Source organism: Advenella mandrilli (assembly GCF_016595155.1).
GTDB lineage: Bacteria > Pseudomonadota > Gammaproteobacteria > Burkholderiales > Burkholderiaceae_B > Advenella > Advenella mandrilli.
The window spans coordinates 57672-114366 of the sequence record NZ_JAENGP010000004.1 but is presented as its reverse complement, the minus strand read 5'-3'; the positions used below and the strand labels follow the sequence as shown (position 1 = coordinate 114366).

The 56695-nt window shown below is 48.1% G+C and carries 61 protein-coding genes, 1 tRNA gene and 1 pseudogene (2 of these 63 only partly in view); 37 read left to right on the top strand and 26 right to left on the bottom strand.

Going from position 1 to position 56695, the window contains the following annotated elements; all coding sequences use genetic code 11:
- The 23 genes and pseudogenes from JHL22_RS05005 to JHL22_RS04895 form a co-directional block, all read left to right on the top strand.
- Positions 1–143, top strand: partial view of a phage portal protein gene (locus JHL22_RS05005; protein WP_200234577.1) — the end only. The gene continues 1096 nt to the left of window position 1, outside the view; only the last 143 of its 1239 coding nucleotides appear in the window; its start codon lies beyond the left edge, outside the window; the stop codon is at positions 141–143.
- Positions 121–966, top strand: coding sequence for a head maturation protease, ClpP-related (locus tag JHL22_RS05000; RefSeq protein WP_200234575.1), 846 nt, complete (start codon positions 121–123; stop codon positions 964–966). Before JHL22_RS05005 ends, JHL22_RS05000 begins: the two co-directional genes overlap by 23 nt.
- The gene (locus JHL22_RS04995; RefSeq protein WP_200234573.1) at positions 966–2183 is read left to right on the top strand and encodes a phage major capsid protein; all 1218 of its coding nucleotides are present in this window, start codon (positions 966–968) and stop codon (positions 2181–2183) included. Before JHL22_RS05000 ends, JHL22_RS04995 begins: the two co-directional genes overlap by 1 nt.
- A gap of 50 nt (positions 2184–2233) precedes the next feature.
- On the top strand, positions 2234–2569 hold the full coding sequence (locus JHL22_RS04990) for a hypothetical protein (RefSeq protein ID WP_200234571.1): 336 nt from the start codon (positions 2234–2236) through the stop codon (positions 2567–2569).
- Between the two features lie 2 nt (positions 2570–2571).
- Positions 2572–2748, top strand: coding sequence for a hypothetical protein (locus JHL22_RS04985; RefSeq protein ID WP_200234569.1), 177 nt, complete (start codon positions 2572–2574; stop codon positions 2746–2748).
- Complete coding sequence (locus JHL22_RS04980) at positions 2729–3208, top strand: head-tail connector protein (protein WP_200234567.1); 480 nt, start codon at positions 2729–2731, stop codon at positions 3206–3208. Before JHL22_RS04985 ends, JHL22_RS04980 begins: the two co-directional genes overlap by 20 nt.
- Complete coding sequence (locus JHL22_RS04975; protein WP_200234565.1) at positions 3205–3528, top strand: phage head closure protein; 324 nt, start codon at positions 3205–3207, stop codon at positions 3526–3528. The genes JHL22_RS04980 and JHL22_RS04975 overlap by 4 nt, the downstream gene beginning before the upstream one ends.
- On the top strand, positions 3525–3953 hold the full coding sequence (locus JHL22_RS04970) for an HK97-gp10 family putative phage morphogenesis protein (protein WP_200234563.1): 429 nt from the start codon (positions 3525–3527) through the stop codon (positions 3951–3953). The genes JHL22_RS04975 and JHL22_RS04970 overlap by 4 nt, the downstream gene beginning before the upstream one ends.
- Complete coding sequence (locus JHL22_RS04965) at positions 3950–4321, top strand: DUF3168 domain-containing protein (RefSeq protein ID WP_200234561.1); 372 nt, start codon at positions 3950–3952, stop codon at positions 4319–4321. The genes JHL22_RS04970 and JHL22_RS04965 overlap by 4 nt, the downstream gene beginning before the upstream one ends.
- A 36-nt stretch (positions 4322–4357) precedes the next feature.
- Complete coding sequence (locus JHL22_RS04960) at positions 4358–4762, top strand: phage tail tube protein (RefSeq protein WP_329610637.1); 405 nt, start codon at positions 4358–4360, stop codon at positions 4760–4762.
- Positions 4762–5121: a hypothetical protein gene (locus tag JHL22_RS04955; protein ID WP_200234557.1), complete on the top strand. Its 360-nt coding sequence runs from the start codon at positions 4762–4764 to the stop codon at positions 5119–5121. The genes JHL22_RS04960 and JHL22_RS04955 overlap by 1 nt, the downstream gene beginning before the upstream one ends.
- A gap of 11 nt (positions 5122–5132) precedes the next feature.
- A pseudogene (locus tag JHL22_RS16185) lies at positions 5133–5297 on the top strand (phage tail assembly chaperone); the annotation flags it as partial.
- Between the two features lie 32 nt (positions 5298–5329).
- Entirely contained in the window at positions 5330–7678 is a 2349-nt protein-coding gene (locus JHL22_RS04945) for a tape measure protein (protein ID WP_200234553.1), read from the top strand.
- Complete coding sequence (locus tag JHL22_RS04940) at positions 7675–8430, top strand: discoidin domain-containing protein (RefSeq protein WP_200234551.1); 756 nt, start codon at positions 7675–7677, stop codon at positions 8428–8430. Before JHL22_RS04945 ends, JHL22_RS04940 begins: the two co-directional genes overlap by 4 nt.
- On the top strand, positions 8427–10166 hold the full coding sequence (locus JHL22_RS04935; RefSeq protein WP_200234549.1) for a hypothetical protein: 1740 nt from the start codon (positions 8427–8429) through the stop codon (positions 10164–10166). The genes JHL22_RS04940 and JHL22_RS04935 overlap by 4 nt, the downstream gene beginning before the upstream one ends.
- Before the next feature lie 3 nt (positions 10167–10169).
- On the top strand, positions 10170–10736 hold the full coding sequence (locus JHL22_RS04930; protein WP_200234547.1) for a hypothetical protein: 567 nt from the start codon (positions 10170–10172) through the stop codon (positions 10734–10736).
- 6 nt (positions 10737–10742) lie between these two features.
- Entirely contained in the window at positions 10743–11297 is a 555-nt protein-coding gene (locus JHL22_RS04925; protein WP_200234546.1) for an HI_1402-related protein, read from the top strand.
- A gap of 77 nt (positions 11298–11374) precedes the next feature.
- Positions 11375–13441 (top strand): hypothetical protein, encoded by a 2067-nt coding sequence (locus JHL22_RS04920; RefSeq protein ID WP_200234544.1) that lies wholly within the window; start codon positions 11375–11377, stop codon positions 13439–13441.
- 9 nt (positions 13442–13450) lie between these two features.
- Complete coding sequence (locus tag JHL22_RS04915) at positions 13451–13681, top strand: hypothetical protein (RefSeq protein WP_200234542.1); 231 nt, start codon at positions 13451–13453, stop codon at positions 13679–13681.
- A 66-nt stretch (positions 13682–13747) separates the two neighbouring features.
- A complete protein-coding gene (locus JHL22_RS04910; protein WP_200234540.1) occupies positions 13748–14068 on the top strand; it encodes a hypothetical protein in 321 nt (106 codons plus the stop codon).
- On the top strand, positions 14061–14321 hold the full coding sequence (locus JHL22_RS04905; protein WP_200234538.1) for a hypothetical protein: 261 nt from the start codon (positions 14061–14063) through the stop codon (positions 14319–14321). Before JHL22_RS04910 ends, JHL22_RS04905 begins: the two co-directional genes overlap by 8 nt.
- On the top strand, positions 14308–14922 hold the full coding sequence (locus JHL22_RS04900; RefSeq protein WP_200234536.1) for a glycoside hydrolase family 19 protein: 615 nt from the start codon (positions 14308–14310) through the stop codon (positions 14920–14922). Before JHL22_RS04905 ends, JHL22_RS04900 begins: the two co-directional genes overlap by 14 nt.
- On the top strand, positions 14912–15382 hold the full coding sequence (locus JHL22_RS04895; RefSeq protein WP_200234534.1) for a hypothetical protein: 471 nt from the start codon (positions 14912–14914) through the stop codon (positions 15380–15382). The genes JHL22_RS04900 and JHL22_RS04895 overlap by 11 nt, the downstream gene beginning before the upstream one ends.
- Positions 15383–15430: 48 nt before the next feature.
- Here the strand turns inward: JHL22_RS04895 and JHL22_RS04890 are convergent, their stop codons facing one another.
- Entirely contained in the window at positions 15431–16417 is a 987-nt protein-coding gene (locus JHL22_RS04890; protein ID WP_200234532.1) for a tyrosine-type recombinase/integrase, read from the bottom strand.
- 138 nt (positions 16418–16555) lie between these two features.
- Positions 16556–16640, bottom strand: a tRNA-Leu gene (locus tag JHL22_RS04885).
- A gap of 235 nt (positions 16641–16875) precedes the next feature.
- On the opposite strand from JHL22_RS04885, the gene JHL22_RS04880 reads away from it, so the two are divergent.
- Positions 16876–17082, top strand: a complete 207-nt coding sequence (locus JHL22_RS04880) for a dodecin (protein WP_200234530.1) — start codon at positions 16876–16878, stop codon at positions 17080–17082.
- A 157-nt stretch (positions 17083–17239) separates the two neighbouring features.
- Here JHL22_RS04880 and JHL22_RS04875 read toward each other — a convergent pair whose 3' ends face one another.
- The 8 genes from JHL22_RS04875 to catA all read right to left on the bottom strand — a co-directional run bounded on the left by JHL22_RS04875 (position 17240) and on the right by catA (position 24996).
- Positions 17240–17482, bottom strand: a complete 243-nt coding sequence (locus JHL22_RS04875; protein ID WP_200234528.1) for a DUF2789 domain-containing protein — start codon at positions 17480–17482, stop codon at positions 17240–17242.
- 75 nt (positions 17483–17557) lie between these two features.
- Positions 17558–18883: an MFS transporter gene (locus tag JHL22_RS04870; protein ID WP_200234526.1), complete on the bottom strand. Its 1326-nt coding sequence runs from the start codon at positions 18881–18883 to the stop codon at positions 17558–17560.
- A 124-nt stretch (positions 18884–19007) separates the two neighbouring features.
- The gene (locus JHL22_RS04865) at positions 19008–20243 is read right to left on the bottom strand and encodes a benzoate/H(+) symporter BenE family transporter (RefSeq protein ID WP_200234525.1); all 1236 of its coding nucleotides are present in this window, start codon (positions 20241–20243) and stop codon (positions 19008–19010) included.
- Between the two features lie 6 nt (positions 20244–20249).
- The gene (locus JHL22_RS04860; protein WP_200234523.1) at positions 20250–21041 is read right to left on the bottom strand and encodes a 1,6-dihydroxycyclohexa-2,4-diene-1-carboxylate dehydrogenase; all 792 of its coding nucleotides are present in this window, start codon (positions 21039–21041) and stop codon (positions 20250–20252) included.
- A gap of 3 nt (positions 21042–21044) precedes the next feature.
- Positions 21045–22061 carry a benzoate 1,2-dioxygenase electron transfer component BenC gene (gene benC / locus JHL22_RS04855; protein WP_200234521.1) on the bottom strand — a complete coding sequence of 339 codons (1017 nt, stop codon included), beginning with the start codon at positions 22059–22061 and terminating at the stop codon, positions 21045–21047.
- An 82-nt stretch (positions 22062–22143) separates the two neighbouring features.
- Entirely contained in the window at positions 22144–22635 is a 492-nt protein-coding gene (gene benB, locus JHL22_RS04850; RefSeq protein WP_200234519.1) for a benzoate 1,2-dioxygenase small subunit, read from the bottom strand.
- Positions 22635–23990, bottom strand: a complete 1356-nt coding sequence (benA, locus tag JHL22_RS04845; RefSeq protein ID WP_200234517.1) for a benzoate 1,2-dioxygenase large subunit — start codon at positions 23988–23990, stop codon at positions 22635–22637. The genes benB and benA overlap by 1 nt, the downstream gene beginning before the upstream one ends.
- 85 nt (positions 23991–24075) lie before the next feature.
- Complete coding sequence (gene catA / locus JHL22_RS04840) at positions 24076–24996, bottom strand: catechol 1,2-dioxygenase (RefSeq protein ID WP_200234515.1); 921 nt, start codon at positions 24994–24996, stop codon at positions 24076–24078.
- A gap of 155 nt (positions 24997–25151) precedes the next feature.
- Here catA and JHL22_RS04835 point away from each other — a divergent pair, with 155 nt between their 5' ends.
- Positions 25152–26063, top strand: a complete 912-nt coding sequence (locus JHL22_RS04835) for a LysR substrate-binding domain-containing protein (RefSeq protein WP_200234513.1) — start codon at positions 25152–25154, stop codon at positions 26061–26063.
- 85 nt (positions 26064–26148) lie between these two features.
- On the opposite strand, the gene ehuA is transcribed toward JHL22_RS04835, so the two are convergent.
- From ehuA to ehuB, 4 genes are read right to left on the bottom strand one after another with little or no spacing between them, the layout of a single operon-like run.
- Positions 26149–26922, bottom strand: a complete 774-nt coding sequence (gene ehuA, locus JHL22_RS04830; RefSeq protein ID WP_234041118.1) for an ectoine/hydroxyectoine ABC transporter ATP-binding protein EhuA — start codon at positions 26920–26922, stop codon at positions 26149–26151.
- Positions 26919–27611 carry an ectoine/hydroxyectoine ABC transporter permease subunit EhuD gene (ehuD, locus tag JHL22_RS04825; RefSeq protein WP_200234511.1) on the bottom strand — a complete coding sequence of 231 codons (693 nt, stop codon included), beginning with the start codon at positions 27609–27611 and terminating at the stop codon, positions 26919–26921. Before ehuD ends, ehuA begins: the two co-directional genes overlap by 4 nt.
- Before the next feature lies 1 nt (position 27612).
- Entirely contained in the window at positions 27613–28287 is a 675-nt protein-coding gene (gene ehuC / locus JHL22_RS04820; protein WP_200234509.1) for an ectoine/hydroxyectoine ABC transporter permease subunit EhuC, read from the bottom strand.
- A gap of 57 nt (positions 28288–28344) precedes the next feature.
- Positions 28345–29205 (bottom strand): ectoine/hydroxyectoine ABC transporter substrate-binding protein EhuB, encoded by an 861-nt coding sequence (gene ehuB / locus JHL22_RS04815; RefSeq protein WP_200234507.1) that lies wholly within the window; start codon positions 29203–29205, stop codon positions 28345–28347.
- Between the two features lie 536 nt (positions 29206–29741).
- On the opposite strand from ehuB, the gene trhP reads away from it, so the two are divergent.
- On the top strand, positions 29742–31103 hold the full coding sequence (gene trhP, locus JHL22_RS04810) for a prephenate-dependent tRNA uridine(34) hydroxylase TrhP (protein ID WP_200234505.1): 1362 nt from the start codon (positions 29742–29744) through the stop codon (positions 31101–31103).
- 111 nt (positions 31104–31214) lie between these two features.
- Here trhP and JHL22_RS04805 read toward each other — a convergent pair whose 3' ends face one another.
- From JHL22_RS04805 to JHL22_RS04790, 4 genes are all read right to left on the bottom strand, one after another.
- The gene (locus JHL22_RS04805; protein ID WP_200234503.1) at positions 31215–32567 is read right to left on the bottom strand and encodes an MFS transporter; all 1353 of its coding nucleotides are present in this window, start codon (positions 32565–32567) and stop codon (positions 31215–31217) included.
- A 363-nt stretch (positions 32568–32930) separates the two neighbouring features.
- Positions 32931–33635: a fumarylacetoacetate hydrolase family protein gene (locus JHL22_RS04800; protein ID WP_200234501.1), complete on the bottom strand. Its 705-nt coding sequence runs from the start codon at positions 33633–33635 to the stop codon at positions 32931–32933.
- Positions 33636–33759: 124 nt separating this feature from the next.
- The gene (locus tag JHL22_RS04795; RefSeq protein ID WP_200234499.1) at positions 33760–34971 is read right to left on the bottom strand and encodes a 3-hydroxybenzoate 6-monooxygenase; all 1212 of its coding nucleotides are present in this window, start codon (positions 34969–34971) and stop codon (positions 33760–33762) included.
- A 39-nt stretch (positions 34972–35010) separates the two neighbouring features.
- Positions 35011–36057, bottom strand: a complete 1047-nt coding sequence (locus tag JHL22_RS04790; protein ID WP_200234497.1) for a cupin domain-containing protein — start codon at positions 36055–36057, stop codon at positions 35011–35013.
- 198 nt (positions 36058–36255) lie between these two features.
- Here JHL22_RS04790 and JHL22_RS04785 point away from each other — a divergent pair, with 198 nt between their 5' ends.
- Positions 36256–37185, top strand: coding sequence for a LysR family transcriptional regulator (locus JHL22_RS04785; protein ID WP_200234495.1), 930 nt, complete (start codon positions 36256–36258; stop codon positions 37183–37185).
- On the opposite strand, the gene JHL22_RS04780 is transcribed toward JHL22_RS04785, so the two are convergent.
- Complete coding sequence (locus JHL22_RS04780; protein WP_200234493.1) at positions 37171–39114, bottom strand: LTA synthase family protein; 1944 nt, start codon at positions 39112–39114, stop codon at positions 37171–37173. The two genes, JHL22_RS04785 and JHL22_RS04780, sit on opposite strands and share 15 nt — an antisense overlap.
- 258 nt (positions 39115–39372) lie before the next feature.
- On the opposite strand from JHL22_RS04780, the gene nadC reads away from it, so the two are divergent.
- Both nadC and JHL22_RS04770 read left to right on the top strand, forming a co-directional pair.
- Positions 39373–40272 carry a carboxylating nicotinate-nucleotide diphosphorylase gene (gene nadC / locus JHL22_RS04775; protein WP_200234491.1) on the top strand — a complete coding sequence of 300 codons (900 nt, stop codon included), beginning with the start codon at positions 39373–39375 and terminating at the stop codon, positions 40270–40272.
- A gap of 27 nt (positions 40273–40299) precedes the next feature.
- On the top strand, positions 40300–41022 hold the full coding sequence (locus tag JHL22_RS04770) for a glutamine amidotransferase (RefSeq protein ID WP_200234489.1): 723 nt from the start codon (positions 40300–40302) through the stop codon (positions 41020–41022).
- 73 nt (positions 41023–41095) lie between these two features.
- Here JHL22_RS04770 and JHL22_RS04765 read toward each other — a convergent pair whose 3' ends face one another.
- Positions 41096–42418 (bottom strand): ferredoxin reductase family protein, encoded by a 1323-nt coding sequence (locus JHL22_RS04765; RefSeq protein ID WP_200234487.1) that lies wholly within the window; start codon positions 42416–42418, stop codon positions 41096–41098.
- Positions 42419–42472: 54 nt separating this feature from the next.
- Complete coding sequence (locus JHL22_RS04760) at positions 42473–42781, bottom strand: PepSY domain-containing protein (protein ID WP_200234485.1); 309 nt, start codon at positions 42779–42781, stop codon at positions 42473–42475.
- A 157-nt stretch (positions 42782–42938) separates the two neighbouring features.
- On the opposite strand from JHL22_RS04760, the gene JHL22_RS04755 reads away from it, so the two are divergent.
- The 5 genes from JHL22_RS04755 to ahpF all read left to right on the top strand — a co-directional run bounded on the left by JHL22_RS04755 (position 42939) and on the right by ahpF (position 47800).
- A complete protein-coding gene (locus tag JHL22_RS04755; RefSeq protein ID WP_329610636.1) occupies positions 42939–43298 on the top strand; it encodes a PepSY domain-containing protein in 360 nt (119 codons plus the stop codon).
- Complete coding sequence (locus tag JHL22_RS04750) at positions 43298–43951, top strand: response regulator transcription factor (protein WP_200234483.1); 654 nt, start codon at positions 43298–43300, stop codon at positions 43949–43951. The genes JHL22_RS04755 and JHL22_RS04750 overlap by 1 nt, the downstream gene beginning before the upstream one ends.
- A gap of 5 nt (positions 43952–43956) precedes the next feature.
- Positions 43957–45363 carry a sensor histidine kinase gene (locus JHL22_RS04745; protein ID WP_200234481.1) on the top strand — a complete coding sequence of 469 codons (1407 nt, stop codon included), beginning with the start codon at positions 43957–43959 and terminating at the stop codon, positions 45361–45363.
- A 161-nt stretch (positions 45364–45524) separates the two neighbouring features.
- Positions 45525–46088: an alkyl hydroperoxide reductase subunit C gene (ahpC, locus tag JHL22_RS04740; protein WP_200234479.1), complete on the top strand. Its 564-nt coding sequence runs from the start codon at positions 45525–45527 to the stop codon at positions 46086–46088.
- Positions 46089–46213: 125 nt separating this feature from the next.
- Positions 46214–47800, top strand: coding sequence for an alkyl hydroperoxide reductase subunit F (gene ahpF, locus JHL22_RS04735; RefSeq protein WP_200234477.1), 1587 nt, complete (start codon positions 46214–46216; stop codon positions 47798–47800).
- Positions 47801–47867: 67 nt separating this feature from the next.
- Here ahpF and mdeB read toward each other — a convergent pair whose 3' ends face one another.
- Complete coding sequence (gene mdeB / locus JHL22_RS04730) at positions 47868–50534, bottom strand: alpha-ketoglutarate dehydrogenase (protein ID WP_200234474.1); 2667 nt, start codon at positions 50532–50534, stop codon at positions 47868–47870.
- Positions 50535–50682: 148 nt separating this feature from the next.
- Between mdeB and JHL22_RS04725 the strand changes: the two genes are divergently transcribed.
- Complete coding sequence (locus JHL22_RS04725; protein ID WP_200234472.1) at positions 50683–51165, top strand: Lrp/AsnC family transcriptional regulator; 483 nt, start codon at positions 50683–50685, stop codon at positions 51163–51165.
- A gap of 20 nt (positions 51166–51185) precedes the next feature.
- On the opposite strand, the gene JHL22_RS04720 is transcribed toward JHL22_RS04725, so the two are convergent.
- The 3 genes from JHL22_RS04720 to JHL22_RS04710 are packed head-to-tail and all read right to left on the bottom strand — an operon-like array spanning position 51186 to position 54164.
- Positions 51186–52673 carry a tripartite tricarboxylate transporter permease gene (locus JHL22_RS04720; RefSeq protein ID WP_200234470.1) on the bottom strand — a complete coding sequence of 496 codons (1488 nt, stop codon included), beginning with the start codon at positions 52671–52673 and terminating at the stop codon, positions 51186–51188.
- Positions 52674–52705: 32 nt separating this feature from the next.
- Positions 52706–53221: a tripartite tricarboxylate transporter TctB family protein gene (locus tag JHL22_RS04715; RefSeq protein ID WP_234041117.1), complete on the bottom strand. Its 516-nt coding sequence runs from the start codon at positions 53219–53221 to the stop codon at positions 52706–52708.
- Positions 53211–54164, bottom strand: coding sequence for a Bug family tripartite tricarboxylate transporter substrate binding protein (locus JHL22_RS04710; protein WP_200234466.1), 954 nt, complete (start codon positions 54162–54164; stop codon positions 53211–53213). Before JHL22_RS04710 ends, JHL22_RS04715 begins: the two co-directional genes overlap by 11 nt.
- A 165-nt stretch (positions 54165–54329) precedes the next feature.
- Here JHL22_RS04710 and eco point away from each other — a divergent pair, with 165 nt between their 5' ends.
- Entirely contained in the window at positions 54330–54809 is a 480-nt protein-coding gene (gene eco, locus JHL22_RS04705; RefSeq protein WP_200234464.1) for a serine protease inhibitor ecotin, read from the top strand.
- Positions 54810–55009: 200 nt separating this feature from the next.
- Here the strand turns inward: eco and JHL22_RS04700 are convergent, their stop codons facing one another.
- A complete protein-coding gene (locus JHL22_RS04700) occupies positions 55010–56128 on the bottom strand; it encodes an AI-2E family transporter (RefSeq protein WP_200234462.1) in 1119 nt (372 codons plus the stop codon).
- A gap of 183 nt (positions 56129–56311) precedes the next feature.
- On the opposite strand from JHL22_RS04700, the gene JHL22_RS04695 reads away from it, so the two are divergent.
- Positions 56312–56695, top strand: the 5' portion of a protein-coding gene (locus JHL22_RS04695) for a transglycosylase SLT domain-containing protein (RefSeq protein ID WP_200234448.1). 213 nt of this gene lie beyond the right edge of the window; the window shows 384 of its 597 coding nt (coding positions 1–384); its start codon is at positions 56312–56314; its stop codon lies beyond the right edge, outside the window.

The following is a 56695-nucleotide window of genomic DNA, read 5'->3' as shown; positions in this document are numbered from 1 at the left end:
GTGGCCATGCAACATGGCTGAAACAAAATGAGGTCCGGGACATGCTGGACTTGCCCGAATCTGACGAAGAATTTGCAAATCAGCTTCACAACAGAGTGAACGCACAGCAAGGAAACAACAATGAGCCTAATAAAACTGCCTGAAATCAAGGCTTCTCACAATATCAGCAAAGCCAAGTTTGACATGCGGCCCGATGCGCTTGAAAAGTGGGAGCCTGAAATCAAGGCCGCCGCCGAGGGAGAAAATTCAATTTCAATTTATGACAGCATCGGTGATAGCTGGGACGGAACGGGCGTAACCGCTAAGCGTATCTCAGCGGCGCTTCGAGCAATTGGAAAGCAAGATGTTGTGGTCAATATCAATTCGCCTGGGGGTGATTTCTTTGAGGGCGTGGCGATCTATAACCTGCTCCGACAGCATGAAGGCAAGGTAACCGTAAGGGTAATGGGTTTGGCCGCATCGGCTGCCTCAGTCATTGCCATGGCTGGTGATGAAATTCTCATGGGGGATGGCTCATTCTTAATGATCCACAACGCCTGGGTGGTAGCCATTGGGAATCGTCATGACATGATTGCTGCCAGCGAACAATTGGCCCCATTCGATGCTGCCATGGCTGATGTTTATGCAGCCAGGTCAGGCATGACCGCAGAAGAGGCGGCAACATTGATGGACAAGGAAACGTGGATAGGCGCGAGTCAAGCCGTCAAAGATGGCCTTGCCACCGGACTGATTGAATCCGAAGAAATCACCTACAACACCAATTCTCATGGTCAGAAAAAATACCTGGCCATGGTTGAGGCATCTATGGCCAAGGCTGGGCATTCCCGCTCAACCCGGCGTGATGTTTTCAAAAACCTATTTTCTGGCAAGCCGGGCGCTGCTGGAAATGATGCCACGCCGAGCGCTGGTAATGACATCGCAGCATCGCTGCAAAACTTAATCAATACTATTAAAGGAGGCCAATAATGGCTCACCATAATATCCAGCGCGGCATCGTAAGTGTTCGTGCTCAAAGTGATGTAAACCAAATTGTTGCAAACCTGCAAAAAGCATTTTCTGATTTTCAAGCCGAGCACAAAAAGCAGCTTGATGATGTAAAGGCTGGATTGCCTGCTTCCGATCATGAAGAGAAGTTGTCCAAGTTTGACCGGGAAATTTCTTCCTTGCAGGCTGCGGTTGATGAGGCAAACCTGAAGATTGCCTCGGCCCAAATGGGCGGTCCAGCCGGTGGCATCAAGGATAAGGAATACACCGAAGCCTTTAAAGCGCACATGAAAAAGGGTGATATTCAGGCCGCCTTGAATAAGGGCGCTGATGATGAAGGTGGTTACCTGACACCGACTGAATGGGATCGCACGATTACCGACAAGCTGGTGCAAGTGTCCCCTATGCGTCAAATTGCCGGGGGGGTATCCACCAGTAAAAACGCCTACACAAAACTGTTCAACGTGGGCGGAACCGCCTCCGGTTGGGTTGGCGAGGCTGACGCACGCACTGAAACCGCAACCAGCGAGTTTGCCCCGCTGACAATCACGACCGGCGAGATTTACGCTAACCCGGCTGCGACTCAGCAGATTCTGGATGATGCGGAAATCAATCTCGAAAGCTGGCTGGCTGGCGAAGTGCAGACTGAGTTCGCCAAGCAGGAGGGCGCTGCGTTTGTGTCCGGCGATGGCTCTAACAAACCCTTCGGCATCCTGACCTACGTTACTGGGGCTACTAACGCGGCAAAACACCCCTTCGGCGCTATTACGCTGGTCAAATCGGGTAACGCCAACCTGCTGACAGCCGACGGCATCATTGATCTGGTTTATGACTTGCCCAGCGCCTTTACCGGCAATGCGCGTTTCATCATGAATCGCAAGACAATGGCCGCTGCCCGCAAGCTGAAAGACGGTTCGGGCACATACCTGTGGCAGCCTTCGTACCTTGCTGGCCAACCTTCGACGCTGGCAGGCTTTGCGGTGACTGAAGTGCCGGACATGCCTGATGTGGCTGCAAACGCCAAGCCGATTATGTTCGGTGACTTCCGCCAAGGCTACCTGATCGTTGATCGTGTGGGTGTGCGCGTACTGCGTGACCCCTACACCAAGAAGCCTTACGTGCTGTTCTACACAACCAAGCGCGTCGGTGGCGGTGTAGTCAACCCCGAGTGCCTGCGCGCCCTTAACGTCGCCGCCTAACCAATCTGGCCCGCTCATGTAGCGGGCCTTCTTCTTTCTGGAGTATGGAAATGCAAAACACGAACATTTATCTCAAGCAGGGCGGCAGCGAATTGGTCGTTGGTGCAGGCGGGAAGATTGTTGTTGAGGCAGGCGGCGACATTGAGGGCATTGCTGATATCAGCGCGGTTAACTGGGGCAACCTCCCGAGCAAACCAGCCGTTATCGCTTCCGGTGCTGACAAAGCAGCCGCACGTACCGCCATTGATGCGGCTGTCGATACGCACGATCACGCGGTGATTGAGGATACCGATTCCGGCCTCGCCGCTGCGGCTGATTTGCAGTCGCTTGCCGTCGCCCTTTCCACGCGCATCAAGGCGCTTGAAGATGCTGCAACAGGAGGCTGATCATGATGAAATTCATCAAGCCATTTAAAGGCTGCAAGCAGGGCGATCTTTACCCGACACAGTTTGTCGAGGGCGATGAATGCCCTGATGAATTGCTGGATGCTGCCAAGGAAGTTGGCGCTGTTGATGTTAAGCCAGCACCGCGCAAGGCAAAAGAAAATGCCACTGATAACGATTGATGAGGCGTTGGCGCATTGCCGGCTGGAGGCGGATTATCCAGCCGAACAAATGCTGGCTTATATACACGCAGCCGAAAGCAGTGTGATTGCCTACTTGAACCGGGCGGTATTCGAAGATCAAGCAGCGCTGGATGCAGCACAGGCAGAGATTCCAGGCAAAGTTGGCGCCGCCTATGATGCCTACAATGCCTCATTACAGACAGCTATGTCTATGAGCAATGCCGGGCAAAGGGAAATCATGGTTCAAATGGCCGAATCAAAATATCTGGAGGCCAGAATTTCAGCATATCGGGTCATAAATGGAATTGTTATTAATGGCTCTATTTATGCCGCCATGCTGTTGACACTTGGAAATTTATTCCAAAACAGGGAGTCCGATGTGGTTGGGGTGTCCGTTGCAAGGCTGCCAACTGGCGTTCCTGAGCTACTGAACAGTTTTCGAGTGGTGCAGATGCCATGAGAGCCGGACGATTAAATGCCCGCATTGAGATTCAGGAAGAAGTCATTACTGATGATGGAATGGGCGGCGGCTCAAAAAACTGGCGGACCATTTATTCATGCTGGGCAGAATGGAGGCACGGATCTATGAATGAAAGACTTCAGGCCATGCAATTGCAGTCAAGCATCATGCATCGTGTGTTTATTTACTGCCATCACAAAGTTACTGCAAAAAACTCAATCCTGTATAACGGCAATCGTTACCAAATCAGGGCGGTTGTCGATGTTAATAACCGACATGAGCGGCTTGAACTGCTTGTTGAGGAAGGTGTCGCGGCATGAGTGGGCCACGAGCAAAGATAGTTGGTGTTGAAAAGCTTCAGCGAAACTTACGCAAGTTCGGCTTGAACATGGATGACGAAATCAAAGACTCTGTCAAGATCACGGCAGAAGAAGTCAAAACAGCCGCAATTAAATCAATCAGCCGGAACTCGCGCGGGGCAAAATCTGGTGGCAGATGGACGTCAGCGCCAGGCAAGCCACCAAACTCGGATTCCGGTGACTTGGTGCGCAGCATGAGGACAGATTTAAAAGGCTTGTCCGGATTCGTTGGATCCGATCTTTTATATTCTATCTTTCTTGAATACGGCACGGTCAATATGAAAGCCAGGCCGTTTTTGAGAAAGTCTCTGCGCGGGAGAAGGTCGGCTTGGAATAAGCGGCTCAAAGAAATATCAAAGAAAGCAGCATCAAAGGTGGGCAAATGACAGAAATTCAGCATGCTATTTTTTCTGCACTAACCGCGCTGCAGGTTGCCGTCTATGATGATGTTCCGCAAGGCGCGTCGTTTCCGTATGTGATCATTGGAGAGGATGATTCAGTCCCTTTTGATACAGACGACAGTACCGGATTTGATACAGAACTGACAATCCACATCTGGTCCAGGTATTCCGGCATGAAAGAAGTCAAGGACATCATGAGCGACATCTATTCGATCCTTAATCGGCGCGAGTTGTCGGCTTCAGGCGCTCATGTGATTGATTGCATCTTTCAATATCAAGACGTCCTGCTTGACCCAGATGGCATAACAAGGCACGGAATTATACGATTCCGGCTGACAACAGAAAACATTTAACGGCCCATTACGGGTCATTTTTAATGGAGTAGCGATATGACAGCTATGGTAGGCCGCAAGGTCACGTTTACACCTACAGCAGGCGGCACAGCAATCATGGGCATGAAGACAAAGACCATGACCATGAATAACGAGCCGATCGACATCACCAGCGACGACGACGACGGATGGACCACATTCCTGGGCACTGATCCAGCAGTGCGATCCATGGAAATGTCGGTTGAGGGTGTTGCTAAAGACGACACGCTTATTAAGCTTGCCCTTGGTGCGGGTGGCGCATTGGTTTCTGATTATGAACTGAACTTCCCGGGCTGGGGTAAAGTTTCTGGCGATTTTCATATTGGCAGCGTTGAGCTGGGCGCCCCACATAACGAAGCCGTCACGTTCAGTGCCACGATTACATCTAGTGGCGAGCTTACTTATACACCGGAGACACCATAATGGCCGCAGTTTTTAAAGAAATTACTATCACATGGGAGGGCGTTGATTATTCGATCACACCCACCATGCGGCTGCTTAACAAAGTTGAGCAGCATGTTTCCCTGTCCGCCCTGGCAAACAGCCTGGCCACAGGCCAGCCAAAAATGACACACGTAGCGGCGGCTGTGGCTATCTTCCTGCAATCCAAAGGAGTGGATGTTACCGATGAGGATGTTTACGTTGCGCTGTGTAATTTGGATATCACAATGGTTCGCCAAATGAGCGAAGCAATCATCACTGCCGCATTCCCCTCTCAGTCAAGCGAAGGTGAGCAGGGAAAGGAGCTGGACCAGAAAACTACGAAGAAGCCCCGGAAGTAGACTGGTCTGCATTTTATGGCTTGGCTGTCGGGCAGTGGGGCATACAGCCGGGTCATTTTTGGGAGATGACACCACAGGAGTGGTGGATCATCCATAAACAGAAAAGGCCCAAAGAAGAAAGGTCAATCAGTCTTTCAGAAGCTGAGCTGGACGAATTGTACGACTTAATTCAATAACGGCCTTCGGGCCTTTTTTTATGAGTGAATAAATGGCAACAGGCACAGAAATTGGCGCTTTATTCGTACGAATTGGCGCAGACACAAAAGACCTGAAGAAGGGCGTCAATTCCATTGCTACCGACGTCAACAAGGCTGTCACGTCTGTGGCTAGGCTTGGCCAGGCGTTTGCTGCATCCCTGGCGGTGCGTGAGATTTACAAATACACCGAAGCATGGACCGGGCTACAGAATAGACTAAAGCTTGTCACTGACAGCACTCAGCAGCTCAGGTCGTCCACGCAAGATGTATTTAATGTTGCTCAACGCACCGGCCAAGCCATTAGCACTGTTGCAGAGGTTTACCAACGCTTTGCTCAAAACGCCGCTGCATTAGGCGTGAATCTGTACGAAGTATCCAATATCACGGAGACCGTTACCCAAGCAGTCGCCTTGTCCGGCGCTTCTGCTGCAGCATCTGAAGCCGCCCTCACTCAGTTCGGTCAAGCATTGGCGGCAGGCGCGCTGCGAGGTGAGGAACTTAACTCAGTGATGGAACAAACGCCGGCGCTTGCCGCTGCTATTGCTGAAGGCCTTGGCGTCCCTATTGGCGCGCTCAAAGGGATGGCGGCTGAAGGGGAGATAACCAGCCAGCGGCTGATTGAAGCATTGCAAAAAGTGGCCCCATCAGTCGCGGAGGATTTTGCAAAAATTGATCAACCAATAAGCGCTGCCTTCACCCGTGTCGGGAACTCACTAACAAGGCTTGTGGGCGAATTTGACTCCGCTTTTGGTGCCAGCGGGTCTGTTGCCGGGGCAGTCAATAATTTATCAAGCTGGATTGACGATATAGCTGATTCAGTGGATGGCGTGGTTTCTGATTTCAAATTTCTCAGAGATGAAATTAGCTCGCTAATGGAAAACATCAAAAGTTTTTTTACTGGTGTTTTCGGTGAAATTGAAAGCAAGACCCAGGAGATGGCTGATAACGCTTACGACAGCATTGCAGAATATGTTGTTGAGTCAGCCCAAGAGCTGCAAAAACTACTTAATACGTTTGTTGGCTTTGCGGCGGCCGTACAGAGCGTTTTCACTACCATGAATGATAATTTAGTCATTCTCTTTAAAAATGCTTTCAATGCAATTTCCGGCCTTGCGTCCGACATGGTCGGCAAGATCGTGAGTGGCATCAATGCAATCAGCAGTATTGCAGGCATCCCGGCCATTGAATTTGGCGGCTTCGGTGGTGGCCAAATGGAAAGCATTCAATCCATCACTGCGAACATGGAAGCGGCTTACTGGGCGGCCAGCAAGTATTTTGATTTTGCTGACAAGATGCAGGGTCGTTTTGATATGCATAGGGGCCTGACTGCATCTGAAAATGCATTTGATTACGACCTTCAATCCGGATCGGCTGTAACCACTCTCGACACAATAACGGCAGATGGCAGCAAAAACAAAAAAGGCAGCAAAGGCGGGAGAGACGGCGAGGATAAGGAAGCCCGTGAATACCAGCGTAGGTTGAATCAATATCAGAAATTCCTGGATGATCGAATGGGGCGCGAAGAAACCGATTACGAGCGCCGCAATCAGTTGCTAATGGAGCAATTCGAGGCTGGAATGCTGCAAGACGAGGAATTTGGTCTTGCCAAGCTTGAAGCCATGGCTGCCCATGAAGATATGATGACTCAGCTTATTAACGATAAGTACCTGGCTCGTATCGAGCAACTTGCAGCATTGAGAGAGGGAGGCAAGATATCCGATGAGGAATACAAGATGATGATGCTTGAAGCTGAGGCGGCCTATCAAGATGCACTGACAGAAGAGGAGCGAAGGGGCATCGATGAGCGCAAAAAACTGCAAGATGCTGCCGCAGCGCACCGAGAGCGAGTAGAAGAGGGGCTGACAAATTCAATTATTGGGCTGCTTCAAAAACTGGGGCAGAAGTCAAAAGCGGCTGCAATAGCAGCAATTGCTCTACAAAAAATGCAGGCCTTGGCTCAAATCAAAGTTACAACCGCGACAGTGGGCATGCTGGCATTTGCATCTCAACTAATTCCCGGAGATCCAACGTCTTTGGCTCGTGCCGCCGCAGCTAAGGCAGCAGTAACCGCCATGGGCGCGGTGCAGGCCGGCATTGTTGTTGCGTCCGGACTGATGGAAGCCGCCAGTGTAGGATCATCCAGTGGGGGCAGTAGCAGCGGATCAAGCGGCTATAGGTCATCAGGCTCTTACGGATCATCAAACTCGGCGGCCTCAGAAGTAGCGGCAGAGGCACCAAAAACCAACACCATCGTAACGATTAATATGACTGGCGAAACATACAGTAAAAAACAAGTCCGCGAATTGATCGAACATATTAACGACGCGGTTTCCGACGGCGCAACATTGAGGCTTGCATGATTTATTTTGATAGTCATATCACCGACAAACGGCCAAAGATTGGATGGCAGAATCTATCAGAATCAGCATCCGCCAGCACGTCCGTGCCTGGCTTTCCTGCTTCAGCCGTACTTAACCCGATGACATACGAGCGATGGATGCCAGCAGTCGCACCAGCAAATATTGATATTGACCTTGGCTCGATTCAGTCTGTTGGTTATGTGGGCATTGCAGCACACACATTAATCGGAGCAGCTGTCGTTATCAGTCATAGCGATGATGGCACGACATGGTCCGAGGTAACAGCGATCATTCCTGTTGATAATAGTCCGATTATGTATGTATTCGAGGCGATTAGCGCCAGATATTGGCGCTTTGGGATCGGCAAGGTTGCTGAAATCGGGGTGATTTACATCGGCAATATTTTAACAATGCAGCGCAAGCTATACGGCGGCCACTCTCCTGGTTTGCTTGCAAGGCAAACGGATATCTTGCCAAACATATCTCAAACCGGGCAGTTTTTAGGTAGATCAATCTCAAGAAAAGGCTACGCAACCACTTATCAATTTAGGAATCTTGAAGCCCAGTGGGTGCGCGATGAATTAGACCCCTTCGTTGAGTCCGCCTTGTCGCGGCCATTTTTCATTGCCTGGAAGCCAGAACGGTTTCCAAAGGAGGTGCTGTACGGCTGGTGCAACTCAGATATTACTCCGGTAAATCAAGGCCAGCGTGATCTTATGTCCGTCTCATTCCAGATCGAGGCCATCGCATGAGAGAACCGGTAACCTTCGTTGAGATTGACCAAGACTTCTGTGCTCACTCGTTCGGGGTATCGCCTTGCGCGGCTGCTCTGGGGCCGCAGGGGAAGTGCTTCAATACCCTGAAAACCTGCCAGGACGAAGTCAATTTCAACCCAGAGCCACTTACATTAACATTTTCTTTGAAAGGACAAGCAAACACGCCGGGCATCTACGCAATACCGTCTGTTATGTCGGTATCCACGGCGCCAACTGTCATAAACCCCGGTGGCGGCAGCAGGCAGTCCGGCCCGTTGGGAATGAGAGCGTCTTTAACTGTTTCATTTGAAGATGCTCCGCATTCAGATAATTTAGTTGATAAATACGCTGGCACGCGTGGTTATGATGCCTTGAATCGCGGGACGTTTTGGGGCAAATGGTTGGCCAGAGCCCCGTACTATAACAATCGAATTATTCGAGTCCGTGATGGCTATGCCGGACAGCCACTAGCAGAGATGACGACAAGAACGTACATCATTGACAAGATCACCGGGCCAGATCGAGGGAAGGTCACCGTCACGGCAAAAGACATGCTCAAACTTGCCGATGACGATAAATCACAAGCGCCCAAGCCCAGCAATGGCGAGTTGATTATTGATTACACGGCAGAAGACCCGATTACTGAATTGCGCGTGACTGGCGCTGATGCCGGCGAATACCCGGCCCCTGGTGTTGTCCGGGTCGGGCGTGAGTTGATGTCATACACCGGCGTGACAACAGTCAGCGAAACAGAAATTGAATTGACCGGCATTTCGCGGGCAGTGATGGGCTCTGAGCAGAAGCAGCACAAACTGAAGGATAGGGTTCAGTTGTGCTTGCAATATGATGGAATACGAGTAGATGAAATCATCTATGACTTGCTGACAGAATACGGATCTGTGGATCCAGATTGGATTGACTATGATGCCTGGCAAGCTGAAGCGGGGTTATGGTTACAACAATACACGTTCACTGGGATTATCACCGAGCCCACTGGCGTGACCAGTTTGATTTCTGAGCTTGCTGAGCAGTCACTAACCCACGTCTGGTGGGATGAGCGACAGCAGAAAATCCTTTTGGAAACAATCAAGCCGCCGATTTACGAAGATGTGCCGCGTATCAACGACAGCAAAAACATCATCTCTGACAGCGTGAAAATCAAGGTTGAGCCTAAGGCCCGCGTCAGTCAAGTCTGGGTGTTTTTCGGGCAAATCGACCCGACTGAAAAAATTACAAACGAAGAGAACTTCGCGCGCCTGCGCGTTCGGGCGGACTTGGAGGCAGAAAGCGACCAGCAGTATGGCGACTCGAATATCCGAAAGATTTACAGTCGGTGGATTGAAACTGAGGCCCAGGCCATCAATATTACAACCCGTTTATTAAACAGATTCAGAGACATGCCGAAGTACGTAACGCTAGAACTAGATTCTAAAGACCGTCATTTCTGGACGGGCGATATTGTCGATATGACACACATTGCGATTGTTGATTTCACTGGCGAGCCACAGGAGACGAGGTATCAGATTATCAGTGCTGAAGAAGTTGAGCCTGGGCATAAAACAGAGTATGTGCTTGAAAAATATGAATACGAAATCGGGCTGCTTTTCGGGCGCTGGATGGCAAACAATGCGCCGGATTACGACGGAGCAACGGAAGAGCAGCGCTTCTTGGGCATGTGGTGGGGCAATGTTAACGGAGAACAAGAAGATGGCAAGAAATATTTATGGAGTTAAGTAATGGCAACTTGGACAAATATACCAGATAGCGTTTTAGAGGTGGGCAAGCCAGCAAGAAGCGTAGATGCACTTGCTTTGCGGGACAATCCAAAAGCTATTGCTGAAGGCGATTCCGCAGCCCCACGCATACAAACAGCGTTGGCAAACGAAACTGTTTCTTATGCCGGGGATATTGTGGGGGCCTTTCTATCAGCGCCGGGCACTGATTTTGAGGTACGCTACGCCGGCCAAGACTCAGGCACTCGAATGATCCCGAATCATGCCGGAGAGGACCGCTCTATCTTGATGGCCAGCGGCGTTTTTCGTATCTACGCAACAATTGCCAGAGGCGGTGGTGGCGGTACAGGTGATTTCAGGATTCGTTTAAATGGCACTCAGATTTATGCACGTTACTCAGAAACGCTTCCGGTTGATACGGATGTCGAAATAAATACGAATTTTTCAGCAAGCAAAGGAGACTGGGTAACGTTAGAAGTCACTCGAAACGGCAGCCTTGGCGGTGATTTTTTTTGGTGGATAAAAAACGTATCAATTTGCAGTGGTAACGTTGCTAATTTAACGATGTGAGGGATTATGTTTGCGCATGTTGTAGACAAAAAAATCAAGTTTTTATCATCACGCCCGGCTTCTGGCGTCAAGCTGATTCCCATTGATGCTTCAGAAAAGCCAGAACACGACTCGCGCTATCAGTATCTGTACGAAAAAAATATTGACCAGTGGCGGGTTGAAGAAGAACGGGTTGTTGTGACTTACGATGTTATCACTCATGATTTTCAGTCCTTCAAGCTGAAAAAAATTGAAGAAATCCGGGCTGCGGCACAAAAGGCTGCCGATCAGTATATCGCCAGGTACCCGGACTTCGAGGTTGCGTCCTGGCCCACGCAGGTCGAAGAGGCCAAGCGGTTCATCGTGGATCATCAGACAGAAACCCCGTTCTGTGATGCTGCCAGTGCTGCCCGTGAAATTGATAAAGAAGATTTTATTCAGCGCGTCCTGAGTAACGCAGAAGCGTTTTCAGTGGCATCTGGAGAGATTGCAGGCAAGCGTCAAAGGTTGGAGACGAGGATCAATTCAATCAATCCCGATGACGTAGATGCAGTCAAAAAAATTGCTGAAATAACGTGGTAGAAAATATGATTACGAATATCGACACTCAAGAAATACACCAAGCCCTCACTTGGGGGCTTATTTAATGGAAACCTAAAATGACATTAAAAACAGTCACAGTCACCGGCCAGATCTACAATCCGGACGGGACCCCAGCCGCTGGCGTTGAGGGCTACGCAACACTAAACCGCCCCGAAACCGATAACGGCATTGTTATCCCAACATCAACGTTTATCAAAGCCGATGCTGACGGTAAATTTTCGATCCAGCTGTGGCCAAATGCGCGGGGATCAGGTCAGTCACAATACATCGTGAGAGCGTATACCCGCCGAGCTTCAGTGCTGAATCTGGTCATCGTGGTGCCTGATGTAGATGTGCCGGTAGTTATCACGGACATTGCTATTGCGCAGCCGTATCCACCGATTGACCAATCCTTGCAGGCTCTGCTGGATGTACAAGCAGCATCGGTCATTGCGCAGGCTGCGAAAGTGGACGCTGAAAGTTCTGCGGATGCTGCTTTTGCAAGTGAAGAAGCCGCAGCGTTGTCTGAGTCAAATGCCGGGCAATCAGCACAAACGGCAGGCACCAAAGCGCAAGAGGCCGGCGCGTCAGCTCAGTCCGCACTGGAATCAAAGAACGCGGCGGCGCTGTCCGAACAAAACGCTGGTGAAGCTAAAGATGATGCGGTGGTGGCAAAAGACAAAGCCGAAGCTTGGGCAGATAATCCGGTAGATGCCGAAGTTGAGGCAGGCCGATACTCAGCAAAGCATCATGCTATCAAAGCTGATCAGTCTGCATTGTCAGCGGCTCAAAGTAAAGCGGATTCAGAAACTGCAAAGGGTATTGCCGAAGAAAAAGCACTGGCCGCATCTGGGTCTGCAACAGCCGCAGGGCAAAGTGCCAGCAATGCCGCGGGAAGTGCACTTTCAGCCAATGAAGATCGCGCAGCAGCACAGCAATCGGCAGGCCAAGCCGACGGATCAGCAGACGATGCAGCAGCCAGCAAAACGAAAGCACAGCAGTGGGCAAGTAATCCTGAAAACGCGCCAGTTGAAGGGGGTCTTTATTCAGCATTGCACTATGCTAATAAAGCCAGTGCCTCTGCAACAACCGCAGGACAAAAAGCCGATGCAGCCGCCTTGAGTGAAAGCAATGCTAACGATTCAAAACTGGCCGCAAAACAGTCAGAAGATAACGCGAAAGCGTCGGAAGAAAATGCGGCTATTTCATTGCAAACCGCACAAGAAATTGCTATCGGCCTGTCTGCTTATGCCATCCCTGGACAGGTAGTTAAAACAACCCCGGGCGGTCAAGTCACATATCTATTCCGGCAGCCCGCGTACAACCTTGAAGATGTCGCCCCCGGTGGCGAATTAGGTACCGGCTTACACCCGGCTTTTTTATTCAATGGCACTCCTGCCCGTGAAATCTTCATCGGCGCATACCCAGGAGCAATGGTTAATGGTGAAATTGTCTGCCAGCCCGGCAGAGATCCACGCGTATCACGCACCTTCGACCAAAGCCGTGCAGAATGCCAAGCACTGGGTGCCGGCTGGGACATTATGAGCAACTGGGATTGGTCGGCCATTGCGCTTTGGTGCATGGCTAACGGTTTTCAACCTCGCGGCAACACGAATTACGGCAGAAGTCATGCAAACCGATGGGAAACCGGTACCCGTGTCGTTGATGCTGTTCCGGGCAGCAGCACAAACACAAACGGCCGAACGCTCACTGGCAGCGGGCCCGCAACCTGGTCACACAACAACACACCCAGCGGCATTCATGATCTTGCTGGCAATGTTGGAGAGTTTAATTCCGGATTAATTCTGGATAACAATATTTTCAAAATTGCACCGGATAACGGCATATATTTAGAATCTGAATTTATTGACACAGCCTACGCTGCAGCAGAAAACGGCACGTTTTCGACAAGACCATACACAGACCCGCCTCTCATTCTAAAGCGGGGCCTTGTCGTGCCGGCATCAGCCAGTCTGGCCCCTGTCGGTTATTTTTATAAAAATGCCGAAGGCTTACGCTTCGCGTCTCGCGGCGGCTCTTTCTTCAGCGGGCCGTTTGGTGGCGCGGGTGCTATGGACTTCCGCGACTCGCGCGCGAATGCGGGCACGGGCATCGGGTTTCGTCCTCGCTTTCGAGTAATTTAAGGAGCAATCATGGAAGATATTGAAATTACACCACAACAACCCCACGAAGAATGGGCCAGAGAAACAATCGAAAAGCGCAGGGCGCTGGCATACGCAGACCCGGAAACGGGGTCTGATCGGTATTTTCTCGAAGCCACGCGAATGAAAGAAATGGATTTACAGGGTTGGGAGGTGGTTAGGGATCAGGGCATTGCTCGCTATCTTGAGATTCAGTCTGAAAACCCTTATCCAGAAACCTGACCGCTTCGGCGGTTTTTTTTACGCCTATCGCCCCTTTACCGGGGCTTTTTTTATGGGGATCACAACATGCCACAAGACTGGTATGACACGGCAAGGCAGTTAATCCCGGGCGCGATCGGCAGCGCAGGCGCATTATTTTTTATCCGGGGCGGGTGGAAAAGAAAGGCCGGGCTGACGATATTGGGTAGTGTCGCGGCGTTTTATGGCGGCGCTTATGTATCCCAAACATGGGGCATTCCGGAAGGGCTGGCGGGTTTTATGATCGGTCTATTCTCGATGTCGATTGTCGATAAGAGCGTTGAAGAATGGTACTCGCTCAGCATCGGAAAATTGATATCTGATGTCGTTCGGTCACGCTTCGGAAAAAGGAGATATGACGATGAGTGAGTACGTGATGCTGACCTATATTGTGGTGCTTGTGTGCATCGTTGTTGGGGCATTTAATCGCACATTCGACGCATCTTTATTGCAGCGCATTGCTCTTTTTATTATCTCCATTTGGCTCTGCTGGAGGCTCTGGCTGGTCTGGGAGCATGGCTGGGCGCATCCGCACGAACCCATGATTTCATCGGCCCTGGCGTTATATGCCGTGGCCACAATCAAAAAAACGATCTGGTACAAACATCATGACAAAAAATGAATTTAAACGAGCCGCTGGCCTGACCGACGCATTTGTTGATAAATGGTACGAACCGGTTAAAACCGCAATGCAAGAATTTGCCATCGCCACCCCTTTGAGGCAGGCGCATTTTCTGGCGCAAGTCGGACATGAATCGGGCGGATTCCGAACGCTCGAAGAAAATTTTAACTACTCATCAGACAGACTGCTGTCTGTGTTTCCAAAATATTTTAATGCAGCGACAGCAAAGCAATACACACGTAACAAGCAGGCAATCGCAAACCGCGTTTACGCAAGTCGTATGGGTAATGGCCCAGAGTCATCTGGCGATGGCTGGAATTATCGTGGGTCCGGGTTAATACAAATCACAGGAAAAGATAATCACAGCGCTGTTGCCCGCGCCTTTGGTCTGGGAGTTGATGAATCAGCCGAACGACTGCGCACTGATCCGGCTTATGCGGCCGAGGCGGCAGCCTGGTGGTGGCAGGCGAACGGGCTTAACGAACTGGCAGATCAGGACTCACTTGCCCGTGTAACGCGCAGGGTCAACGGTGGCACAAACGGCATTAACGACCGTGGGGCAAGACTTGAGCGAGCAAAAGGAGCGCTGAATGTTAGATAGAAAAATACTGGGGATTGGAATTGCGGCGGCTCTTGTTGCGGGCTTCGGCTATGGCCAGTTGCAGTACGAGCGTGGGCACAGTACCGCACAAACCGCCTACAAACTCGAACTGGCCAAACTTAACGAGCAGGCCAGGGCAGCAGAAATTGCCGCACAAACAGAAATGGAGAAAGTCCGACATGATGCCAATGAACAAAAACAGATATCTGACGCTGCTATTGCCAGCGCTCATTCTTCTGCTGACCGGCTGCGCAGGACAATCACAGATCAGAAACGCCAGCTTGCAACTGCCCAAGCCACCGCCCGAGCTCATGCGTCCGCTGCCGCCTGCTGGGGCATACTCGATGAAAGCATCCGAGAATATGAAGCGGTGGCAAGAGACGCTGACGGGCTCGTTGAGCGGCTCAGAATAGGGCAGGGGTGGGCGCGGGTGATTGAATCAGCCGTAATTGAGCAATAAAAAACCCGCTCGAGGCGGGTTGATTTTTGGCTTATTGTTCCATTCCAATCAGTCTAGCTTGTCAGCAATCTCTTCGGCGGTTTCTCTGTAATAAACCATCAGCATCGACAAGTTTTTGTGTCCTATCATCTTAGCTAGATCAAGAATGTCCAGTTTCTTGGCCAGCCTGGTAATGGCGGTTGCCCGGCTGTCATGAAATGTAAATCCATCAAGCTCTGCGTTTTTCTTGGCCTTTCGAAACAGTGCGTCAAGTTGGGATGTTGTGACCTCAAAAACGGTTTCTTTATCGCCATTGACGGCGCGGAGCCGTTCAATAATAGCAAGTGCAGTGCTGGACAGCGGGACTTGCCTGACCCCAGCCCTTGTTTTTGATGTATTGACTTTTGCTACTCTGCCGTAAATATCATCCCACTGGAGCAGGCATATTTCTTGCGCTCTCATGGCGGTCTCAAGGGAAAAATGCAGGGCTGCACCAACTCTTTGAGTAACCGTCAAAAGAGAAGATTCTTCACTGTAGCCAGTGACATGATCTAGCATCTTGATTTCATCGTCATTAATAAGTCGGTCCCTGGGCGGGTTGCCTTGGGGTTTTTTTACTGTCGCCATGGGGTTTACATCAAGCCATTCCCATTCGCGAACTGCTGTATTGAATGCATTTGATATGATGGCCCATTCCCTGACGATGGATGACCCAGATAGCCCTGATGCGATCTTTCTATTTCGCCAATCGGATATATCAGATCTGCCGATCTTTCCAACAGTCATGTCAGAAAGATAATTTTCTTCTTCAGCCAGTATTTTCTTGATTCTGATTTCTTCCCATCGAGCGCCTTTTTTTGTTGGCGTGACTTCGTCAAGATATTTTTCCATCATATCTTTAAAAGTTTTGTGCTCAGCAGGCGCTTTTATTTCCAGTTCCTGCTTGGCTGCCCACTCGACACACTCGCGTTTTGTCGGAAAAGACGCTGACGAACGACTGCCTTTTATCGATACCTGGACACGATAGCCGTTCTTGACTTTTTGAATACTTGCCATGGGGAGTTCGCTGTGTAGATTATGGGGAGTTTTGCTTAACTTATTTGATAATATACACCAAATAAATTGCATCTACACACGTTAAACTGTTGATTTTGATAGTTATTGATTGAGTGCAATCAACAAGTTTAAGTTAAGTGGTGCGAGCGGAGAGACTCGAACTCTCACACCTTTCGGCGCTGGAACCTAAATCCAGTGCGTCTACCAATTCCGCCACGCTCGCAACAAAGAAGAAGTAATATAGTTCATGTTACCTCTTCTTGGCAAGATAAATAATTTCACAACGCTAAATTTATGCTTTTTGTAAATTTTATGTTGTGAAAAAATAACATTTTTCGTGTTTATTAATAAATAACAATGAAATTTTATTCCGAAGCTTATCGGATCGTTTTTTCTTGATCAAATAAGCACAACAGCATAACATATCTTTTACGACCCATAGATCAAGGAGAAACACAATGAGTGAGCATGTATATAAACAAATTGAATTGACTGGATCATCCAAAACATCTATTGAAGATGCGGTAAGTAACGCACTGGCCAAAGCCCATGAAACCATCCGGAATATTCAATGGTTTACCGTAACAGAAACACGTGGACATGTGGTAGAGGGCAAGGTTGCCTATTGGCAGGTATCCATTAAAGTGGGCTTTACGCTTGATTGATGGACACCAACCTATCGGCTTAAGCAGATTGCATCATTGCCAGGCTGATTTAATAAACTAAAACCAAGGGGACTACGTCTGGCGTGATACCAGACATAGTCCCCTGGTAAACAGTAAGCCAACTAATTGATAACGCGTCATTTAAGCCAATACTTTCTTAGTTCACTTTTTTTCTTAGTGCACTATTTAGCTGGTCGATGACTTCAGCCCAATCGGCGTCTTCAATTTTTTCTTCTTTAAGAAAGGCCGCCTGCGATTCGTTCCAGAAAGGGGCATCCTCAAGAAAAATTTCAGGTGGAAGGGGAGAGTGTTGAACCAAAAAGTTTCGTATGCCAGCTTCATCGGACGGCAAGCCAAGCTGGGCAAATAACTCCGAAAAACGGTGGTATGACATTTCCATAGTTATCCTTTAAAAAGGTTGTTGTTCAACAACCTTTTTAATACCTTTTCTCGGGTTTGACAATACCTACAGTTTTTAAGACTTAACGGCAATTTTACTGGTATCGTAAAACTTCAATCCCACCAGGGCAATGGCCAGTGCGGCAATAATACCTGGAACGGCAAAAGCCATGAAATTCTGGTAGTGGGGCAGGCCTAGCTGCATTAATATTCCGCCCAGCATCGGGCCAACGATGGCGCCAATTCTTCCCACACCCGACGCCCAGCCCAGGCCGGTGGAACGGATATGCATGGGATAATATTGCGCAACATAGGTATAAAGCAGGATTTGTGATCCAATAGTGGCTGCACCGGCAATCATCACCAGAAAATACAGGAAATAGGTGTTACTGCGGAAACCAAGCAAGGTGATGGCGATAGCACCCAGAATAAAGAAGATGACCAGTACACTCTTCAAATTGAATTTATCGGACATTCGTCCTCCCAGGATGGCACCCACCATGCCGCCGATATTCATGGCAAACAGGAACATCAAACCCGATTTCAAAGGGTAGCCAGCCGTTTGCATCAGTTTAGGCAACCAGGAGCCAAGGGCATATACCATGAGCAGGCACATGAAAAAGCTGATCCAGAAAGCCACTGTGCTAATGGCCCGTTTTTCACTGAATAAGTCCAGAATAGGTATTTTCCTGGTAACCACGTCTTGCCTGACCAGCTCGTACTGATTGCTTGCAATGATTTGCGGGTCGATTTTTGCCAGAATAGCTTTAACCTGCGTGTCTTTATTGTCCCTTAGCAGGAAACCCAGCGATTCAGGCAGCATTTTCATGATCAGGGGCAGTAGGATCAGTGGAATGCAGCCCAGATAAAACATGATTTCCCATCCCCATGTTGGCACAATCCAAATCCCCAGACCGGCCGATAGCATGCCACCTATTGCGTAACCGCTAAACATCAGGGCAACCAGCGTACTGCGGATTTTTTTGGGCGCATACTCAGAAATAAGCGCAACCACATTAGGCATGACCCCACCAATGCCCAGGCCTGCAATGAATCGCATGACGGCAAATTGAGTGGGTGTTTGGGAAAAGCCGCAAAGAAATGTAAACAGGCTGAATAAGACAATACAGAGCAAGATCATTTTCTTGCGCCCGAACTTATCGGAGGCCGTACCCAATGTCATGGCCCCCACCATCATGCCAAACAGGGCAATACTCCCCAATGAGCCTGCCTCGATGGGTGTCAGCTGCCATTGATCCATCAGAATTGGCAGAACTACACCGTAAATGACCAGATCATAACCGTCAAAGATAATAATCAGGGTGCACCAGAACAATACATTCCAGTGAAATGACCTGAATTTTGCCTCGTCAATGACATGATTGATGTCAATTTTCCTCATTTTCCTTCCTCCTTGTTGATATAACTATTAATTTATTTTTAATGATGTCACTGCAAATTTTGTTATTTAATTGAGTTTTTTATTTAATTAAAAAGCGTTTCCAGGATTGAGGATCGCCTTGTTTTTATGATGATTTTTTTTCGGGTAAGGGGGTATTGCGGCTTATGATGAAAAATGCCAGCAGACCGATAACTATCCCCCAGAAAGCAGAGCCCAGTCCCCACATTGTCATGCCTGAAGCGGTGGCCAGAAAGGTAATTAGTGAGGCTTCCCTGTGCCGGGTGTCTTCAATAACGATGGACAGGTTGGTCGTAATGGCGCCAATCAAGGCCAGTCCGGCCAGAATGGTGATCAGCTCCTTGGGCAACGCCGTGAAAAGCATCACTATGGTGCCTGCAAAAAGCCCACCGACAAGATAAAAAATACCATTTGAAATACCGGCGATATACCTTTTTTTCTGATCTTCATGGGCATCCTTTCCGGTGCAGATAGCAGCCGTAATGGCAGCAAGGACAATGGTGATGCCACCGGTAAAGGCAACCAGCATAGAGGCCAGTGCGGTAATGACAATAATGGCTTTTGCCGGTACCCGGTAACCCGCCAGATTAAGGATAGTCATGCCCGGCAGGAATTGGCCGGTAAGACTGACCAGAGTAAGTGGAATCGTAAAACTTAAGAATGTCGCGAAATCAAAATCGGGGGCAGTCAACATTGGCATGGCCAGTTTGGGAGACAGCATGCTCAGGTTGGTCTTGTCCAGCAAAAAGGCAATGCTAAAACCAACAATGGCCACAATAACAATGTTGTAGCGGGGCAGGTAACGCCTGGACAGGATATAGGCCAGAATCATTCCCAGGGACAATAGGGGCGATAGGGCACTGGCTTCAAATGCCCGCAGGCCAAACTGCAATAAAATACCGGCAATCATGCCGGCGGCAATGCCCTGGGGGATCAGGCGAACCGCTTTATCAAAATAGCCCGTTATGCCAATGATGAACAGCAGAAAGGCCGAGCTCAGGTAAGCACCTACTACCTGGCTCATGGTGATTTCCGGAAAAAGGGAAATCAGCAGGACAGTGCCGGGGGCAGACCAGGCGGTTACCACAGGTACTTTAAGCCACCAGCTAAGAAAAATACCCGAGATGCCGGCACCAATAGATATGCCCCAGACCCAGGAAACCATCATGTCATTGGCAATATTGCCCATGGATGCTGCCTGGAAAAAAATGACCAGGGGGCCGGCATAGGAAATAAGCACGGCCAGGAATCCGGAAACGATAGCGGAAATTGACCAGTCAGTGTTTTTTTTGTTTAAGGGATATTCCTGCCCGTTATTTACGTTATCCAGTCTGCCGTTCATGATTGCTTACCCCATTCCCATGTCACCGCCGCCAACAGGCAGGATGGTGCCAGTGATATAGCTGGCTTCATCAGAGGCCAGAAATAAAATGGCATTGATCTGTTCCTGTATAGTGCCGTAGCGCTTCATCAGGCTGCTAGATACCGTCTGGTCAATAATTGCCTGATACCAGATTTTTTCCTGCTCCGATAACGGTTGGGGGTTGCGGGGTATTTGACGCGGTGGCGCTTCGGTGCCACCTGTGGCAATCGCGTTGATCCGGATGTTATTGTCGGCATGTTCCATTGCCAGGCTCATGGTCATGGCATTAACGCCGCCTTTGGAAGCTGCATAGGGGATGCGATGAATGCTGCGCGTGGCAATGGATGAAATATTGACAATAACACCGCTTTGCTGGCTGATCATGGTGGGCAGCACAGCCCGACAGCTCCATAGCGAGGGAAACAAAGAGCGGTTTACTTCCGCCATAATTTCGTCGGGTGTGTATTCCTGGTAGGGTTTGGCCCAGATGGTTCCCCCTACATTATGAATGGAAATGTCAATTTTTCCGTATATCTCAAGCGTACTGTTGGCCACACCCAGGGCGCCTTCCCAGGTTTCCAGATCAGCCAGCACCGCATGGGCTTGCCCATTATTGTCATTGATGCGTTTGGCAACGTCACGGACCAGCAGGTTACGGTCTGCCAGTATGACTTTGCCACCCTCGGCAGCAATGGCGGTGGCCACACCCTCGCCAATGCCCTGGGCGGCACCTGTCACAATAACGACTTTATTTTCAAAGCGTGCTTTTTGCTTCATGAATCAAGCCTCGCTGGGTGAAAATTTTTCATAATGGAAGCTTTTGGGTGCCAGGTTTTCCTGTTCCAGCCAGTTGCGTACGGCATCTACCATGGCAACCGGGCCGCATAAGTAAATATCAACATTGCCCTGGTGTAGCCATTCTTGCTCTATATGCTGCGTCACATAGCCTTTTCTGGGATGCTGGCTTTCTTCTGCCACGACGCAGGTCGTATAGTTGAACCAGTCGTGATTGGCAGAAAATGCATCCAGTTTTTCCTGGGCCACCAAGTCATAATCATTGGTAACGCCAAATACCAGGTTAATGGGGTAATGGCAGCCGGAAACCGCCAGACTGTCGAGCATGGACAGGAAAGGGGCGATGCCGGTGCCGCCAGCCAGAAACAGGGCAGGGCGGACAACCGGGCGTAAATAGAAGCTGCCGTAAGGTCCGGTAAAGGAAATAGGCTTGCCTGTTTCTGCCTGGGCGGTTAGGTAAGTGCTCATTTTTCCTTGTGGAACATTGCGCACGACAAAACTGCTTTGTTGATCCATCGGGGCGGAACTGAATGAATATGAGCGACTGAGGTCTGTGCCGGGGATATTCACGTTGACATATTGCCCTGGTAAATAAATAAGTTTTTCCGGATCTGGCAGACTAATGCTAAAGCCGATCGTTGACTCTGAAATCTGCTCGACTGAAGATAGAACGCCCTCGTATGTGGTTACGCCGGTTTTACAGGCTTCGGAAGAGGCATTGATCTTAATGACGCAATCAGAGGTGGGGCGCATCTGGCAGGTCAGTACAAACCCCTGTTCGGCCTCTTCTTCTGTCAAGGCATCTTCAATATAAAGCTCTGCCGGCATGTCATAGCTGCCTGATTCACAATGGCTGCGGCATGTGCCACATGCACCATCCCGGCAGTCAAGCGGAATGTTCAGCTTTTGCCGGTAAGCGGCATCTGCCACGGTTTCGCCGGATTGGCAGCTAATGAAGCGGGTTATACCATCCTCAAACTGCAATGCAATAGTATGATCCACACCGTTTCTCCTTGTTTTTTGTTTATGGTTAACGCTTTTTTATAATGGTTCAGGCCTGCATGTGAATGCAGGCTGCCAGGTATTAAATATGGTAAATATCAATCAGCTGGTTGATATAATCATTTTTCAGAACAATATATTTTTTGATGATTAGCGGTTCATCACTTGATACATCAAGGGTGTAGCGCGACATGCCAAAATAGCTGTAGCAGGTTTTATAGCGAAAGCTGAGGGTATGCCAGTTGAACCGGACCGTGACCTCATTGCCTTGCCGCGATTCTATTTCCAGATTGGAAATATTGTGGCTGGTACGGGTATCAGGCAAAGTGGCACTGGAACGTTCGGTTTTAATCCGGAAAATACGGTCTTCCAGCCCACCCCGGTCAGGGTAGTAAATCAGGGAAATTTCCTGCAGCGGATCTGTGGTGAGGGTATCGTTATCGTCCCAGGCCGGCATCCAGAATTCCGCATTTTTGTGATAGCAGTTTAACCAGTCATCCCATTGCGCATCATCAAGCAAACGGGCCTCTTTAAACAGGAATTGCTGGATTTCTTCATAAGAAACGGGGTTCATCAGTTGCCTCCCTCACTTTGTGACAGTGCTTTTTTCATGACTTCAGACCAGTATCTGTGCTGAATGGTGTACAAACCTTCATCTTCTGTTTTTAATCCGCTTAAAACGGGGTTAAGCCCCAGTGTTTTGGCGGCTTCGTCCGGGCCGTCAATCCAGTGCACGGAACCACGGCTCATATCATTCCATTCCATAGCAATGCCGTTGTAACCCGCCTGACAGGAACGGAATTCTTCCAGGTCATCGGGGGTTGCCATACCACTGGCATTGAAAAAGTCTTCGTATTGACGGATGCGGCGGGCACGTGCTTCTTTTTCTTCCCCTTTGGGGGCAATGCAGTAAATGGTAACTTCGGTTTTATCAACCGAGATGGGGCGTAATACCCGGATTTGCGAGCCAAACTGGTCCATCAGGTAAACGTTGGGATACAGGCATAAATTTCGTGAACGCTCTATCATCCATTTGGCTTTTTCATCGCCGAACTGGTTGATATATTGTTCTTTATTCTGGAAATTCGGGCGGTCTTCAGGGTTGGCCCATTGCGTCCATAACAGCATGTGGCCGTAATCAAAGGCATAAAAACCGCCACCCTGTTGCCCCCATTTGCCCGCACTCATGGCACGGATTTTATCTTCCTGGGCTTCTTTTTCCTTGCGCTGGTTGGTGGTTGCCGCATAGTTCCAGTGAACCGCAGTTACATGATAGCCGTCGGCTCCGTTCTCGGCCGTCAGCTTCCAGTTGCCTTCATAGGTATAGGTGGAAGAACCTTTCAGTACTTCCAGGCCATCAGGTGACTGGTCAACAATCATGTCAATGATTGTTGCGGCTTCCCCCAGAAATTCCTGCAAGGGGGGCACATCTTCGTTCAGGCTGCCAAACAGGAAGCCGCGATAGTTTTCAAAACGGGCCACTTTTTTCAGGTCGTGGGAACCTTCTTTGTTAAAGCATTCCGGATAACCGGCTTCAACCGGATCTTTTACCTTAAGCAGTTTGCCGCTGTTATTGAATGTCCAGCCATGAAACTGGCAGGTATAGGTTGCCTTGTTGCCGCGTTTGAACCGGCACAGTTGTGCGCCCCGGTGGGAGCAGGCATTAATAAAGGCGTTCAACTCACCTTGACGGTTGCGTGCAATGATAATGGGTTGGCGGCCCATGTGGGTGGTGTAGTAATCATTGACGGCGGGAATCTGGCTTTCATGGGCAAGGTAAATCCAGTTTCCCTCAAAAATGTGTTTCATCTCCAGTTCAAAAAACGCTTCGTTGGTGAAGATGCTTCTGTGAACACGATAATCGCCTTTTTCTTTATCTTCGATTAGCAAGCGATCAATATCAAGCTGAGGACTCAAGACGGCACTCATCTGTTTTCTCCTTTTTTGGCAACAGTTTGCCCGGCCTGCAGGCGCAAGCGGCAGGCAACGGGACTTAAATAATGAATTTTTTTATTTACGCAGCGGCACGGCGACGTTCAACAACAGAAGCGGGGGCTTGTTCAACGTCTGGCAGCAAACGAATATCAAAGACGATATTTTTGTAAGGGCGGTCAAGATTGTTTTCCTTGACTTTGGCCGGGTCTGTAATGTCTTTGACGGGAGGAACCAGGCCTTCACGGCTGGCAAAGGCAAAGTCATCCCACAGGTATTCATCACCATCAATATTGATTTGGGTGGTGAGTTTGCGATGTCCGGGGGCGGAAATGAAATAATGAATGTGTGCGGGGCGGTTTCCGTGTCTGCCCAGCATATCCAGCAGGGCCTGGGTGGTTCCTTCAGGTGGACAGGCATACCCTACAGGCATAATGCTTTGTGCCCTGTAGTGACCGTTGGCATCGGTATAAATGCTGCGACGCAAATTAAAGGCGGATTGTGATTTGTCAAAGTAAGAATAGCAGCCTTTGGTATTGGCATGCCAGATTTCAACTTTTGCATTCTGCAGTGGCTGGCCGTCGGCACCATAAACCGTACCTTCAAGAATTAACGGGTCGGCCAAATGGCTTTCACTGCCATCGTCCATACGGGTAAATCCTATACTTTCCGGTGCGCCGGCAACATATAATGGGCCTTCAATCGTTCTGGGGGTCCCGCCCGTCAGGCCAAGTTTAGCTTCGGCTTCATCAGAACGGATGTCAATGAAACGCTCAAGGCCCAGTCCGGCCGCCAGCAATCCCAATTCATTGGCTTTTCCGGCATCGGTCAGGTATTCAAGGCCTTGCCAGATTTCCGAAGGTTGCAAGTCAAGGTCTTCAATCGCCTTGAAAAGATCGCCCAACAAGCGGGTGACTACCGTCTGCACACGGTGGTTAACATCGCTTTCGGCTTTATCCTGGATGAAAGAGGTGACCAATAGGTCTATATCGGCGTGATTCATAATGTCTCCTTATGAATTAAATGTTTGTATTTAAAAGAATGTCTTTGATACAATTTGCGTGCTGATTTTTGCTTTTGTGTTGATAAGAATAGTCTTGATCGGAAGGTCTGTCTAAGACTGTTTCAGTATGTTTTTAATACTTTAAAGGTATAAAAGTGGAGATTAGACATTTACGTTATTTCATTGCGGTTGCAGAAGAAAAAAATTTCACGCGGGCTGCAGAAAAGCTGTTTATTGCCCAGCCCCCGTTAAGCCGGCAAATTCAGCAACTGGAAGAAGAGCTGGGGGTGCAGTTGTTTGAAAGAGGGGCACGGCCATTGAAAATGACAGTGGCGGGCGAGTTTTTCTACGAGCATGCAAAACAGCTGCTGGTTCAGATGAACGAGCTTAAATTGATGACCCAGCGAATGGGGCACGCACATGAAAGTTTAAGAGTGGCCTATGTGGCCTCAACCCTGTACGGTAAATTGCCCCAAATTATTAATATGTTCAGGCAGCGTTATGAAAGCATTAAGCTTGAACTGCATGAAATGACCACGATGGAGCAAGTCCATGCATTAAGGGCAGGGGAAATTGATATTGGTTTCGGGCGTTTGTATTTGCATGATGCCAATGTCCGGCGCATCATATTGCGTAAAGAACCGCTGGTATTGGCGGTGCCTGCCAATCATCATTTTGTTAATAAAGCAGGGCTTTCCCTGGCCGACATCATTAACGAGAAAATTATTTTGTATCCGCAAAAACCAAGGCCAAGTTTTGCCGATCAAGTGCTGGAGTGCTTTAAATTTGTTGGCTTGCAGCCGGCGCACCTGATTGAAACCAGGGAGCTGCATATTGCCCTGGGGCTTGTTGCCGCTGGTGAGGGGGTTGCGTTGGTGCCAACCGGCTTGGCGCTGACCCAGATAAGGGATGTGGTATTCATTCCCGTTATTGATGACCATGCGTTTTCTCCGATCATCATGAGTATCCGTACACTGGATAAATCTGAAAGCATCAGGAATATGCTGGATATCATTTATGATATTTATGACCAGGAGAAAATCACCTATACCCGCCGCAACATCTGAGGGAAGTTTTTTTATTAAGCCTGGCTGGCAGCAGGGCACTGTCAAGTGTTGCCAGCCAGGCCTTGTTTCAGGACTTTAAAAAAGTTCAGGATTGAATAAATGTTTTTAAAAAAGCCTGGGTTCTTTCTTCCTTAGGTGAAGTAAAAACCTCTTCTGGCGGGCCTTCTTCTACAATATTGCCCTTGTCAATAAAGCAGATCCGGTCGGATATTTGCCTTGCAAATTGCATCTCATGAGTAACCAACAACATGGTCAGGTCATGCTTTTCGGCCAGCCGCTGAATGACACTTAACACTTCGCCAACCAGTTCCGGGTCAAGGGCCGAGGTGGGTTCATCAAACAGCATTATATTGGGCCGGGTGGCCAGCGCCCGGGCAATGGCTACCCGTTGTTGCTGTCCGCCAGAAAGCTGGGAAGGGAATTTGTCTGCATGCTCGCTTAAGCCAACCAAGTCCAGATACTCATCCGCCAGCTCATTGGCTTCCTTTTGGGAAAGTTTGTGAACATGGATAGGGGCTTCGGTAATATTGCGCCTGACCGTCATATGCGGAAAAAGATTGAACTGCTGGAAAACCATGCTCATTTCCTTCCGCATTTGCCTGAGATGATCTTCACTCGCGGGCACCGTTTGGGCATTTTTATATTCATGCCATAAGGGTTTGCCAGCAACATGAATGATGCCGTCATCAATACTTTCAAGCGTCATTAAAATGCGCAAAATGGTTGATTTGCCTGATCCGGACGGGCCGATAATGGTGACCTTTTCATTTTTGGCGACTTCAAAATTCAATTTATCCAATATCGTGACATCGCCGAATTTTTTGGTCACATTTTCAAACTTGATGATGGCATCATTCATTTCAATGGAATTCCTTCTTTTGGCAGGCGCTTGTCCAGATACCGGATACCTGCCGAGGCTAGCAGGGTTAGCAACAGGTAAATGCCACCAACCATGGAAAGGGGGATGAGGTAGTTAAAGGTCCGGTCACCAATAATTCTGGCGACATTCAGTATTTCAAGAATGGCAATCACTGAAAGGACCGGCACATCTTTCATGATGGAAACCAGGTAATTGCCCAATGCCGGGATAATACGGGGTATGGCCTGGGGCAAAATGATAAACATGAAAGTATGCAGGGGGGTGAAATCCAGTACCCGTGAAGCTTCGGTTTGGCCATGGGGGATAGACTCCAGCCCGGCCCGGTATACTTCAGAGGTATAGGCACTGTATTGCAGGCCCAGGGCAAGAGCACCCGTCATGAAAGCTGGCAAGACAATGCCGTATTCAGGCAATACATAGTATAAGAAAAAAAGCTGAACCAGCAGGGGGGTGTCCCTGATGAATTCGGTAATGAAATACGCGGGCCAGGAAATAATGCGTAACCGGGCCCCTTTAAGTGCGGCAAGTACCAGGCCCAGTATTAATGCCACTAAAAAACCAACCAGTGTGGCCTGTATGGTAACCACCAGGCCTTTTAAAAGGATGGGCAAAATGGACCAGGCAAAAACCCAATTGTTGGCGGTGTCCCACTCTATGCCAAATAACATATTAAATTTTCCTTGTGCGCCAGCGGCTGGCGTAACGTTCAAGTATTTTCATCAGGGCGCTTAATACCAGTGCCATGCCAAAATACATAAACAGCAAAAGGGTATAAATAGTTGTGCTGTCTTGGGTGTAATTACGTAGTTGTTCGGCCCTGAAGGTCATGTCGCCCAGGCTGATAAGAGAAACCAGCGCCGTATCTTTCAGGTTCTGGATGGCAAGATTGCCAAAGCTGGGCATCATTTCAGGGATGGCCTGTGGCAAGACAATACGCCACAAGGTTTGCTTTGGCGTAAAGTCCAGTGCCTTGGCGGCCTCATATTGATTTTCAGGCACCGCTTGAAGGGCTCCGCGCACCACTTCGGCACCGTAGGCGCCAATATTAAGGCCCAGGGCGATGGTACCGGCCAGCAAGGGGGGCATGCGCAAATCCACCCCGATTGCCTGCCCCAGGATGGGCAAGGCAAAGTAAAGCCAGAACAACTGCACCAGCAAAGACGTACCACGGAAAAACTCGATAAAGCAAATTGACAGCCATCGGGTCGCGCGGTTTTCTGACAGCTTGCCAATGCCCGCCATAAACGCAACCACACCACCCAAAACGGTTGAATAAAGGGTCAGTTGCAAGGTAACCCATGCCCCGTCAAGCAAAGGATCTATATACGAGAGCAGGTTATCCATGCCGCCTTCCCTGGTTTATGCCTGTGTCATTCCGGTAATACATCACTGCAGCGTGAACTACTTGGTGCATAGCTGTGCAGTTGTTCTTTTTGGTGACTCCTGGACATCGGTTTCACTGAAGCCGTATCCGGTCAGAATGTTTTTCCATTCTTCACCTTTTTTCAATTCCAGCAGTTCTTTGTTAACCGCATCACGCAAGTCGGTAGAGGATTGGGCAAAGGTAAAGCCGCCCCAGCTTCTTACCGGGTTGCCATTAACGATAGGGTCTTTGAAACCGGTGGCTGCTTCAACCCTGTCGCTTTTGGAGGCCAGCTCACTTACCGTCAGGCTGGTTGCGGCATAAGCGGCTGCGCGCCCGGTGGAAATGGTAGAGATGGCATCTGCATTATTGGCAATGGTGACCATTCTGCTGTCGTCCACTTTCAGTGCCTGCATCATTTCAAGTTGGTCGGCACCGGCCATAATGGCGACTTTCAGCTTGTTATTGGAAAAGTCTTCATAGGCATGGATATTGTCGGGGTTGCCTTTGGCTACCAGCAGGCCTTCACCATATGAGCTGTTGGGCTCTGAAAAATGAACTTCGGTGCAACGCTGGGGCAAAATGGCCATTTCTGCGGCCACCATATCAAAACGGTCTGCTTTCAGACCTGGAATAAGGGAACCGAAATTGGTGGTAACCCAGCGGATTTCCTTGATACCCAGTTTTGCCATGATAAGTTTTGCCACATCGGGACCGGCCCCTTTGGCTTCATTGCTGGGCGTCATGTAACCGTAAGGAATTTCGTTAGCGACTGCAATCCTGATATAACCCTTATCCTGGATTTCCTTGAGGGTTGCCGCATTACTTGAAGTTGAAAATAATAAAGCGGTGGCGGTAAGAGATAACGCTGATATAAATGAAATACGTGGAGTTTTCATTATAGTCTCCTGTTTCTAAAATTTATATTTCTTATTTAAAATAATTTAAACTTGATAAAAGTATATATTTAAAATAAAAAATAGTGTGAATGGATTCCTTTTTTAGAGTAACAGAAAAGTATGCCTTATGACCGGATAAGGATGTTATGTATCCTGTCCATATGTAATAAGTAATTACAAAAGAAACAACGGTTACAACTTTTAGGCAAAAAATAAATATATAAATCAATTGCTTAGGATTTAATGAAAAAGTCATCGAATGTGTTGGTTAAGACATACATTAATTATTGCTTGTTCTAATCTATATCAAAAATTGCATAGAAAAAATTTATATTTTTTTGAATTTGTTTGATTTTTATGATTACTTAAATAAAATATTGGCTTTGTCTTTATAGATCATTTTTTATTTATTGTCAGTCAACTTGTTTGGCGCCCATATAAACATGGCTGCTCGCCAGGCAACGAATAATAGGACGCATGTGCCCGTGGCATCAATGCCGGCACATGAAAATACACTACTACACTTGTCAGAAATCATGAAATCACCTGAATTATTACTGCCTGCTGGCGGCTTTGAGCGCATGCACGCTGCTTTTGACTTTGGCGCCGATGCGGTTTATGCCGGCCAGCCCCGTTATTCATTGCGTGCACGCAATAATGAATTTGTTCGCATTGCCAAAATGCAGGAAGCGATTAACGAAGCGCATGCCCGTGGTAAAAAATTCTATGTGGCCAGCAATATATTGCCGCACAATTCCAAACTGAAAACCTACCTGGACGATATGGTGCCGGTTATGGAGATGAACCCGGATGCCATTATTATGGCTGACCCGGGCCTGATCATGAAGGTGAAAGAGCGCTGGCCCGATGCGGTGATCCATTTGTCGGTTCAGGCTAATACCACCAATTACTGGGGGGTACAATTCTGGCAAAAGCTTGGGGTGGAACGGATTATTCTTTCCCGTGAACTGTCGCTGGATGAAATTGCTGAAATCCGCCAGCAATGCCCTGATATGGAGCTTGAGGTGTTTGTGCATGGGGCCTTGTGTATTGCTTATTCCGGCCGCTGCCTGCTGTCGGGCTATTTTAATCATCGTGACCCCAACCAGGGCACCTGTACCAATGCCTGTCGCTGGGATTACAAGGTTCATGCAGCCAGTGAAAGCGACGCCGGTGATGCGCAGCTATTAAGTGGTTTTGATTTCCAGCAGGCCAAAGAAGAGGCTGACGCCAGCTTTGCCGCTTGTGGTGGGGCGAAGCGGCATCCCTTGGCTGACCAGGTTTATTTGATTGAAGAAGCCAATCGCCCGGGCCAGTTCATGCCGATTATGGAAGATGAGCACGGCACCTATATCATGAATTCCAAAGATTTACGTGCCCTTGAGCAAATAGAAAAATTGGTGAAAATCGGGGTTGACTCCCTTAAGGTGGAAGGCCGTACCAAATCAATTTATTACGTGGCACGGGTTGCGCAAACCTATCGTAAGGCGATTGACGACGCGATTGCCGGCCGTCCTTTCAACCCCGAATTGCTGGCTGACCTGGACGGCTTGGCCAACCGTGGCTATACGCCCGGTTTCCTTGAATTGCACCAAACCCAGGATTACCAGAATTACTTGCACGGCTATTCCATTTCCAAACAAAGCCAGTTTGCCGGCCTGGTGACTGAAGTGGATGAAAATGGCTGGGCCACGATTGATGTTAAAAACAAGTTCTCGGTAGGTGATACGCTTGAAATTATTCATCCGAAAGGCAACCGCCTGATCAAGCTGGAAACCATACAAAAAAATGGTGAGACAATAGAAGTGGCGCCGGGGAATGGCATTTTGGTAAAAATTCCCGGTATGCAGGGCCAGGAAAAGGCTTTGCTGGCACGTATTATTAACCCTGCCGGCTAAAAGGGCAGTCAAATTAAATCCCGCTAATTTTATTTAGCGGGATTTTTTTCTGCTCTGGTTAGATAGATGGCCGGCAGGGCTTGTTATTGTTATCCTGCGTGTTTTATCCGCTTACCGAACTACCTTTATTAATGAAACATTGGCAACCTTGGCATCTTGCTTTTGTATTTTTCCCAAAACAAAAATGGCCAGGCCGCCTAGCAGGGCCGGGATGGCTAAAATGCTCATGATGCCTTCAATACCCAGGTTCAAAGACATTAACCAGCCGCCTATGATAGAGCCGAATACAGAACCGCTTCGGCCAACCGCATTGGCCCAGCTGACACCGGTTGAGCGGCAATGGGTTGGATAATAAGAAGAACAGAAGGCGTTCATGCCAACCTGGCAACCACTAATGGTAATGCCCAGGCCAAAGATGGCAATAACCAGCATCGACAGGTTTGATGAAGCCTGGCCGCACAGAATAAGAAATACGGCACCCAGTACATAGGCCAGAGTCAGGATTTTGCTGGCCCCTACGCGATCCATCAGGAAGCCAAGCAGGATGGCCCCCGCGGTTCCGCCAATCTGGAAGACAGAGGTAATTAACGAGGCTTTTTGCAACGATGCGCCAGTATTGGTTAACAGGGTTGGCATCCAGCTGGAAAACAGGTAAATAATGACTAGGCTCATGAAATAGCTAATCCAGATCAGGATAGTACCTTTTGCGTACTGAGGACTGAATAAATCCCTGATACTGACGTTGCTACGTTCTTGTGCATTGGCGACCAGCGTGGGAGTTGAGAGGTGGGGAGCAATACGTTTAATGGTTTTATTGATTTTTTTCTGGTCATGCTTTTTAAGCACCATGAAACGTAATGATTCGGGCAGGTATAAGATTAAAAAGGGTAAGAGCAATAAGGGTAGAACACCGCCCAGGATTAAAATGCCATGCCAGTCTATCAGCGTTAGCAATTGTGCCGAAACCAGGCCTCCCAATGCGGAGCCCAATGTAAACCCGCAAAACATAAGGGTTACCAGGGTGGAACGGGTTTTGCTTGGGCAGTATTCGGAAGTAATGGTAATGGCATTGGGCATGGCACCACCCAAACCAAGCCCGGTAATAAAACGAAGCACAATCAGTGTTGTCATGTCAGGAGAAAAGCCGGAAACAAGACTGGATAAACCGAAAACAAATACTGACCAGATAAGGACCGGTTTACGGCCATATTTATCAGCCAACGGGCCAAAAAAAAGTGCTCCGGTCATTAGTCCAAATAAGCCTGCACCAAATAGGGGGGCAAGATCAGTCGGTGACAATTGCCATTGTGCTTTGAGGGCAGGCGCAATAAAACCGATGGCTGCAGTATCAAAACCATCAATGGCAACAACCAGAAAGCATAGTGCCAATATAAGTTTTTGGGTAAATGAAAATGGAATTTTATCTATGAACTGTTGAGCATCCATAGCGGTGTCTTGTGACATGCCGTCACTCCTATGCGTATATATGATTTATAGTAAAAAATGGATTTTTGAGTGGTACAGGAGTTGCCGGGACGGTTGTTTGGCTGGCGTTGTATCAGGAATTAGCTGATGCAGATCAATGGCCTGGCGATTAATTTTTGTTAATATATCTATCCCTCAAAAAGTAATGATACTGTAACAATTACTTGATTAATCAACTATATGGGTATTTGAATAGTCTTTATTATTATATTTAATATGTGATTTTTATAAACAAAAAAATCGGTTGCGATAATCGCAACCGATTGATTTTATTGTGATTTTATTTTTTCATATTAAAATATGATATTTATATGAAAAAAAGATATAAGTGTTTTTACTAGGTTACTTAACTGCAACAGTAATAGGTTTGAGCCCGTCAATCGTGGCAACCATCGTATCACCCGCCACTACGGCGCCCACACCTTCAGGTGTACCTGTCATGATCAGGTCGCCTTCTTTCAGTTCAAACAGGGTAGAAAGATTGGCAATGGTTTCTGCTACAGACCAGATCAAATGTGTCACATTGCTTTTCTGGGTGGTTTTTCCATTAACCGTCAGGTGAATGTCACCATTGTTCAGTTCACCGGTTTTCGCGATAGGGGTAATTTCACCAATAGGGGCAGAGTAATCAAACGCTTTACCGATTTCCCATGGACGGCCTGCTTCACGCATTTTCATTTGCAGGTCACGACGGGTCATATCCAGGCCAACCGCATAACCAAAGATATGTTTGGCAGCGTCTTCAACAGAAATATCTTTACCACCTTTGCCAATCGCCACAACCAGTTCAATTTCATGGTGGTAGTTACCGGTTTGAACAGGGTAGGGGATTTCTACGGTTTTGCCATCGGCAACAGGAACGATAGATTCTGCATCGTTAGGTTTGCAGAAGAAAAATGGTGGTTCACGATCAGGATCAAAACCCATTTCACGAGCGTGGGCAGCATAGTTGCGTCCTACGCAGTAAATACGGCGTACAGGAAAAAGGTCTTCAGATTCGCTAACAGGAATACCGACAGTTTTCATCGGTTCAAATACGTAAGACATGTTAAGTTCCTTCCTTGTTAATGTCAGGGTTTTAAAGATTTTTAAGGGTTACAGTTTACAGGATTACAGGGTAAGCCTTTGTAACAAGGCTTACCCTGTAATTTTCAGTAATGGAAAATTATGGCTACCAAGCTGCAGGATAGTTTTGTGCTGCATCAAGGCAGTTGGAAACGTTCCAGCCATACAGCCATTCCATGGCATCGTAGAATCGTTCGGTAGAACGGCCACGCCACAGATCATTGCGAATCATGCGTTGAACACCTTCTGCATGATAAAGGCGTCCCATTTCACGTGAAGATAAAACAATACGGGCCGTTCTGGCGACACGGGCACGCTGGTACAAATCAAATGCCTTTTCAATGTCATTGTCACAAGTGCGCAGAGCTTCACCCAGTGTAACGGCATCTTCCATGGCCATGCAGGCACCTTGTGCCATGTATTGCGTGGTTGGGTGTGCTGCGTCTCCAAGCAGGGTGGCACGGCCATGAGTCCAGTTACTAATGGGCTCGCGGTCTGCGGTAGACCAGCGTTTCCATGATTTTGGCAATGAGAGCAGTTGTTTGGCTTTGGGGCAAATATCGGTAAAGTAGCTTAATACTTCTTCACGGCTGCCATCCTTAACACCCCAGACTTCCTGCTCGCGGCTGTGGAAGGTAACCACAACATTGTATTGTTCACCACCACGTAGCGGATAGTGAACCAGGTGGCCTTTGGGAGCTGCCCACAAACTTGCCGCATTCCAGCGCAGGTCTTCGGGGAAATCTTCTTTGTCAACAACAGCACGATAAACCACATGACCGGTTACCAGTGCGGGGTCACCGACATATTTTTCACGAACCACAGATTTTCCGCCATCAGCGGCAATCAGGGCCTGGCCTGTGTATTTATTGCCGTTGGTGTCGGTAACAGTAACGGTTTTGCCGTCCTGTTCGATACCTTCAATACGTGTATTGGTATGGATTTGAACCTCACCGGTTTCCTGTGCCCCTTCCACCAGAGAAGAGTGGATGTCGGCACGGTGGATAACGGCATAGGGGTTGCCAAAACGCTTGCGGAAATTTTCGTCGGTAGGGATTTTGCCAATGACGTATTCATTCAAGGCATCATGCATGACCATGTAGTCGGTATACACGGCACGTGAACGGGCCTTGTCTCCGATGCCCAGCGCATCAAAGGCATGAAAGGCGTTAGGGCCCAACTGGATGCCTGCCCCGATCTCACCAATTTCAGGGGCCTGTTCAAACAGTTTTACCTTGAATCCCTGGCGTACCAATGCCAGTGCTGCGGCAAAGCCTCCAATGCCACCGCCAGAGATAAGAATAGGTAATTGTTCCATTTTTTAGTTTCCTTTAATATAGTAGTTTTATAAACTGAATTATTTATTGTTTGGGCGTTCAGAATAAAGACCCAGTTTTTTCTGTACCGGAGACTCGTCAGCAATAAAGATAAAAGTAGGCTGGTCACTGTTTTTGTTGACCAGGGTGACTGGTGCAAAACATGGGACGCAGCTTGTATCTGCTTGCTTCATATTGAAGTTGTTATCGGTGGTCTGGATTTCTACCTGGCCTTCAATCACGTGGAAGACCATGGCACTGGAGCGTAAAGGTAGGGTCAGTGTTTCATTGGGACGTAGCATTAATGAAGAAAAGCCAATGATATTCTGGCAGTCTGAGCCGGTTTCAGGATTAATATAAGTAACCTGGATAGATTTTGCATCGGGCTGGCTTGCGGCCATGTTTTCCAGTGCTTTACGTGCATCTTTCCAGGCAAAACGCAGCAGTGGGTTTGTTGGGTTCTGGCGTGTAAAGACCGGTGTGGGCACAATACCGGGGCCGTAAGCAGTATTGGCGGCAACACCGTTAATATCCTGGTGCTCACCAAAGGGTTCTACGTAGGAAGCTTCCATGAAGTAAACCAGTGGCAGGTCAAGAACGTCCAGCCATACAACAGGTTCTGTGCCTTCATGAGAGTGTTCGTGCCACATGCCGGTAGGTGTCAAAATCAGGTCACCACGCTCCATTGGGCATTTCTGTCCGTTAACGGTGGTGTAGGCATCATTGCCTTCCACAATCATGCGAATCGCGTTGGGGGTGTGTCGGTGTGAAGGCGCCCACTCACCTGGCAGCAATAATTGCATGCCTAAATACATCACTGGCGTGGCACGCATGTTTTCCAGACCATGACCCGGGTTGGACAGAACCAGTACACGGCGCTCGGCTTTTTCGATGGGTGTCAAATCACCTGCTTGCATCAAGAGCGGACGCAGTGTGTCGTATGGCCACATAATCGGCTTGGTTTTAGGCTGCGGGGTTTCAGGTGGCAAAACATCGCGCAGGCTGGGCCACAACGGTACCAGGTTCAGTTTTTCAAGGTTATCCCTGTATTCCTGGGGCAAGTCTTCAAGTTTGGCTAATTGATCCACGATAATATCCTCATAAATAGTGATAAATTTTTTTGATTCTTTTGATTATTGTTAATGAAAATAACTGCAATTTAAATTTAACAAGCTTGAGCTATTTCATCCATACAATAATGTATATAATCTGTATTATAAAAATTAATAACACTAGGGACGATAATCATTAAAAATCAGGATGAATACTGTAAGGGCAGGAAAGAAATGAAAGATTCAGGAAAAATGGATATTCGTCAGTTACAGATTTTTCATGAAATTAATCGTGAAAAAAGTGTTTCCAAAGCCGCGGAAAATCTTGGAATGGGTCAGCCGGGCGTTAGCATAGAATTGAATAAGCTCAGAAAGCATTTTAATGACCCCCTGTTTGTTAGGGTAGGCAATACGATGCAGGCGACGACAGTGGCCGAATCCCTGGCTGGGCACATTACCGACTTGCTGGATAAATGGAAGCGTATTGCAGAATTTACTGAAGAGTTTGATCCAGCTACCTCAACCCGGGGCTTTACCATTAGCATGATGGATATCAGCCATATAGAAATATTACCCCGGCTGGTTGCGTATCTTCATGAAAACGCACCAAATATTGCGCTTGAAATTGTACCCATCACACCCGAAACACCCATGTATATGTCTAACGGTGCCATAGATCTGGCCATTGGCTTTGTACCGCAACTTAAGGCCGGTTTTTACCAGCAGACATTGTTTCGTCAGCAGTATGAATGCCTGGTTAGCAACCAGCATCCCCGCATACAGGATAATCTAAGCCTGGAAGATTTTGAGCGTGAAGGCCATGTCGTATTTTATCATCAGGGAACCGGTCATTCCATTTTAGAGCAGCAAATCAAACGGTTGGGCATAAAGCGCAATATTTATCTGCAGCTTTCATCATTTTTAGGCCTGGGGTTACTAATAGAGAAGTCAGATTTGATCACCAGTATTCCCACACGCTTAAGCAATATGTTCACGCGCAACCCCAATCTGCGTTCTTATGCCTTGCCATTTGAATCTCCCCGCTATGCAATCAGGCAGCATTGGCATGCCCGGTTTCACCAGGACGCAGGCAGTCGCTGGCTTAGAAAAATTATCTACGAATTTTTCAATACCTCCGACAGCAATAACTCACCCAACGAGTGATGGGTGATTTTTTATGTCAATCTCCTGCTTTGCGGGATTGGCGGTAAATGCCTTGTAGCTTTTATCCCTGTATACACTAAAAGGCCAAATGGCATGTGCCAGGGCTTCTTTTTCCAGGGCTTCATCCAGCAGGGATGGCTGGAATATATCGGGTGCCTGATAAGTAAACTGCGTCGCTTGCTTATGCGGGTCCAGTACTAGCAGTTGATCCGCCTTCAGGTAACCATAGCGGTTATCATATTGCATCATGGCCCGATTGGGGTTTTGCTTTGTCAGGTCTTGGCCAATCATGGGATGGATGCAAGAAACACCTGCCAGGCTAAGTAGGGTAACCGGTAAGTCAATCTGACTGATTATCCGCTCATCAAGGCGGGGGGTAATGCCTGCGCCCAATATCAACGCCGGGATATGGAAGTGTTTCAGGGGAATCAATTCGGCGCCAAATACGCGCGAATCATGATCGGCAACCACCAGAAACACAGTGTCCTGCCAGTAATCACGGGTTTTGGCGGTTTCAAAAAACTGCCCCAGGGCATGATCGGCATAGCGTACGGTATTTTCTACACTGGCAGGCTCGTCCTGGGGATGGATGCGGCCTGCCGGATATTCCCACGGAGAATGGTTGGAAACACTAAAAGCCAGGGTAAGAGTGGGCTGGTTGCTGCCTATATCCTCTTGCAGCAGGCGATCCAGTTGATTGAACATGTCTTCATCACTGTAACCCCAGGTGCCCTTGAATTGGGGATCTTTGAATAAAGGACCGTCAATCACTTCCTTAAAACCATTACCCAGGAAAAAGCCTTTCATATTATCGAAATGGGCCTCTCCACCATACAGAAAGCGGGAATGGTAATTATATTGCTGGCCCAATGCTTCGGCTATGGTAAAAAAACCGGTTTGGGCATTGGGCAACTTGAAGACGGATTGTGTGATTGTAGGCGGAAATCCGGCCGACAACGCTTCAAGCCCGCGCACCGAGCGGGTTCCGGTTGCATAGGCCTGTAGAAAACCCCAGCCTTCCTGATATAGGCGGTCCAGGTTGGGCGTCAGGCAGTTGCCACCCAGGGTTTGAACATATTGGGCACCCAGGCTTTCTTCAACAATAATGACAATATTCTTGGGGGAGCCTGAGTGATTGCTGGCTATTTGTTGATGCAGGGTGGCAATCGTACCGGCATCCATGCCAGGTTTAATACCCGCCGATTCGCACACCAGCCGGTTAATTGTTTCAGCTGGCATTTTGCCATAAACCGCTTCGGCCGACATTTCGTATTTCATGGCGTAAATGGCGTATAAAAGACTATAAATGGAATTCAGTGCAAGGCTGTTCACCAAGCCATCGCCGGCAAAGGCAACGGTTGACGGATTGATGGGCCTTTTTTTTAATGTGCCACGAATACACAGGAAAGAAACCAGAGCATAAGAAAATGATTCGATAATCCTGAGCCAGACAGGGCCAAGAGGCGCCGGGGCAAAGTTGAAAAAAAGATAGTTGGCCATGGTTGCCATGCAGGCAAAGAGCAGCAGCCCGGCGGCCAGCATCCCTTTATAACCGCGCCACAGCATGCCAAAAACCTCTTTGGGGTGTTTCAGGTATTCAACAAACAGGCGGTTGGGGCGGGTATCGTATTCAGTAATAAATTGGGGGGTGGCAATTTCCATGAATGCAGACAACAGCCACCAGAAAGTAAACCACACAGCGGTAATGGCAAGAAACAGGGTATTGTTTTCCAGCCATGGCATGAGCAGGGCGGGCACCGAGGCATAGGTGGCTATTTGGTTAAGGTCTATGCGTAAACCACCCTTAAGAATGGGCCACAGTCCCTTTGCTTGCTGTACCCTTTGATATTGCCAGGCAATAAACAAAAGACGACTGAAGGTAAACAGGGTAAACAAGGCAAAAATAAAGCTAATTAACTGGATTCTCAAAACATACCTGCATGACAAATCCTGACATGGATTCAGGAGGAATTATTGTGGGTTTGGTCATGTGTGCATGGTAGGCTGAATGTCGTCAAGTAAATATCAATTAAATATCAAGAAAATATCAAAATGGCCGGATGTCCGCACTGGCAAACGGTTCAGGCGCGTGCATGGATTTGGCACTCTGGCGGCAAATAGGTTTCCTGATGACAGGATGGGAATATAATGAGTTTTTTGAACCCATTAAAATTCAAGTATTAAAAAATGAGTATTGCCCAATCTTTGCAAACATCTTCCGGTAACCATCACGACGTTCGCGTCCCGCCCTTGCCAAAAGTCATGCTGGAGCCTGTTGTTCGCATGGCCTTGCTGGAAGATCTTGGCAGGGCAGGCGATTTAACCAGCGACAGTATTATTCCGCCACAAACCCAAACAACTATGAATTTGGTTGCCCGCCAGGGCGGGGTTCTGGCGGGCCTTGACCTGGCCTGCCTGGCCTTCCGGATTATTGATGAAAACATCAAGATAGCGCTCCATCGTAACGATGGTGCCCGTTTGAATCCAGGCGATCTTATTGCCAGCATTTCCGGTCCGGCCGGTGCCATTCTTACGGCAGAGCGCACGGCACTTAATTTTCTGGGTCATTTAAGCGGAGTGGCAACCGCAACGGCAACCATTGCCGATGCCATTCGCGAATATGGCACCAAGGTTACCTGCACGCGTAAAACCCTGCCAGGTTTGCGTGCCTTGCAAAAATATGCGGTGCGGGTTGGTGGAGGCAGTAACCACCGCTTTGGCCTGGATGATGCCGTTTTAATCAAGGACAATCATATTGCCGTGGCCGGCAGCTTGCGCGAAGCCGTACTTAGGGCGCGTGCCGGTGTTGGTCATATGGTGCAGATTGAACTGGAAGTGGATACCCTGGAACAATTGGCCGAAGCGCTTGAGTTGGGCGTTAATGTGATACTGTTGGATAACATGAATCCTGACATGCTGAAAAAAGCGGTTGCCATGGTTGACGGGCGAGCGGTTACCGAAGCTTCCGGCAGTATCAATGCGCAAACCGCGCCTGCCATCGCACAAACGGGGGTAAACCTGATTGCGGTTGGCTGGATTACCCATAGCGTGGCTGTTTTTGATTTCGGGCTTGATGCTGTCGAATAGCCCAATACTGTAAGGAACCTGTCTGTTATGTCAAGCCAAGCCGTGTTGTATATTATTCAGATGGGGGCACCACCCGAAAGTTTGCGATCGGTTTATGGTGATCAATGGGAGTGGTTTCAATCTGCGCTGGCAAAAACCCCCACGTCTTTTCCGCTGGATATACGTATTACCAGACCCGATCTGGACGAACCGCTGCCAGAACCCGGCTCTTTTGATGTGGCGGTTATTAGCGGGTCCTGGTGCATGGTAACAGACCGGCTTGACTGGAGTGAACGTACCGCAGAATGGATTCGTCAGGTAATCGTGCAACATCAGCCCTTGTTGGGGGTATGCTATGGTCATCAGTTAATGGCACATGCCTTGGGCGGGGTAGTGGACTATCACCCTGATGGCCCCGAAATAGGCAGCATAAGCATTACCCTGAACCCGGCAGGTCAGGCAGACCCGTTTTTTACCGGGTTCCCGCAGCAGTTCCGGGCTCATTTAACGCATGAACAAAGCGTGCTGCAGGTGCCTTCCGGGGCGACCGTGCTGGGTTCGTCCGGGCATGACCCCAACCAGATCATCCGCTATACAAAGAATGCCCTCTCGGTACAATTTCATCCCGAATTCTTCGAGGCATTGATGCGGCATATTATTGTCGGTAAAAAGAAGTTGCCACCAGAACAAAAAGCCTTCCTGCTGGATGCGGTTGTTGACACGGCATGGTCCAAAAAAATACTTCAGCAATTTGTTGGGTTGTTCATTTGAATTAAACCTTTTCCATGGTTTACTTGCGCAAAAACGCCGCCCTGTTTGGGTGGCGCTTTTGTTTTGAACCGGGTTAACGCATTTCAAAGGCTTCCTGATGGAAGGTGAATTTGCCATGCCACCATTTTTTCAGCTTGGTTTTGATACTGTTTGCCAGGCTGGTTGGGCCACAGTACCAAATTGAGGTGCTGCTTTTTTTTCCCAGTGTTTGGGCCAGTTTTTGGGCACTTAAACGTTCTCCTTTTTCACTTTGATGAACATGCAACCTGACTGATGGCAGCGTTTCGCACAGTTGCAGGATGCGTTTGATGAAAGGATCATTATCGGCATTTCGTACGCAATAATGCAAATCGGTTGAAGGAATATTGCCTGGCGACTTCTGGCAGTCTTCCAGCCATGAAAGAAACGGGGTAATACCAATGCCACCAGCAATCATGGTTTGGTGCGAACCGGTATCAAGTTGGCTTAGATCAAAGCAGCCATAGGGGCCTTCAGCCTTGATTTTTTGGCCTACTGTGATTTTTCCGGATAATTGACGCGTATAGTCCCCCAGCGCCTTAATCTGAAAACTGATGTGTTTGTCACTGCCCGGTGCACTGGAAATGGTGAACGGGTGAGCACCTTCATGGTGGTCAAACGTCAGGAAGGCAAATTGTCCTGCGTGGTGTTCTTTCCATGAGGTATCCATTTTGCAGGTGACTTCTGTAATGCCCGTATTATGAGCCTGAATGGACGTTATGGTGCCCGTTGATTGGCGGGGCTTGCCCACCATGCCTGCCAGGGAAATAACGCTGGCTATACAAGCCGGTATAAACAGGATGACAAGCAATATGCCAAGGGGTTGCATCCAGTAGTTGGCCGGTGCCAGTACAATTGTGTGAAAGACCAGTAGCAGATAGAAAACCGGCATTACTTTATGAATATAACGCCAGAATTTATAGGGAAATTTTTTCCACAGGGTGAGCACCAGCATGATAAGCAGGGCATAGACAATTAATTCGCCACTGTCTTTGGCAAAAGAACGGAACATGGCGGCAAACTCGGTAAGATCGCCTTTGGGAGGGCGCCCTGTTTTACCAATCCAGGATTTAATCAGGTCGCTGGACATGTCAAGCAGCCAGTGCAGCCCGGCTGCACTAATGCCTAAAATTCCCGCCCATTTGTGCAGGCGGTACATTTTATCCATGCCGCCCAGCGGCTTTTCAAGCCAGGCTGGGCGAATGGAAAGCACCATGACCAGCGACATAAGTGCAATGGCCCACAAACCGCTTAAATAAAGTCCCTGCCTTTGTATTAACCACGGCAAGTCTCCCTGTACAGGCGGGTGCAGATAAAACACATCATAGCCCCATGCCAGCGTAATGATTGACACAAAAGAAATTAGTCGTGTTTTCATGAGTAACCTTTAAGGTGATTGTTCAAGACAGGGATTAATCGATTTCATCAATCGCTATTTGTTTTTTGTTTTGGTGTTGATGATTTCTCCACTATTTGGATCAAATTTGAGTTGCAGGCGTTGATTCTCCTGGTTCCGTGCCTTGACTTCATAGACATTGTCATCCAACTCAATTTCAGTAATGTTGGTATAGCCGGCTGCTTCCACCTTGTCGTAAATTTGCTTGATCGTCAGCCGTGACTGGGCGGGGGCGGTCTGTACTTGAGCCGTATCGGTTTGGGCCAAGGCGGTATTAAGGGCAGCACCAGAAAAAATCAGGCTGGAACCAAGGGTAAGGGCAGTTAATAAACGAGTTGTTTTCATGGTCATTCTCCGTAGTTTGGATATGATCGGTATTGATCATGAACGTATTATGCATGTGGGTAAATGAACCGGATCTGAAGCCTTTGTTCATGTACCGTTCATCTTCCTTGTGATATAAAGAATTTAATTATTAATGAGTCCAAACGTAGGAGACGCCATGACAGGAAGGAAGTTTTATAACGGAATGCTGGGTGGCTTGCTGGCTTGTGCCATGTTGCTGTCCACGCAGGCTTATGCTGATTCCAATGATCATGAGCTGGCACGCCAGGCATTGGCTGAAGGCAAGATTATGCCTTTGCGTACGGTGCTGGAAAAAATGGAAAAAGAGTTTGGCGGCCAGGTCGTCAAGATCGAGTTCGAGCATGACGATGATGATGATAAAAACCGTTGGTTTTATGAAATCAAGCTGCTTCAGGATTCGGGCAACATGCTTAAATTGCTGGTAGATGCCGAAGATGGCAAAGTCCTTAAGAAAAAGGGTAAAACACTTCATGAAAACAGGCAGGAAAAAGACTGATGCGAATATTGGTTGTGGAAGATGAGCCTACGCTATCCTCTCAGTTGAAGGAAACGCTGACTGAAGCCGGCTACGTGGTTGATGTGGCTATGAACGGCAAAGACGCCTGGTTTATGGGGGAAGTGGAAACATTTGATTTGGCAGTTCTTGATCTGGGCCTGCCATTAATGGATGGTATTTCAGTTTTGAAAAAATGGCGTGACGCCGCTCTTGATATGCCTGTTCTAATATTAACGGCACGGGACAACTGGCATGAGAAAGTCATGGGTATTGATGCCGGTGCCGATGACTATATGACCAAACCTTTTCATATGGAAGAGCTGCTGGCAAGAGTCAGGGCTTTGCTGCGGCGTACCGGTGGTCATACCAATGCGATTCTTAAAAACGGCCCCATAGAGATGGATACGCGTAATGCCAGGGTAAGCGTTAATGGCGTGACGCTTTCCTTAACCAGCCATGAATTCAAGGTATTGGAGTATTTCATGCACCACCCGGCAGAAGTGATCTCCCGTTCTATCCTGACCGAACATATTTATGCCCAGGATGCAGACCGCGACTCCAACACGATAGAGGTTTTTATTGCCCGCCTGCGCAAGAAATTGCCGTCCGGAACGATCGAAACGGTACGTGGCATGGGTTATCGCTTGGCTTAGAAAAAATGAACGCACGCAAAACCGCACGCTCATTCTGGTCCTCATTAAGGTTTCGCCTGCTGGCGGGCACGCTGGCTTGGGTCTTACTGACTATCGTTGTGGCCGGTTGGGGCCTTAATAGCCTGTTCCAGCAGCATATAATGCAGCAGGTCAGGGCAGAGCTGACCTTGCATCTTAATCAGTTGCTGTCTTTCGTGGCGGTTGATGCCAATGGCAACGTTAGTGTTCCACACGAACTTAGCGACGCACGGTTTAGCCAGCCCTTATCGGGTCTTTACTGGCAAATAGATCAACAAGATAGCCATGAACAGACAGAAAAAACGGGGCTGTTGCGTTCTCGTTCTCTTTGGGACAATGTTTTACCTACAAAAGGTATTGGCAGCGCCCGTGCAGCGCTGCAGGATTTTACGATCACAGATACTGAGGGCAGTGTGCTAAACGCGGTGGGGCGGATTATTCAGCCCGAAGAAGAATCATCATCTCCCTTGCGTCTGGTTGTGGCTATTAACCATGATATTGTCGCATTGCCTGCCGAACGTTTTCGTAATATGTTGATGCTGGCTTTATCGGTGCTGGCCGCAGGCCTTATGGTGGCAGTAACAACACAGGTAATATTGGGGTTGCGTCCTTTTGGTAAACTCCGGAAAAGCCTGACAGATGTTCATGAGGGCAAGACTTTACACATTAAAGGTGATTTTCCGGCCGAACTCGAGCCATTAGTGAGTGATTTTAACAAGGTTCTGGATGTGAATGCCAAGGTGATTGAAAGGGCAAGAACACAGGCAGGTAACCTTGCGCATGCTGTCAAAACTCCCCTGGCGATATTGTCCAACGCGGCCGCTAAAGAACAGACTTCATTTTCCACCCTGGTCCAGGAACAGGTTGCCCTGGCACAACGCCAGGTAAATTATCATTTAGCCAGGGCCAGGGCGGCAGCCGCCATGCAGGCAAGCAGCAGCCGTACACCAGTAAAAAAATCGCTCGAAGCCCTTATCAGGGTGATGCAGCGATTGCATGCGGAGCGTGACCTTGATATAAAACTGCACCTGCCAGAAGAGGCGTGCCTATTCAGGGGAGAAGAACAGGACTTTCAGGAAATGCTTGGCAATGTACTGGATAATGCCTGCAAATGGGCCCGTCATGAAATTATCGTAGCGGTTGGTGCCGATCAGGATGAAGTCATCATTACGATTGACGATGATGGCAAAGGCTTACCAGAAATCCAAAAAGACCAGATTTTTCAACGAGGGATAAGGGCGGATGAAAAGATACCAGGCACCGGATTAGGGCTGGATATTGTTCGTGACCTTACCGATCTGTATCACGGTACGGTCATGACAGCCACTTCTCCTTTGGGCGGATTACGGGTGATATTGCGTTTACCCTCTGCTAACTTGGGGTTAAAACATTAAATTGCAATAATGTTCTGATATAGTATAACTATGTGACAGTCATATTCGTTATAGTTAAAACTAAACTTGTTTATAAAAACAATAAATTATACATATTGGCTATAGGGGGTTATACTGATCACATATTAAGTTTTCTAACCCAACAAACAAGGAAGAAATAAATGTCATTAATCAATACAGAAATCAAACCTTTCAGCGCAACCGCTTACCATAACGGCAAATTCATTGACGTTAACCAGGACAGCCTGAAAGGCAAATGGTCTGTTGTCGTGTTCTACCCTGCTGACTTTACATTTGTTTGCCCTACAGAACTGGAAGACCTGGCTGATCACTACGCAGAATTCCAGAAAATGGGTGTTGAAATATATGCGGTATCTACCGATACACATTTCTCACACAAAGCATGGCATGATACTTCTGACGCCATTGCTAAAGTCCAGTACCCAATGATTGGTGACCCAACCCACGTATTGGCTAACAACTTTGAAGTTCTGATTGCAGAAGAAGGTGTTGCGTTGCGCGGTACATTCGTTATCAATCCAGAAGGCCAAATCAAAGTAATGGAAGTTCACGATAACGGTATTGGCCGTGATGCCTCTGAACTGCTGCGTAAAGTGAAAGCTGCCCAGTACGTAGCTGCTCACCCAGGTGAAGTTTGCCCAGCCAAATGGGAAGAGGGTGCTGCTACATTGACTCCTTCACTGGACCTGGTTGGTAAAATTTAATTAACTGCCTATTTAGTCAGTAAATTACCGCGACCCGAATATTTATTCCTGGTTGCAAGGTTCGGGCTTTGCCCGAACCTTATCCCCCAAAGTTAAATAAATCAAGATCCGGAGAGTTCATCATCATGTTAGATGCAAATATCAAGACACAATTAAAAACTTACCTGGCAATGGTTTCCCAGCCAATCGAAATTGTTGCTTCACTGAATGATGGCGCTAAATCGAAGGAACTGAAAGAATTATTGCAGGAAATCGCTGCTGTTTCAGACCGTGTTACCTTAAACGAGCAAGGCACTGATTCACGTAAGCCTTCATTTACCATTAATCGCCCCGGAACCGATATCAGCGTTCAATTTGCCGGTATTCCGATGGGCCACGAATTCACTTCACTGGTACTTGCCCTGTTGCAGGTCGGTGGTCATCCCATTAAACTGGATGAAGCCGTCATTGAGCAAATCCGTAACCTGGATGGCGATTACCAGTTTGAAACTTATTTTTCACTGTCATGCCAAAACTGTCCGGACGTTGTCCAGGCATTAAACGTCATGTCAATTATCAACCCGCGCATCAAGCACGTGGCTATTGATGGCGCCTTGTTCCAGGAAGAAGTTGACAGCCGTCAGATTATGTCTGTACCTACCATGTTTTTGAATGGTGAGTCTTTTGGTCAGGGTCGTTCCAGTGTCGAAGAAATTCTGGCAAAACTGGATACCAATGCAGGTAGCCGCAAAGCAGAAGAGCTGAATGCCAAGGACCCTTTTGACGTCTTGGTGATTGGTGGTGGTCCTGCCGGCGCTGCCGCAGCCATTTATGCCGCTCGTAAAGGGATTCGCACCGGTGTTGCTGCAGAACGTTTTGGTGGTCAGGTATTGGATACCATGTCTATCGAAAACTTTATTTCTGTTCAAGAAACCGATGGCCCCCGTTTTGCTGCCCAGCTCGAAGAGCACGTACGTAGCTATGACGTTGATATCATGAACCTGCAACGCGCAGAACAACTGATTCCTGGCGATAAGGAAATTTCTGTCAGGATGGAAAACGGCGCGGTTCTGAAAAGTAAAACCGTTATTCTGGCAACCGGTGCCCGCTGGCGCAATATTAATGTTCCTGGCGAACAGGAATACCGCACCAAAGGTGTGGCTTATTGCCCGCACTGTGATGGTCCTTTGTTTAAAGGCAAACGGGTTGCTGTTATTGGTGGCGGTAACTCTGGCGTTGAAGCGGCCATTGACCTGGCCGGTGTGGTTGCCCATGTGACCCTGATTGAGTATGGCGATCAGCTGCGTGCCGATGATGTGTTGCAACGCAAACTGCGTAGCTTGCCTAACGTTGACATCATTATGTCTGCCCAAACCACCGAGATTCATGGCGACGGTACCAAGGTAAATGGTCTGTCTTATAAAGACCGCACCACAGACACCATCAAAAAAGTAGACCTGGAAGGCGTGTTTATCCAGATTGGTCTGGTACCCAATACCGAATGGTTGAAAGGCACCGTTAACTTAAGCAAGTATGGTGAAATAGAGATTGATGCCAAAGGCCAGACATCGGTTCCCGGTGTATTTGCAGCCGGTGACGTAACCACGGTACCTTACAAGCAAATTGTGATTGCGATTGGTGAAGGTGCCAAAGCGTCTTTAAGTGCTTTCGATCATCTTATCCGTACTTCAGTGACCGAAGAAGAAACCGCAACTGAGAGTGCGGCTGCGTAAGAACAGATAGTTTAAATATAGTAGGGTTTGAAATGGCACGTAAATAATACGTGCCATTTTTTTTAACTCAAAAAGCTAACTGTTTACGTGCCATTTCAACAATTGCCTGTGCATTGACACCAAAATGTTGGCGTAATTCTGCTCGCGTATCACTGCGGCCAAAACCGTCTGTGCCCAAGGTGGTGTATTGTCGATCAGCAGGAATATAAGCACGAATCGATTCAGGTAACATCCTGACGTAGTCGCTTGCCGCAATAATGGGGCCCTTGCTATTTTGTAATTGCGCTTCAATAAAAGGCGTGAGCGGCTGGCCGGAAGGGCAGGTATCAACTTCGCTACGCTGACCGTCACGGGCCAGTTCTGTCCAGCTGGTGATGCTGAAAACATCACACGCTATGCCATGGGAGGACAGTTCTTCGGCGGCGGCCAGTACTTCGGTAAGAATGGCACCGGAACCCAGCAAGGTTACGCAATTTTTTCCTTGAGGGCCGGGCACCGACTGTGCCGGGTAATGTCTGAAATGATAGCCGCCTTTAAGAATGTTTTCTCGCATTTCCGGCTTTAGGGAAGGCTGTGGATAGTTTTCATTCATGACGGTAATGTAATAAAACACATCTTTTTGCTCCGTCATCATTTCCTTCGTGCCTTGTTCAATAATAACGGCCAGTTCACCCGCAAAAGCCGGGTCATAGGATTTGCAATTTGGAATGGTGGCAGACCAGATATGGCTGGAACCATCCTGGTGTTGCAAGCCTTCGCCACCAAGAGTGGTTTTGCCTGACGTAGCACCAATCAGGAAACCGCGCGGGCGTTGGTCGGCCGCGGCCCAGATCAGGTCTCCAATACGCTGAAAACCGAACATAGAATAATAAATATAAAAAGGCAACATGGGTGTACCATGAGCACTATAGCTGGTTGCCGCAGCCACCCAGCTGGAAATGGCACCTGCTTCACTAATGCCTTCTTCAAGAATTTGGCCATCAAGTGCTTCACGATAACTCAGGATAGAACCGATATCTTCGGGCTCATACTGTTGGCCTACACTAGAGTAAATACCCACCTGCTTGAACAGGTTGGCCATGCCGAAAGTGCGTGCTTCATCAGCGACAATGGGAACAATCCGCTGACCAATTTCCTTGTCTTTCAAAAGGTTGCCCAGCATGCGCACAAAAGCCATGGTGGTGGACATGCTTTTGTTCTCAGCTTGCAAGGCAAAACCTGCCCATTGCTCTACAGGAGAAACCTGGAAAACCGGTGCATTGGTATGGCGCTTGGGTAAATAACCACCCAGTTTTTCACGTTGTGCATGCAAATAGCGGATTTCTTCGCTGTTTTCATCGGGTCGGTAAAATTCCAGGTTAAGGGTTTGCTCATCGCTTAACGGCAAATTGAAACGATCCCTGAAGGCAATCAAATCAGTATCCCCGAGTTTTTTCTGTGAATGGGTGGTCATCTTCCCTTGGCCAGCATTGCCCATCCCGTAACCTTTTTTGGTATGGGCCAGAATAACCGTGGGCTGCCCCTTATGACTGGCGGCAGCCGCGTAAGCAGCATAAATTTTGACGATATCATGGCCGCCACGTCGCAGCCTGTCTATTTGTTCATCACTCATGCCCTCAACCAGATGTTGAAGTGCTTCATTTTGTCCGAAAAAATGGTCCCGGTTAAATGCACCATCGTTGGCAGCAAAGGTTTGCATTTGTCCATCAACGGTTTCGCCAAGGGCTTTTGTCAAGGCTCCCGTAATATCTCTGGCAAATAAAGGGTCCCAGTCGCTACCCCATAAAACCTTGATGACATTCCAGCCTGCACCGGTAAACAATTTTTCAAATTCTGTGATGACTTGGCCATTACCACGAACCGGGCCATCAAGACGCTGCAGATTACAATTGACGACCCAGATCAGGTTGTCCAGTTTTTCACGGGCCGCTAGTGTAAGCGCGCTCATGGATTCGGGCTCATCCATTTCTCCGTCACCAAAAATACCCCATACTTTGCGGTTTTCGCAGTTTTGCAACTGACGATGCGTCAAATAATGCATGAAGCGGGCCTGATAAATGGAGCTGATGGGGCCAATACCCATTGAGCCGGTGGGGAATTGCCAGAAATCAGGCATCAGGTAGGGGTGAGGATAGCTGCATAAGCCTTGTGCATCTTCACGGCTGGCACGTAATTCTTGCCTGAAAAAGCTTAAATCCTTTTCAGTCAGGCGATTCTCAAGAAAGGCGCGTGAATAAACACCCGGGGCACTGTGAGGCTGGAAAAACACCAGATCGCCTTTCTGACCGTTCTCTGACTGTTCACGAGCTTTGAAAAAGTGATTGAAGCCAACTTCAAACAAATCGGCGGCACTGGCGTAACTGGCAATATGTCCGCCTAACTCACCATAAGCACTATTGGCCCGAACCACCATGGCCAAAGCATTCCAGCGTATCAAGGCACCAATTTTTTCTTCTATCTGAAGGTTACCGGGATAGGTAGGCTGCTTATTAAGAGAAATGGTATTCACATAGGTATACTGATTGGCGGGGATAGCCTGCTGCTTCCAGCTTATTTGTAATTGTTGAGCTTGAACAGAAAGTTCATTCAGGATAAAGGCGGCTCGCTCATGACCATGAGTGGTAACCAGTGAATGAAGCGAGTCTTTCCATTCTTCGGTTTCTTCGGGATCAATATCCCTTTGCAAAAAATTATTCATCATTTTCTCAATGTTTTTGGGTAATGGGGCATTCATACGATTCCCTCCTTTTTTGTTGGCCATTTATTTTGAATATCGTTCATAATATTCTAATTAAAATACCCAAAAATGAGATGCTGAATTTCTTGAAAAAATAACCTTTTTCAGCATAAAATAGTGTAAATATTAATTTTTACGGCATTTTATGAAACTTGATCTGATTGACTTGAGAATTTTGGATGAGCTGCAAAAAAACAGCTCTATCAGTAATGTGGAATTGTCAAAGCGCGTGCATTTATCACCGTCACCTTGCCTTTCACGTGTCAAGGCGCTGGAAACAGGCGGGATTATTTCCCGATATGTTGCCTTGGCCAACCCTTCAGCGCTGGGATTGGATTTGAACGTCTTCATTTCCATCAGTCTTAAATCCCAGGACAAGCAGGCACTGGCAGATTTTGAACAACGGATATCCGAGCATGATGAGGTAATGGAATGTTATTTAATGACTGGAGATTCTGATTACCTGATCAGGGTGGCAGTGACTAATATTGGGGCACTGGAAAGGTTTATCCTTGAGCAATTAACCCCAATACCAGGTATTGACAAGATTCGATCCAGCTTTGCGCTTAAGCAGGTGTTATATAAAACAGCGCTGCCACTGACCCGAATACAGAATAAAGCGGCTTGAAAGATTGTGTCTGGCTATTTTCAGGCAACCTTCCGCAGCTTTTTAATCAGGAATGGTACAAACAGGAATAAAAAGGAAATCGTCAGGAAAACCATAGACATTGGGCTTTCCACTAAAACTGCCGGATTTCCCTGACCTGCAGCCAGTGCGATGCGCAGCTGGTTTTCGGTCATGGGGCCAAGAATCAGGCCAATTAACAGGGGTGGAATAGGAAAATCATAAACCCGCATGACATAGCCCATTACGCCAACCAAGGCCATGCAGGCCAGGTCAAAAACAGAACCTGACACCCCCCAGATACCGATCATGGCAAAAATAAGAATGCCGGCATATAACTGTGGTTTTGGAATGAGCAGGAGCTTGACCCAGATCCCGATAAGGGGCAGGTTAAGCACCAGCAACATAGCGTTGCCAATATATAATGAGGCAATCAGGCCCCAGATCAGTTCGGGGTTGCTGGTAAACAAAAAAGGTCCGGGTTGCAAACCGAAATTCTGAAAAGCAGCCAGCAAGATGGCTGCCGTCGCAGAAGTTGGCAACCCCAGGGTTAACAGCGGAACCAGGACGCCGGCCGCGGCAGCATTATTGGCGGCTTCGGGGCCCGCCACGCCTTCAATAGCACCTTTGCCAAATTCATCTTTGTGTTTGGTCAGGTTTTTTTCAAGGGTATAAGAAAGCATGGTGGGAATTTCAGAACCTCCACCGGGCAGCGCACCCATCGGAAAACCAATGGCGGTACCACGAATCCATGGCATGAAAGAGCGTTTCCAGTCGGATTTGCTCATCCACATTCCGCCTTTAACGGAAACAACCTCATCTTTCTGGTTCTTATAACGGCTGGCCACATAAATAATTTCACCCACTGCGAACAGGGAAACCAGCACAACAGTCAGTTCCATGCCATCCAGCAAGTCTGCAAACCCAAAGGTCATGCGGGGCTGTCCCGTCATGTTGTCGATGCCCATGACACCAAAGCCCAGACCAATAAAAAGGGAAATAAAACCGCGTACCCGAGAGCTGCCCATAACCACGGCAACCGAAGTGAATGCCATAATTGTTAAGGCAAAATAATCGGCAGGCTTAAAATAAAAAGCCAGTTCGGCAATATATGGGGCGGCAAAGGTAAGGGCAAGGGTGGCCAGTGTTCCCGCCACAAAAGAGCCAATGGCCGCGGTGGCTAGTGCAGCGGCCCCACGCCCGGATCTGGCCATTTTATTGCCTTCCAGCGCTGTCATCATAGAGCCGGCTTCACCGGGGGTATTGATGAGAATAGAGGTGGTGGAGCCTCCGTACATGGCCCCATACAGGACACCGGCAAACATAATAAAGGCAGAAACCGGGCCAACAGAAACCGTGACCGGTAACAGAAGGGCGATCGTTAGGGCAGGGCCAATGCCGGGTAAAATACCAATGGCGGTACCCAGTGTAGAGCCAACCAGTGCCCAAAACAGATTGGTAGGGGTAAGGGCAACTTCAAACCCCTGTAGTAATAGACCCAGTGTATCCATATTTAAATTGAATTATTGATGTAACGGGATAATTAAACGCCCAGCAAGGGAATAAATTCGCCCAGCTGAAGCCCTAGCAAGCTAAACAAATACCAGCTTGCAGAACCTAAAATGAAGCCAATTATCAGGTTCAGTGCTATTTTTTTTGAACCAAAGGCCATTGTTACCAAGGTAAATGACACCATGGCCGTAACGGGAAGCCCGAGGAGTTCAATAATGAAAACTGGCACAAAGGCCGCGGCCAGTGCAATGAAAAATGCCCGTTTATCCATGGGCGTGCTTCCCTCGGCATTTTCAGTATCCTGGGGTTCGAATTTTTCACCACGTGCTATTTGGATAAGCAACAGCAAGCCAAGCAGCACCAGTCCGATACCAATTGCGGTGACAAACATACCAGGCCCAATGGCAGAGTACCTGGCGGTGTTGTCCAGTTTGCTGGCCGAATAAAGACAAACCACACCCATTAGCACAACAACAATACCCAGCCACCAGGGTTTTACTGATGACTGGGAGGTTGTATTGACAGGTGCTTGGGCTTTATTGGACAAGACCGGCATCCTTCAGGATAGTGTTAATACGCTCGCTTTCATTTTTCATGAAATCGCCAAATGCAGGTCCGGCCAGGAAGAACTGATCCCAACCCTGGGTTTCCAGAACCTGCTTCCATTCGGCGCTGTCATTAAGCTGGGTGAAGCGGTCTATCCAAATCTTGTAGTTTTCTTCGGGCATTTCAGGTGCACCCAGAATGCCGCGCCAGTTGGCAATTTCAACATCAAAACCGGCTTCCTTGAAGGTGGGGGCATCAAGGCCTTCCATGCGTTGTGCTGACGTAATGCCCAGGATTTTCACCCGATTGGATTTGGCAAATTGCTGAAATTCTGAAATACCGGAAATGCCGGCTTTGAGCGTGCCGTTGACGATGCCAGTGACGGTATCGGCACCGCCGGCCTGAGGAATGTAATTAAGATCTTTTACCGGTACGTTGCCTGCCTGTGCCAATAAAGCCAACGCGATATGATCAACCCCACCAGCGGAACCTCCGCCAACCGGTGTGCCACCCGGGTTTTCTTTTAGCGCTTTAACAAAATCATCCAGATTCTGGTAGGGGGAATCGGGTCTGACGGCAATCACCAGGTACTCGGCGGTTAAGCGGGCCACTGGCTTGAACTTACTTAGATCTATGGGGGATTTATTGAGTGTGATGGCACCAACGGTAATAGCACCAAAAACGGCCAGGGCATTGGCTTTGCCGGTTTGTGTATTCTGGAATTCTGCCAGGCCGATGGTGCCGCCTGCACCACCCTTATTGGTGAAATTGACCGGGCCGGTATAAATACCCGCCTTATTCATGGCATTAAATGCCTGGCGACCGGTTCCATCCCAACCGCCACCAGGGTTGGCCGGTAACATGACGCTAACCTGGGCATAAGCGACACTGCTAAACATAACAGCAGCGGTAAATAGAGAACGCAAAAAATTGTTTCGTTTCATGTCTACTCCAGTAAATGTGGATTATTGTTTGTTACGCTTTTCAGGCTAGAATAGGTTGAAGCTATTTCTTTGTCAATAAGGGTAAAACACATTACCCGATCATTGCATTTTCAAATATCTATTGATTTTCTAATTGAATGATCCAGTAACAGGTGAATCTTGAGTATGAATAATTTTAAACTGTTTAATTTGTTTTTTTGTATGGGTGCTGTCGCGTTTAATGTGAATGCTGCCAGCCTTGATCCCAAAGTGCCCTATCCAGCGGCCAAGCCAGACCAGGTACGGCAGGTTATCCACCTGACAGAGGTTCCCCAGGAAGAAAACCTTAAAGTGCAACTAATGGTGGGAAAAACCATGAAAGTTGATTGCAACCGGCATGCGTTTGGCGGGGAGTTAAAAGTGCACAATCTTGAAGGGTGGGGCTACCCTTATTACAGCATTGAAGCCTTAAAGGGTCCCATGGCAACGTTAATGGCCTGCCCGGGCCAGGAACCCACAGAAAAATTTGTCCAGCTGATGGGTAATGATTTTTTACTTGATTACAATAGTCGTTTGCCAATCGTAGTTTATACACCAGCGGACGTTGAAGTGAAGTACCGCATTTGGCAAGCCGGTGAAACTGTAAAAGAGGCGGTGAAAGAGTAGTTGGCCATTGTAATACTGCCTGTCAGACAGTTAACCGGCTTGAATAAAACTGGCTACTAATACAAAAATCAAACAAAAGAAAACCCGGCTATAACTAATGCCTATTACAGACAATACTTATTTAACCGGGTTTTCTTACCGCTTCTTTAGAGATAAACCAGACATAAATAGCAAGCGGTCAATGCGTTGGTTTATTCATTTTATTGTTTCAAATTTATCGCATTACTTGCTTCATCAGGGGCTGTTGATGTTTCTATTGATGTTTCGATAGAAGAGGGGAATAAATCCCAGCATGAAATAAACAGTGCGGCAAGCAGGGGGCCAATCACGAAACCGTTAGGGCCGAAAACGGTCAGGCCGCCGATAGTGGAAATCAGAATGACATAATCGGGCAATTTTGTATCTTTGCCAACTAACAAGGGCCTGAGCACGTTATCGGTAAGGCCAATAATCAGTACGCCATACAGGATCAGGATCACACCATGCCAGGTTTCGCCGGTTACAAGAAAATAAATAGAAACAGGGAACCAGATGAGTGCCGCACCAATAGCAGGCAGCAAAGACAGGAAACCCATAATGGTTCCCCACAATAAAGATCCCTGGATGCCCAGCACACTGAAAATGAACCCTCCCAGTACCCCTTGGGTGGCGGCAACCAAGATGTTTCCCTTGACGGTTGCCTTGACAACCGTGGCGAATTTGCTAAGCAAATGCTGCTTTTGCTCATATTCAAGAGGAATCATGGATTTGATTTTTTGCACCAGGTAACTGCCATCCCTGAGCAGGAAAAACAGTAAATAGAGCATGATGCCAAAGGTAATCAGGAATTGAAAGGTATCCTGACCAATAGTCAGTGCCTGATTAGCCAGGAATTTACTTGCTTGCGCGGCGGCTTCGGTTAATTTTTCCCGTAGGCCGAAAAGACTGTGTATTTCGTAGCGATCAAGGATATCTTTAAAAAACGGCGGCAGGCTTTGGATGATTTGTTCAAAATACAGACCCAGATTAAGCTGCCCGCTTTGAACACGTTGATACAACAGGGATATTTCTTTTATTAGGGATGTGGTGATGGTAATGAGCGGAATAATCACGACTAACAGGGCAATAACCAGTGTAATCAGGGCCGCCGTATTAGGCGCCTTGGGCATTTTTTTCAGGAACCATAAATTAAGCGGCCTGAACAGGACACTGAAAATAACCGCCCAGAACATGGCACTGTAATAGGGTAACAGTAACCATATAAAGCCAATGGAAACGGCAATAAGCAAAACAAGGAAGAAGTGATATTGGGTACTGTTTTTATTTTGAATTGGCGGCATCGTGTTTCCGTACGGTAACGGGGTCATAAATCATTAAAAGGGAGAGCATTGTTCAAAAACCGGTAAAAATGCCAGTATAGTTGATTTTTCGTGGTTTTCCATAAGCGGGTGCTCATGGCAAGCATGCAACTATTGCTTTACAATAATTAAAATTTTTATATATAAATTGCGTCGCAGGAAAGTATGGACACCTTCAGGGGCTTAACAAAAACCGGTATATCTTCATTGTTTTTTTTGCTGCTAGCAGCCTGCAGTACCACGCCTCCCGCCAACCCTGAAAATATCTGTGAAATCTTCCGGGAAAAACCCTCATGGCACGAGGCGGCCCTTGAAACCAAAGAGAGGTGGGGGGTTCCGGTTCATGTGCCCATGGCTATCATGTATCAGGAATCCACCTTTCGTCATGATGCCAGGCCACCCAAGGATTATTTGCTTGGCATTATTCCCTGGGGCAGGGTAAGTTCTGCATTTGGCTATGCCCAGGCAAAAGATGAAGTATGGAGTGATTATCGCAAAGAAACCAATCGCTGGAGCCCGGATCGCGATGATTTTTCGGATGCCCTTGAT

Coding starts and splice junctions, on each gene's coding strand:
- JHL22_RS04970 (WP_200234563.1), top strand. CDS start 3,525: ATGAGTGGGCCACGAGCAAAGATAGTTGGTGTTGAAAAGCTTCAGCGA.
- JHL22_RS04755 (WP_329610636.1), top strand. CDS start 42,939: ATGACAGGAAGGAAGTTTTATAACGGAATGCTGGGTGGCTTGCTGGCT.
- JHL22_RS04805 (WP_200234503.1), bottom strand. CDS start 32,567: ATGTCACAAGACACCGCTATGGATGCTCAACAGTTCATAGATAAAATT.
- eco (WP_200234464.1), top strand. CDS start 54,330: ATGAATAATTTTAAACTGTTTAATTTGTTTTTTTGTATGGGTGCTGTC.
- JHL22_RS04940 (WP_200234551.1), top strand. CDS start 7,675: ATGATTTATTTTGATAGTCATATCACCGACAAACGGCCAAAGATTGGA.
- JHL22_RS04865 (WP_200234525.1), bottom strand. CDS start 20,243: ATGAACGGCAGACTGGATAACGTAAATAACGGGCAGGAATATCCCTTA.
- JHL22_RS04800 (WP_200234501.1), bottom strand. CDS start 33,635: ATGTCTTACGTATTTGAACCGATGAAAACTGTCGGTATTCCTGTTAGC.
- JHL22_RS04895 (WP_200234534.1), top strand. CDS start 14,912: ATGTTAGATAGAAAAATACTGGGGATTGGAATTGCGGCGGCTCTTGTT.
- JHL22_RS04700 (WP_200234462.1), bottom strand. CDS start 56,128: ATGCCGCCAATTCAAAATAAAAACAGTACCCAATATCACTTCTTCCTT.
- JHL22_RS04880 (WP_200234530.1), top strand. CDS start 16,876: ATGAGTGAGCATGTATATAAACAAATTGAATTGACTGGATCATCCAAA.
- benB (WP_200234519.1), bottom strand. CDS start 22,635: ATGAACCCCGTTTCTTATGAAGAAATCCAGCAATTCCTGTTTAAAGAG.
- JHL22_RS04975 (WP_200234565.1), top strand. CDS start 3,205: ATGAGAGCCGGACGATTAAATGCCCGCATTGAGATTCAGGAAGAAGTC.
- JHL22_RS05000 (WP_200234575.1), top strand. CDS start 121: ATGAGCCTAATAAAACTGCCTGAAATCAAGGCTTCTCACAATATCAGC.
- benA (WP_200234517.1), bottom strand. CDS start 23,990: ATGAGTGCCGTCTTGAGTCCTCAGCTTGATATTGATCGCTTGCTAATC.
- JHL22_RS04910 (WP_200234540.1), top strand. CDS start 13,748: ATGCCACAAGACTGGTATGACACGGCAAGGCAGTTAATCCCGGGCGCG.
- JHL22_RS04980 (WP_200234567.1), top strand. CDS start 2,729: ATGCCACTGATAACGATTGATGAGGCGTTGGCGCATTGCCGGCTGGAG.
- ehuB (WP_200234507.1), bottom strand. CDS start 29,205: ATGAAAACTCCACGTATTTCATTTATATCAGCGTTATCTCTTACCGCC.
- JHL22_RS04870 (WP_200234526.1), bottom strand. CDS start 18,883: ATGAGGAAAATTGACATCAATCATGTCATTGACGAGGCAAAATTCAGG.
- JHL22_RS04760 (WP_200234485.1), bottom strand. CDS start 42,781: ATGAAAACAACTCGTTTATTAACTGCCCTTACCCTTGGTTCCAGCCTG.
- JHL22_RS04890 (WP_200234532.1), bottom strand. CDS start 16,417: ATGGCAAGTATTCAAAAAGTCAAGAACGGCTATCGTGTCCAGGTATCG.
- JHL22_RS04720 (WP_200234470.1), bottom strand. CDS start 52,673: ATGGATACACTGGGTCTATTACTACAGGGGTTTGAAGTTGCCCTTACC.
- JHL22_RS04765 (WP_200234487.1), bottom strand. CDS start 42,418: ATGAAAACACGACTAATTTCTTTTGTGTCAATCATTACGCTGGCATGG.
- ahpC (WP_200234479.1), top strand. CDS start 45,525: ATGTCATTAATCAATACAGAAATCAAACCTTTCAGCGCAACCGCTTAC.
- JHL22_RS04750 (WP_200234483.1), top strand. CDS start 43,298: ATGCGAATATTGGTTGTGGAAGATGAGCCTACGCTATCCTCTCAGTTG.
- JHL22_RS04900 (WP_200234536.1), top strand. CDS start 14,308: ATGACAAAAAATGAATTTAAACGAGCCGCTGGCCTGACCGACGCATTT.
- JHL22_RS04960 (WP_329610637.1), top strand. CDS start 4,358: ATGACAGCTATGGTAGGCCGCAAGGTCACGTTTACACCTACAGCAGGC.
- JHL22_RS04725 (WP_200234472.1), top strand. CDS start 50,683: ATGAAACTTGATCTGATTGACTTGAGAATTTTGGATGAGCTGCAAAAA.
- JHL22_RS04985 (WP_200234569.1), top strand. CDS start 2,572: ATGATGAAATTCATCAAGCCATTTAAAGGCTGCAAGCAGGGCGATCTT.
- JHL22_RS04915 (WP_200234542.1), top strand. CDS start 13,451: ATGGAAGATATTGAAATTACACCACAACAACCCCACGAAGAATGGGCC.
- JHL22_RS04945 (WP_200234553.1), top strand. CDS start 5,330: ATGGCAACAGGCACAGAAATTGGCGCTTTATTCGTACGAATTGGCGCA.
- JHL22_RS04875 (WP_200234528.1), bottom strand. CDS start 17,482: ATGGAAATGTCATACCACCGTTTTTCGGAGTTATTTGCCCAGCTTGGC.
- JHL22_RS04990 (WP_200234571.1), top strand. CDS start 2,234: ATGCAAAACACGAACATTTATCTCAAGCAGGGCGGCAGCGAATTGGTC.
- catA (WP_200234515.1), bottom strand. CDS start 24,996: ATGAATCACGCCGATATAGACCTATTGGTCACCTCTTTCATCCAGGAT.
- JHL22_RS04745 (WP_200234481.1), top strand. CDS start 43,957: ATGAACGCACGCAAAACCGCACGCTCATTCTGGTCCTCATTAAGGTTT.
- ehuA (WP_234041118.1), bottom strand. CDS start 26,922: ATGAATGATGCCATCATCAAGTTTGAAAATGTGACCAAAAAATTCGGC.
- nadC (WP_200234491.1), top strand. CDS start 39,373: ATGAGTATTGCCCAATCTTTGCAAACATCTTCCGGTAACCATCACGAC.
- JHL22_RS04860 (WP_200234523.1), bottom strand. CDS start 21,041: ATGAAGCAAAAAGCACGCTTTGAAAATAAAGTCGTTATTGTGACAGGT.
- JHL22_RS04770 (WP_200234489.1), top strand. CDS start 40,300: ATGTCAAGCCAAGCCGTGTTGTATATTATTCAGATGGGGGCACCACCC.
- JHL22_RS04995 (WP_200234573.1), top strand. CDS start 966: ATGGCTCACCATAATATCCAGCGCGGCATCGTAAGTGTTCGTGCTCAA.
- JHL22_RS04785 (WP_200234495.1), top strand. CDS start 36,256: ATGAAAGATTCAGGAAAAATGGATATTCGTCAGTTACAGATTTTTCAT.
- JHL22_RS04925 (WP_200234546.1), top strand. CDS start 10,743: ATGTTTGCGCATGTTGTAGACAAAAAAATCAAGTTTTTATCATCACGC.
- ehuC (WP_200234509.1), bottom strand. CDS start 28,287: ATGGATAACCTGCTCTCGTATATAGATCCTTTGCTTGACGGGGCATGG.
- JHL22_RS04965 (WP_200234561.1), top strand. CDS start 3,950: ATGACAGAAATTCAGCATGCTATTTTTTCTGCACTAACCGCGCTGCAG.
- JHL22_RS04795 (WP_200234499.1), bottom strand. CDS start 34,971: ATGGAACAATTACCTATTCTTATCTCTGGCGGTGGCATTGGAGGCTTT.
- JHL22_RS04930 (WP_200234547.1), top strand. CDS start 10,170: ATGGCAACTTGGACAAATATACCAGATAGCGTTTTAGAGGTGGGCAAG.
- JHL22_RS04955 (WP_200234557.1), top strand. CDS start 4,762: ATGGCCGCAGTTTTTAAAGAAATTACTATCACATGGGAGGGCGTTGAT.
- ahpF (WP_200234477.1), top strand. CDS start 46,214: ATGTTAGATGCAAATATCAAGACACAATTAAAAACTTACCTGGCAATG.
- ehuD (WP_200234511.1), bottom strand. CDS start 27,611: ATGTTATTTGGCATAGAGTGGGACACCGCCAACAATTGGGTTTTTGCC.
- trhP (WP_200234505.1), top strand. CDS start 29,742: ATGAAATCACCTGAATTATTACTGCCTGCTGGCGGCTTTGAGCGCATG.
- JHL22_RS04905 (WP_200234538.1), top strand. CDS start 14,061: ATGAGTGAGTACGTGATGCTGACCTATATTGTGGTGCTTGTGTGCATC.
- mdeB (WP_200234474.1), bottom strand. CDS start 50,534: ATGAATGCCCCATTACCCAAAAACATTGAGAAAATGATGAATAATTTT.
- JHL22_RS04710 (WP_200234466.1), bottom strand. CDS start 54,164: ATGAAACGAAACAATTTTTTGCGTTCTCTATTTACCGCTGCTGTTATG.
- JHL22_RS04935 (WP_200234549.1), top strand. CDS start 8,427: ATGAGAGAACCGGTAACCTTCGTTGAGATTGACCAAGACTTCTGTGCT.
- JHL22_RS04920 (WP_200234544.1), top strand. CDS start 11,375: ATGACATTAAAAACAGTCACAGTCACCGGCCAGATCTACAATCCGGAC.